Here is a 56,259-nt window from a genome sequence, read left to right as displayed (position 1 = left end):
CCATCCGCTGGAGCCCGCGGACCTGACCCTCGACGCGCCTGAGCCGCTTGAGGACTGCGGCCTTGTCGTCGCTGTAACCGGGTGCGTGGGTGTCCATGCCGCCGAGAATACCCCTAGGGGGTATGAGGGACAAGACCTCGGTGGGCACACTCGTCGTGTGACTGATGCAACGGCGTCCATGTCGGAGACCGGCCTCGGCGGAGCCCTCGGCTTTCGCTTCGTGGAGCTCTCCGGTGACCGCGCGACCATCGAGTGGACCGTGGGAGCGCAGCACCTCCAGCCGTTCGGGATCGTCCACGGCGGTGTGCACTGTGCGGCCCACGAGAGTGCCGCCAGCATGGGCGCGCAGGCGTGGCTCCGCGACAGGGGTCTGGTGGTCGGGGTCAACAACAACACCGACTTCCTCCGGCAGGCCCGCGAGGGCGAGACGCTCCGTACGGTCGCGACGCCGATTCACCGCGGGCGGACGACCCAGCTGTGGGAGATGAACACGACGAACGCCGAGGGGAAGCTCGTCGCCCGCGGACAGGTCCGTCTCGCCCACATCCCGGGGACGCCGCCCGAGGAGTTCCTCGCTCTGCTTGGCGCCGAGTAGGCCCGAAGCGCGGAATGCGTTCGGCCGTGCCGGGAGGACGACCTAGACTGGTCCGGTCGCGACTGGCGTTCAGGTGGGTCGACCACCAGGGAGCGACACACCAGCACAGACCGCGGGACCGTACGCCTGGGCCCTGGGTCGACCGCCACCTCCGGGGTGGACCGACCTGACCAGGAGGACTCGTCCCCGTGACGACACAGACGCTCTACACCATGACCTCAGACCTTCCCGTGACCACGCCACGGCTCGAGGACCACGACATCCGTGTCCTCCTGCTGGAGAACATCCACGCCGACGGCGCCGAGTTCCTGCGCGCGCAGGGCTACCAGGTGGAGACGCGCACCGGCGCCCTCGGCGAGGACGAGCTGATCGAGGCAGTCCAGGGCGTTCACCTCCTCGGCATCCGCTCCACGACGTACGTCACCGAGCGCGTGCTCGCGCAGGCGCCCGACCTCCTCTCGGTCGGCGCCTTCTGCATCGGCACCAACCAGATCGACCTCAAGGCGGCGGCGGCCCGCGGGGTGGCCGTCTTCAACGCGCCGTACTCCAACACGCGCTCGGTCGTCGAGCTCGCGATCGGCGAGATCATCTCGCTCGCGCGCCGGCTCAACGAGAAGACCAACGACATGCACGCCGGCATCTGGAACAAGTCCGCGCAGGGCAGCCACGAGATCCGTGGCCGCAAGCTCGGCATCGTGGGCTACGGCAACATCGGCAGCCAGCTGTCCGTGCTGGCTGAGGCCCTCGGCATGCAGGTCTCCTACTACGACGTGGCCGACAAGCTCGCGCTCGGCAACGCCAAGCGGTGCGCGACGCTCCACGAGCTGCTCGAGACCGTCGACGTCGTGACGCTGCACGTCGACGGCCGGCCCGGCAACGCCGGCCTCTTCGGCGCCGCGGAGTTCGCGCGGATGAAGCCGCGCTCGCTCTTCCTCAACCTCTCCCGCGGCATCCTCGTCGACACCGTCGCGCTGCGGGCGCACATCGAGTCGGGCCACATCGCCGGTGCCGCCGTCGACGTGTTCCCCGTGGAGCCCAAGAAGCAGGGCGAGCCGTTCGAGTCCGACCTTCGCGGGCTCCCCAACGTGATCCTCACGCCGCACGTCGGCGGCTCGACGATGGAGGCTCAGCAGGACATCGGCCGCTTCGTCTCGGGCAAGCTGCACTCGTACCTCGTCGACGGATCCACCGACCTCTCCCCGAACCTGCCGCACCTGCAGCTGCCGTCGTACGGCGACCACCACCGTCTCGCGCACATCCACCACAACGTGCCGGGCGTGCTGTCGGCCATCAACGTGGTGCTCGGCGACCACGGCGTCAACATCGACGGTCAGATCCTGGGGACTCGCGGCGAGATCGGCTACGTGCTCACCGACATCGACAAGCAGCTCGAGCCCGAGACGCTCGCGGCGCTCGGCACGCTGCCCGAGACGATCCGGCTCCGCCAGCTCACCTGACGCTCAGCCGCGCTGGTCGAGCATCTCAGCGAGGGCGCCGGCGAGCCCGGTCGCGTCCTCGAGCATCGGCAGGTGGCCCGTGGCGAGGCTCCGCTCACGGCGGGTACCGAGCCGGGCAGCGAACCGTCCTTGGAGGCCAGGGGAGAGCTCGCGGTCCTGCGTCGTCGTCACGTACCCGGTCGGCACCCGTAGCGCGTCGGTCCCGGTCCGCCCGCGGTAGAGGTCGGGCGACTCGGGCACGAACTCGGCGACGATCCGCGCGACAGTGGGCTCGTCCAGGCCCGCAGCGACGCCGCGGCGGAGGGCGCCGTCCGGTGGCCGGGTGCCCGCGAGCCGCATCGCGAGGCTCATCAGGTGGCGCTGTGGGAAGGGCATCGAGGAGACGAACGACCCGCCGGGTGGCGGGACGACGGCGCTGACTCCGATCACGGCGCTGACCCGTGGGCGAGCCCGACGGGCGAGCTCGGTGCCGACGACGCCGCCGGACGAGTGCGCGACCACGGCAAACCGGTCCCACGGCGCGGAGTCGAGGGCAGCGTCGACGTACGAGGAGAGGTTCGGCGCACGACCGTCGGGCCGGGAGGCGACCACGGTCTCGTGGTCGGGGCCGAGTGCTTCGCGCGCCGCGTCCCAGATCCACGCCGGTAGCCCGGCGCCGCTGAGCAGGAGGACAGGTCCACCGGAGTTCGTCATCACCCCATCGTCTCGTCAGAACTCGTCACCCTTGTGTCACCCTTTTCTCATGAACCGCACCGATCGGCTCTACGCGATCCGGGAGGAGCTGCGCCGCGCCGGCGCGCGGGGCCGCACCGCCGAGCAGCTGGCCGCGACGTACGAGGTCAGCGTCCGGACGATCAAGCGGGACGTGTCGGCACTGCAGCAGGGCGGGTTCCCGATCTGGGCGCGCCTGGGTCGTCACGGGGGCTACGTCGTGGACCCGGACGCGACCCTTCCGCCGTTGAACTTCTCCGAGGCCGAGGTCTCCGGGCTTGCCGCGGCGATCTCCGCCCATCGGGGCGAGCCGTTCGACACCCAGGCGCGCGCCGCCCTCGCCAAGGTGCTCGACGGGATGGCGCCACCGACCCGCCTCCGTGCGACCGCTCTCTCCGAGCGGGTGTGGATCGACCGCGCGGACGACACCACCGGCGACGCGCGGTCCCGCCGGGCGGTGGAGGAGGCGCTCCAGGAGAGGCGCGTGCTCTCGCTGCGTTATCGGGACGGATCGGGGGTCGTCACTGATCGCCGCGTCGATCCGCAGATCCTCGCTTCCACGCGCGGCTCGTGGTACCTCGTGGCGCACTGCCGCACGCAGGACGCGCTCCGCTGGTTCCGGCTGGACCGGATCGAGCGTGCGAGGCTCACGGCAGCACGTGCCGTCGACCTCCCGGTCGAGAGCATCGGAGCCCCGCCGGCGACCGCGGCACCCGTCGCGGACCTGTGAGCGTCACTGCGCCATCGCGGCGAGCTTCTCGACCGTCCTGAGGTTGCGCGCCGTGCCGACGACGCCGGACAGCTTGAGCAGCCGCGGTGCCGTGATCGCACTGCGTGCCACCCCGTCGGCGTAGCGGAGGTGCAGCTCTCGCCCGATCGGTGCGACGCGGTCGGGGCCGAAGTCGTAGGACTCAAGGGCGCGCACCGCGTCGGCGCTGGGTTCGGAGGCGAGGAACCACACGTGGCAGAGCTTGGGCTCGTGGACGTCGTGCGGGTAGGCGTCGCGCGCGGCTCGCAGCTCGGCGGCGGTACGAGGAATGGCGTCCGTCGTGACGCCCATCCGGTCGGCGATCCCCGCCTCGAGGGATGCGCCGAAGGCTGCTGGGTCGCCCGGCGGCGTGCAGACGAGGTTGCCGCTGTTCACGTACGTCGCCACGTCGAGGGCGCCGAGGTCGCTCGCGAGCGTACGCAGGTCTGCCATCGGCACCGTGTGGCCACCGACGTTGACGGCCCGCAGGAGGTAGGCGACCTTCTGGGACGCCACGGCCTAGAAGCCGCCGAAGTCGAACCCGCCGCCGTCTCCGCCGCCGCCCCAGTCGAAGCCGCCGCCACCACCGTCGAAGCCGCCGCCACCACCGTCGAAGCCGCCGCCGTCACCACCAGCATCCCCGCCGCCGTCACCACCAGCGTCGCCGCCAGCATCCCCGCCGCCGTCACCACCGCCCTCACTGCCGTCGCCGTACTCGGCGGCGGAGAGGCCGGCGTCGCTGGCGAACATGCCGCCGAGCATCGTGCCCATGAACAGCGCCGGCATGAAGGCGAACGCAGAGAAGTATCCGGCGGCGTACGGCGCGTAGGCCGGACCGGCCTGCCAGTAGGGGAGGCGCTGCGCGCCGACCATCACCTTGCGGGTGTCGGGCTCGGCGCCCGCCCTGACCCGCTCGGCGTCCAGCGCGCAGGCGGGGACGTCGCGGACGATGCCGTCGGTGGGTGCGTACTGGACGTCCTCGACCGACAGACCGTGCCGCGGGTCGAAGAAGCAGGGGGAGCGCTTCGCGGGGAGGGGGTCGCCCACCACCCGCGCCTGGACGCACGCGATGGCGTAGCGCCCGTCTTCCAAGATCTCGGTGACGTGCCGGACATCCTCGGGCTTCTCGAGGGCATCGACGGCCGTCTTTGCCGACTCGTACGCATCGAGGGCCCGCTGGTAGTCGGCGTTGGCACCCTCGTCGAGGGGTGTCCCGACCAGATCGGCATCGAGCTTCTGGAGCTCTTCGCCGAGGGCCGTGACGTCCTCGAACGCGGTCTTACGAACCGCTGAAACCTGGTCAGCGAGCTCGGCGCGCTCTCGCGCAACCGTCTTGCGACGCTCGCTGACCAGGTACAGGGCGATCGCGGCGACGACGACGAGGATTACGAGCTCCATGTCGTCAGCCTACGCGTTCGGAGGTTAAGCGAAGAGGCTCACGCCACCCGGGCCAACGAGCAGGCCCACGATGATGAGGACGACGCCCCACAGGACCTGGCGACGAACCAGTGCAACGATGCCGGCCACGACGAGGATGACGGCAAGGATCCAGAGAAGGAAAGACATGTCTCTCACTCCGTTCTCCCGGGCCGGGGGGCCCCGGGGCTAGGGGGGTGCGACATCGTCGCCGCACGATTGAGAACGCTAGCCCCTCCGTGGGGGCTTGACAGATCGCGGAGGGACTTTTCCTCGGAATCGGGAACTTTTAGCGCCCGATCGTTATCAGAGGTACACGATCTGCCCGTAGCCATTTTAGAACAAAGCGGATGAACGAGGCTGGAGCGGACACGCATCCGGCGGTCGCGGCCCTGCCGTTCGCGTGGAGGAAGATGCCCGACCCGCGATAGCGAACCGCGGCCGGAGGGCGGTTGAAGTCGACGACGATCGACCAGACGTAGGCGCGGCGGTAGTCGCGCAGACGCTCCGAGGCGTTGCGGTTCGAGGCGGGGAGCCACCACCTGAAGCCGCCCGCGCTCTTGTTGCGCAGCGTGTTGTAGGCGCGGGAGCGGTTGTCCTGCACCCAGTAGTCACCCTTGCGGACCTTCCTGTACGGCAGAGCCGTGCCGCTCGGGCGGGCGCGGAGTCCGAACGCCTCGGTCATCGTGAACGTCCCGAGCGGCGTCGTGCCCGTGGACTGCTTGCGCTTGGTCGCGGCGACCAGCCCGCCGTACCCGATGCGTCCGTTGGTGGTGCGCCGCTTGGCGATCCACCGGCCGTCGCGGAGCACCCAGAACGTGACCCGCGCATGGTACGACCGGGTGCGGTTGACCGTCACCAGCTGGCGGGTGCCGGCGCGCAGCCGTACGGTCACGCCGTCGAGCCGGACGGTGGAGGCGGCGCGAGACGCCGCCGCCGGGCTCGCGGCCGAGGACGTCGAGGTGGTCGTGGAGGTCACGGGCGTCGCCGTGGCAGGGATGCCCACGACGAGGGCAGCGGCGCCGAGCAGCGCGAGGAGGAGTCGTGGCGACATCACCCCACGATGCGCTGGCCGAGGGCTTCGCGCCACCCCTCGCCCGGACGCGCCACGAGCACGCGTGCGTCGCCGACCAACCGCCACGGCCCGAAGGCGCTCGGCACCACGAGAGACTGCCCGCCGCCGACCGGCACCGACCCTGCGGCGCCCTCGAGGACCCCCGTCCCCGAGAGCACGACGAGCGCGGCGAAGCCCTCCCGGACCTCCGGGGCGTCGTCCGGCCCGGGGGCGAGCAGGTGCAGCCGGAAGTAGGGGTCGCCCGCCTCCGGGAGGAGGGGGACGGGCGTCGCGACGCGGTCGTCCAGGTCGTGGTGGACCACGAGCTGCTCGAGCGCCTGACCGCTCAGACCCGCGGTCGAGACGGCCGCCATCGCCTGGTCGAAGCCCAGGCCGAGGTGGGACTCGTCGCGCGTGGAGGTCGTGATCGACCACTCGAGCAGGATCGAGAAGTCGGTCGGCTCCTGCACCTCGGCGACGAAGACCCCCTCGCCGATCGCGTGCGGCGTGCCGGCCGGGACGAGGAAGGCGTCGCCGGGACGGACGGGGATGCGGTTGAGCCGGCTCAGCATCCAGTCGCTGTCCTGGGCATCTCGGCGCTCGGCGAGCTCGTCGGGGTCCACGTCGGCGCTCCACCCGAGATAGACCGCCGCGTCGCCGGTGGCCTCCAGCACGAGCCATGCCTCGGTCTTGCCGTACGGGCAGTCGAGATGGCGCGCTGCGAAGTCACGATCGGGGTGGACGTGGACGGGGAGCCGCTGGCCGGCGTCGAGCAGCTTGAGCAGGATCCCGGTGTCGCCGCCGATGCTGTCGCCGCCGACCCAGGCGGCGGGGTCTGCCTGGACGAGATCGCGGACCAGCGTCCCGTCGGCCGTACGGGCGAGGCCGACCTCTGACGAGCCGTCGCGCGCCACCGTCGCGCCCACCCACTCCTCCGGGCAGCGTTCGACCGGCGGCAGGCCCCGGAGGGCGGCGATGCGCGCACCGCCCGCGTAAAAATGGTGGACGAGGTTCGGCTGGAGCAGCTGGGGGGTCACGGCACTGGCTTACCACGTGCCGCAGACCACAACGACCACCACTGGTGACGCGTCATCGCCTCTCCGACCGCCTCGGCGTCGGCGCAGGCACGGATACGGCCGGGGTCGGTCGTGCCGATGACGGCGACGACGTCCGCAGGGTGCTTGAGGAGCCACCCCAGGACGACGGCCTCCGGCGCGGCCCCGAGCTCGTCGGCGTAGCGGCGGACGAGCGCGGCCGTGGCCTCGTCCTCCGGCCCTCGCGGCCTTCCCGTGAAGCGTCCCTGGCCCAGCGGCCCGTACGCCTGGACGGTGATGGCGTGGTCGGTGCAGTACTCGAGCGTCCCCGCCACCGGTGCGTACGCCCGCGCGTCGGGATGGTTGACGAGCACGCCCGCCTCGATGAGGTCGCGGTGGTGCAGACCGAGCTCGACCTGGTCGACCTCGAGCGGCTGATCGACCGCCGAGCGCAGGTGAGCGATGTGCGACGCGGCCATGTTGGAGACGCCGAAGCCGCGGACCGTGCCCTCGGCCCGCAGCACGTCGAACGCGTCGGCGATCTCCTCCGGTCGGGCGAGCGGGTCCGGGCGATGCAGGAGCAGGCGGTCGAGCCGATCGATGCCGAGCCGCGCGAGGCTCCCCTCCACCGAGGCGAGGATGTGCTCGCGGGACAGGTCGTATGCGTTGCCGTTCTCCGCGCCGCCGAGGACGATCCCGCACTTGGTCTGGATCTCGAGCTGGTCCCGCAGGCCCGGGTTGCGGGCGAGGACGGTCCCGAACACCGCCTCCGCGGATCCGCCGCCGTAGATGTCGGCATGGTCGAAGAGACGGATGCCGATGTCGTACGCCGTGCGGACCGCGGCCTCTGCGCGGTCGACCTCCTCGTCGGTCGGTGCGGATCCGGCGGACCCGAGTCCCATGCAGCCGTAGGCGAGTCTCATGCCCTCATCCTGGCCGCTCAGCGCCGCATCGGCTCGCGGCTCAGAGGCGGGCGGCCAGCTCCGTCGCCTGGCGGATGGCGCGCTTGGCGTCCAGCTCGGCGGCCACGTCCGCGCCACCGATCACGTGCACGCTCACGCCGGCCTCGCGCAGCGGCTCGGCGAGGTCGGCGACCGACTCCTGTCCTGCGCACACCACGACGGTGTCGACCGCCAGGACCTGCTCGGCGCCGTCCTCATCGAGGATGTGGAGCCCCGCGTCGTCGACGAACTCGTACGTGACGCCGCCGAGCATGTGGACGCCGGCGTCCTTGAGCGTGGCGCGGTGGACCCAGCCCGAGGTCTTGGCGAGGCCCTTGCCCAGCGGTGCGTCCTTGCGCTGGAGGAGCCACACCTCTCGCTTCGGCGGCGCCTTGACCTTGGTCGCGAGGCCCCCGCGCTCGAGCTCGGGGTCGGTCACGCCCCAGCGTGCCATCCACTCGTCGAGGTCCTCGTCCGGCTCGTGGAGGAGGAACTCGGCGACGTCGAAGCCGATCCCGCCCGCGCCGATGACGGCGACCCTCTCTCCAGCCTCGACGCGGCCCTCGATCACGTCGGGGTACGACGCCACGCTCGCGTGGTCCAGGCCCTTGATCTCCGGCACCCGAGGGACGACGCCGGTCGCGACGACGACCTCGTCGTACGCCTGAAGGTCGGCGACGGTCGCCCGGGTCGAGAGCCGCACGTCGACGCCGGTGGTCTCGAGGCGCCGTGCGTAGTAGCGCAGCGTCTCGGCGAACTCCTCCTTGCCGGGGATCCGCTGTGCCAGCCGGAACTGGCCGCCCACCTGGTCGTCGGCCTCGTACAGGGTCACCTGGTGCCCGCGGTCGGCGATCTCCGTGGCTGCGGCGAGTCCCGCGGGGCCGGCGCCGACGACGGCGACCCGCTTGCGGCGCGGCTCGGGGACGGGGAGGAGGCGCAGCTCGGTCTCGTAGCCGGCGCGGGGGTTGACCAGGCAGGTCGCGCGCTGGTTCCTGAAGGTGTGGTCGAGGCAGCCCTGGTTGCAGGCGATGCAGGTGTTGATCTCGTCGGCGCGGCCGGCGGCCGCCTTGTTGACGAACGCGGCGTCGGCGAGCAGCGGGCGCGCCATCGACACCATGTCGGCCTGGCCGTCGGCGAGGATCTTCTCGGCGATCTCCGGGGTGTTGATGCGGTTCGAGGCGATCACCGGGATCCCGACCTCGGGACGCAGCTTGCCGGTCACCCAGGCGAACGCGGCGCGTGGCACCGAGGTGACGATCGTGGGGACGCGGGCCTCGTGCCAGCCGATCCCGGTGTTGAGGATCGACGCGCCCGCCTCCTCGAGCTTGCGGGCCAGCTCGACGGTCTCCTCCCAGGTCTGCGCGTCGTCGACGAGGTCGAGCAGCGAGATCCGGTACTGGACGATGAACTGCTCCGCGGTGGCCTCACGGATGCGGCGGACGACCTCGACGGGGAAGCGCATCCGCTTCGCGGCGGTGCCACCCCAGGCGTCGGTGCGGTCGTTGGTGCGGGCCGCGAGGAACTGGTTGATGAGGTATCCCTCGGACCCCATGACCTCGACGCCGTCGTAGCCGGCGCGCTGGGCGAGCAGCGCGGCGCGCACGAAGTCGTGGATCGTCCGCTCGACCTCGCGGGTGCTCATCGCGCTCGGCTTGAACGGGGTGATCGGCGACTTCTTCGCCGAGACGCCCTTGGAGAAAGGGGAGTACCCGTACCGGCCGGCGTGCAGCACCTGCATGAGGATGCGGCTGTCGTGGGCGTGGACCGCCTCCGTGACCTCCCGGTGGCGGTCGGCCAGGCGACGGGATGCCATGGTCGAGCCCATCGGGCTGAGCCAGCCACGCCAGCTCGGGGCGTACCCGCCGGTGACGAGGAGCGCGGTGCCACCCTCGGCCCGCTCGGCGAAGTACGCCGCGAGCTTGGAGATGTCGCTCGCCCGGTCCTCGAGCTTGGTGTGCATCGAGCCCATCATCACGCGGTTGCGCAGCGTGACCCCGCCGACCGTGATCGGGGAGAGGAGGTGCGGGTACGGGGTGGGGGCGGGCTGCTCAGCCATGGGATCCTCTGGTGTTCACTAGACGGGTGATCTCTCGTCGTGCTGCGTGGTTCCTGGTGCTGGCCGGGGTGTTCAACATCGTCATCTGGCCGCGGTTCGGGATGGCGGTGTGGGACGACGAGCGAGCGTGGGAGGGCGCCGTCGGGGACAGCACGCCGACCGGCTTCCTGTGGGTCCACGCGGTGCTGATCGTCGTGGCCGTCTCGATCGCGGTCGGCATCCTGTGGGTGGCGTTCACGGCGCTCCGGTCGAGGCGGAAGGCGCGCTCGGCTGTTTGAGCAGCCGTTCGACCTCCTCGCACCAGTCGAGCCCGGCCTGCTCGAGCAGCAGACCTCCACGGAGCACGGCGTACTGCGCGCGCTGGCCGTCGTCGAGCGCATCGGCGTCGGAGAAGTTGCGAGCCTCGTCGGCGCGGTAGTACGCGAGCCGCTCGCGGTGGGTCTCCGCCCGGCGGCGTACGTCGGCGAGAACGGCGTCGCGGTCGCAGTACGGCAGCCCGCGGAGCTTGACCGCGAAGTCGCTCCGGGAGGCTTCTGACGGGCTCGGTGTGCGTGACCACTCGAGCAGCGAGGCGTGCCCCGCGCCGGTGATGGCGTACACCTTCTTGTCCGGTCGGCCGTCCTGCGGAACCGGGTGCGACTCCACCAGCCCGTCACCCTCCATCCGCCCCAGCACCTTGTAGATCTGCTGGTGGCTGGCCTTCCAGAAGTAGCCGATCGACTTGTCGAACCGGCGCGTCAGGTCGTAGCCGCACGCCGATCGTTCGGCGAGCGAGACGAGGATCGCGTGCTCCAGGGCCATGCGCCCGAGTGTATATGCAACTCGTTGCAGTGCAAGCCGTTGCATCGGCTCAGGCGGCGGCTCGGTCGTCGAGGACCCGCACCGCCGACCGGGCGGCCACCCGCCCCGCCCGGTTGGCCCCGATCGTCGACGCCGAGGGCCCGTAGCCGACCAGCTGCACCCGGTGGTCGCGTGCCGCGGTCGTCGGGGTGTGCGCATCCTCACGGGCGACGAGACGCACTCCGCCGGTGTCCTCGCGCAGGTGCAACGGCGCCAGGTGGCGCAGCACGGCCCGGAAGCCCGTGGCCCACACGATGGCGTCCGCGTGCCGGAAGGTCCCGTCGGCCATCCGCACCCCCTCGGGCTCGATCCGCGTGAACATCGGGTGCCGCTCGTACGCCCCCATCGCCGCGGCGCGTGCCTCTTGAGGGCGCAGCAGCAGACCGGTCACACTCACGACGCTCTGCGGCGGGAGGCCCTGCCGTACGCGCTCCTCGACCAGCGCCACCGCCTCGCGGCCGGCGTCCGGGTCGAAGTCGCCGACGCGCCACACGGGCTCGCGACGCGTGACCCAGGTCGTCGACGCGGCGAGCGGGGCAATCTCGCCGAGGACCTGCACGGCGGAGGCGCCGCCGCCCACGACGACCACGTCCAGACCGGCGAGGTCCTCGGGTCCCTCGTAGCCGTGGGTGTGGAGCTGGCGGCCGCGGAACGACGACGCTCCGGGATAGCTCGGCCAGAACGGTCGCTCCCACGTCCCCGTGGCGTTGATGACAGCCGGCGCGCGCCACACGCCGGCATCCGTGCGGATGAGGAGGTCCCCGCCGCGGTTCCCGGGTTCGGCGTCCTCGACTGCGCTCACCCGCACCGGTCGGACGACGGGGAGGCCGAAGCGCTCCTCGTAGGCGGCGTAGTACGCGGGAACGAAGTCCCGGGCGGCCGCGTCGTCCACGGCCTCGGGCACATCGAGTCCCGGAAGGGTCGCGATCCCGTGGACGTCACCCATCGTCAGCGTGCGCCACCGGTGCTGCCACGCGCCCCCGGGAGCGGGGTTCGCATCGAGGACGACGAACGAGGCCCCGAGCCGCTGGAGGTGGTACGCCGCCGAGAGCCCGGCCTGCCCTGCGCCGATCACGACCACGTCGACCAGGGTCACGGTGTCGGGAGAACGGCTCACGTATGAGGACAACCATCGCGTCGGCGCGGGTGTTCCGGGAGGGCGCGCCCGGATAGCGTGGCCGCCATGACGGTCCCGCACTCCGACCCGGAGCACCTCGCCTTCGTCCACCTGCACCACGTCCAGCTGGCGATCCCGGCCGGCGGCGAGGACGCGTGCCGTGCGTTCTGGGGCGGTGTGCTCGGCATGCACGAGCTGGAGAAGCCCGCCGAGCTCGGGGCTCGGGGCGGCTGCTGGTTCCGGTCGGGCGGCGTGGAGGTGCATCTGGGGGTCGAGGAGGACTTCCGACCCGCGCGCAAGGCGCACCCCGGGATCCTCGTCGCGCGGATCGACGACGTGGCTGCGCGGCTCGCGGCGGCCGGCGTGGAGGTGACCTGGGACGACGCGTTTCCAGGGCACCGGCGCTTCTACACCGCAGACCCGTTCGGCAACCGGCTCGAGGTGCTCCAGCCCCTCGGGTGACCGCTGCGACGTCCTGGCTACCGGTTGTTGGCGGCGATCCCCTGGGCGGCGAGCCGGACCACCTCGGCGATCCGCGTCTCACGGGTGCTGGGCCGCTTCGCGTCGACGAGCCAGCGCAGGATCTGCTTGCGGCGCCCGGCGGTGAACGCGTCGAACTGACGCCGTGCCTCGGGGTCGGCGTCCAGGGCGGCCGCGAGGTCGTCGGGGACCTCCATCGCCTCGACGGAGTCGAGCACGGTCCACGACCCGTCGGCCTTCGCCCGGTCGATCGCCTCCCGGCCGGCAGGAGTCATGCGTCCGGAGGCCTCGACGCGGGCGACACGCTCCTTCGACAGGCGGCTCCACACCGAGCCGGGGCGACGGCGGGTCATCCACAGCATCGAGTGCTCGTCGTCGAGGCCCTTGGCCTGACCGTCGATCCAGCCGAAGGCCAGGGCCTCCTCGATCAACGCCTCGTACGAGAGGTCGGGGCGGTCGGCCTCGTGTCGAGCCCACACCACCCAGACCCCGGGGTCTGGGTCGGCGTGGTGGTCGGCGAGCCAGGCGCGCCACCGGGTCGCCGAGCTGATCGGGAGTCGTGGGGCGTCGCTCATCGATGACATCGCGGGACCTCCTCGTCAGCCGACGCGGGAGGCGAAGGCGAGCACGCGCTCGCGCAGCAGGCCGGCCGCGTCAGAGTCGTAGTCGACGTTGCCGACCTCGCCGAACAGGTGACGGGTCCCGGGATAGCGGAACACCTCCGCCCCGGAGGCCTCGGCGAACGGCGCGACCTCGGCATCCCAGTCGATCCACGGGTCGTCGACCATGCCGTGGACCTGGGCGGGGAGTCCGGCGGGCCAGGTCGAATCGAGTGCCTCGGGAGGCAGCACGCCGTAGAGGAAGACAGCACCGAGGGCCCCGGGTCGGGTCTGGGCCTCGAGCTGGGCGAAGACCGCCCCGAGCGACATCCCCATCCACAGGACCTCGGCCGGAAGCCCGTCGACCGCCGCTCCTGCGCGGCGCATCAGCTCCTCCCGGCCGACCTCGTCGCGGTAGCCGACAGCCTCCTCGACGCTGGTGAACGTCCGGCCGTCGAAGTAGTCGGGCGTGTGCACGGTGTGGCCGGCCGCACGGAGCTCGTCGGCGAACCCGACGAACCCCTCGGTCTGCCCCTGGGCGTGGTGGAACAGCACGATCTCCGTCATGCTCCAGCACGCTAGACCCGAGCGCCGAGACGTGTCAGTGCCCGCACCTACTCTCGAACACATGTCCACGTCGTCCGATCTCCTCGCCGCCCCACGCACTCCCGACGAGCTGAGCGTGCAGCTCGTCGAGCGCCTCACCGCCCGCGACGTCGAGGGCGTCGTCGCGCTGTACGAGCCGACGGCCGTGCTCGAGATGCCCGACGGCCGCCTCGCGGTCGGGCACGACGACATCCGTGCCTTCTACGCGCGCGCCCTCGCCGGTCACCGGCCGATCCGGGCGGGCATCCCGCGTCGGCCGCTGGTTCGAGGCGACGTGGCCCTCTCCACGACGGTGCTGCCGATGGACGCCGGTGCCGGCGGCGCGACGTGCGAGGTCGCGCGGCGTCAGCCCGACGGGACGTGGCGCTGGATCATCGACCGCCCGAGCGTGCGCTGAGCCCGGGAGCGCTCACCCGACGAAGCGGTAGCCCAGCCCTGGCTCGGTGACGAAGTGCCTGGGGTTGGCGGGGTCGTCCTCGAGCTTGCGGCGGATCTGCGCGAGATAGACCCGCAGATAGTGGGTCTCGCGCTCGTACGCCGGTCCCCACACCTCACGCAGAAGCTCGCTCTGGCGGACGAGCCGCCCGGGACGCCGCAGCAGGGCGGTGACGATCCTCCACTCCGTCGGGGTCAGGTGCACCTCCACGCCGGACTTCACGGCGGTGCCGTCCTCGGGGTCGATGACGAGTCCGCCGACGGAGACCGCGGGCGACGGCGACGGGGAGGTCCCGCCCCTGCGTACGGCCGCCCGCAGGCGAGCGAGCAGCTCCTCCATCCCGAACGGCTTCGTCACGTAGTCGTCCGCACCCGCGTCGAGCGCCTCGACCTTGTCGTCGGCCTCGTGGCGCGCGGAGAGCACGACGATCGGCACGCTGCTCGTGGCACGGATCCGGCGGATCACCTCGGTGCCGCTCACGTCGGGCAGGCCGAGGTCGAGCAGGATCACGTCAGGGACCCGCTCGGTCACGGCCTGCAGCGCCGACCGTCCGTCGCCGGCGGTCTCGACCTCGTAGTCGCGTGCGCGGAGGTTGATGCGGAGCGTCCGCAGGATCGCGCGGTCGTCGTCGACCGCCAGCACGACGGTCATCCTGGCTCCTCGTCCGGTGGGCCCCCGGAGACCGGTGCCTGCGGCAGCGTGACGACGAAGGTCAGGCCACCGCCCGGCGTCTCCTCGACCTCCAGCGTGCCCGACATCGCCTCGGTGAGCCCACGCGCCACGGCCAGACCGAGACCGACACCGTCACCCTGCGGCACGTCACCCAGGCGCTGGAAGGGGGCGAACATACGGTCGCGCCCTTGGGACGGCACCCCCGGGCCGTGGTCGACCACGCGCACGGACACCCGGCGAGCGCCGTCGGACTCCGTGTACGCCGACGCCTGGACCTGCACCGGACCCGAGGTGTGCTTGAGAGCGTTCTCGCCCAGGTTGGCGAGGACGCGTTCGAGGAGACCCGCATCAGCGCACGCCCCCGGGAGGCCCTCCGCCGCCCGGACCTCGATGCGTTCGGCGTCAGGCAGCCCCGCGACCGCCCTGCGGACGACCTCGACGACGTCGACGTCGGTGGGGAGCGCGGTGATCGCGCCTGCGCGGAGGCGGCTCATGTCGAGGAGGTTGGCGACCAGCGCGTCGAGGCGGTCGGCAGACTCCTCGATCGTCATCACCAGCTCGGCCTCGTCCTCCGCCGACCAGGTGATCTCGTCGTTGCGCAGGCTCGAGGCGGCAGCCTTGATGGCGGCCAGCGGACTCCTCAGGTCGTGCGAGACCGCGGCGAGGAGGGCCGTACGCGTCCGGTCGGCCTCGGCCAGCTCGTGCGCGTGCACGCGCTGGTCCGCCGCTCGCGTACGGTCCCTGACGACTCGGGCGTGCGCGGCGTAGGCGGTGAGGAGCCGCCGGTCCGAGGCCGCGAGCGTCCGTCCCCGGAGCACCAGGGAGGTGTGGTCGTCGATGGGCACCTCGACGTCGGCAGCCGAGACGGTGTCCGGTGCGTCGCCGTACGCGGCGACCGTCTCCCACCCGGGCGACGCCCGCTCCAGGATCGCCGCGCCACGCATGCCGAAGACCTTGCACGCCTGTGCGAGCAGCGTCGGCAGGCTCTCGCCCGCATGGAGGAGGCTGTGGGAGAGGACCGCCAGCGCGTCGGCCTCGGTCGACGCCCGCCGCGCCTGCGCGGCCCGTCCTGCCGCGACGTCGACGACCGACGCGACGGCGACGCCCACCACGACGAAGACGCCGATCACCACGACGTACTGGCCGCGCGCGATCGTCAGCGTGTGCACCGGGGCCACGAAGAACCAGTTCAGGAGGACCGCGGACAGCAGGGCCGCCACGAGGGCCGGCACCAGACCGCCCACCAGCGCGACCAGCACCACCACGCTCAGCATGACCATCGACTCGAGAGTGAGGTCGTGCAGGTCGGCGGTGAGGTTCAGGAGGAGCGCAGCGAGCACCGGGAGACCTACACCGAGGACGTAGCCCAGGACGGTGCGCCGGGTCCCGAGGTCGGGCCGCCGCCGGTCTCGGGAGCCTCTCCGCGCCTCCTGGTGGTTGACGATGTGGACGTCCACGTCTCCCGAACCGGCGATCACCCGCTCGCCGACCCCAGGTCGCAGGGCTGCGGACCACCGGCCGCGCCTGCTGGCGCCGATGAGGATCTGCGACGCGTTCTCCGCCCGCGCGAACGAGAGGATCCCGTCGGCGACGTCGTCGCTGACCACGGTGTGAAAGCTGCCTCCCAGGTCGGTGACCATCGCGTGCTGGCGTGCCAGCTGGTCGGGCGAGGTGCCCGACAAGCCGTCGCGACGGGCGACGTAGACCGCCAGCCACTCGCCGCCCGCGGTCCGACCGGCGATGAGCGCCGCCCGGCGGAAGAGGGTCGCGGACTCCGCGCCACCGGTCACCGCGACCACGATCCGCTCCCGCGCCGGCCAGGTCGCATCGATCTGGTGCTCGTGCCGGTAGCGCTCGAGCCCTTCGTCGACCTGGTCGGCCACCCAGAGCAGCGCGAGCTCGCGGAGCGCCGCGAGGTTGCCCTCCCGGAAGTAGCGGGACAGCGCCGCGTCCACCCGGTCGGCGGAGTAGACGTTGCCGTGGGCCAGCCGGCGCCGCAACCCCTCGGGACTCATGTCGACCAGCTCGACGGTGTCTGCGCTGCGCACCACCTGGTCGGGCACGGTCTCCCGCTGCCGGACCCCGGTGATCGCCTCCACGACGTCGTTCAGCGAGTCCAGGTGCTGGACATTGAGGGTGGTGACGACGTCGATCCCGGCGGCCAGGAGCGCGTCCACGTCCTCCCAGCGCTTGGCGTGCGTAACGCCAGGGACGTTGGTGTGAGCGAGCTCGTCGACCAGGACGACCTCGGGCCGCCGGGCCAGGACGGCGTCGAGGTCCATCTCCTCGTACGTCGACTCCCGGTACGTGACCCGACGTCGGGGGACGAGCTCCAGACCGTCGAGCTGTTCGGCGGTGTGGACCCGGCCGTGGGTCTCGACGAACCCGACGACGACGTCGGTCCCGCGGTCGCGGCGGCGGCGTGCCTCGTCGAGCATCCGGTAGGTCTTGCCGACGCCGGGAGCGGCCCCGAGATAGACCCGGAGCCGCCCGCGGTGCGAGGGCGGATGGTCCATGTCCGCCATCCTGTCAGGCCTTCGCGGCGTCGAGGATCGCAAGGTTGAGCAGCAGGACGTTCACTCCCTCCTCGCCGAGGAAGCCGAGCGTGCGCCCGGCGGTGTGCTCGGTGACGAGGTCGCGCACTGTCGACGGGTCCAGGCCGTTGGCCTCGGCGACGCGTGCCACCTGGAGGTCGGCGTACACCGGCGAGATGTGTGGGTCGAGGCCGGAGCCGGAGGCGGTGAGGGCGTCGGCCGGGACGTCGGACGGGGCGACCCCCTCCTCCTCGGCGACGGCGGTCCTCCGCTCCTCGATCGAGGCGAGAAGGTCCGGGTTCGATGGGCCGAGGTTGCTCGCGGCGCTCGCCAGCGCGTCGTACTCGGTGGCCGACGGCCGCGGGTGGAACAGCGCCGGGTCCTCGAAGGTCTGCCCGATGATCGCGGATCCGACGGGTCGGCCGTCGACCTCGACGACCTGCCCGTTCGCGTGGTCGTGCGCGACGACCTGGCCGACGGCCCAGACGGCTGCGGGGTAGCCGATCCCGAGGATCACCGTGAGGACGAGCAGGATGCGGAGCCCCGTCGCGGTCTGACGCAGGAGCCCGGCGCCGAGCGGGGCGTGGACAGGTGCCGCATCGGACTCCCGGTCCGCGGGGGTGGTGGTCGTGGTCATGCGCGTGCCCTTTCCGTACGGGCTCACAGTGCGGAGCCGAAGAGGGTCGAGAGGAGGAGGTCGATGATCTTGATCCCGACGAACGGCGCCACCAGGCCACCGAGGCCGTAGACCAGGAGGTTGCGTCGCAGCAGTCCGGCCGCGGAGGTCACCCGGTACTTCACGCCCTTGAGCGACAGCGGGATCAGCGCGACGATGATGAGCGCGTTGAAGACGACTGCCGAGAGGATCGCCGACTCGGGGCTGTGCAGCCGCATGACGTTCAACGACTCCAGGCCGGGGTAGGCCGCGACGAACATCGCGGGGATGATCGCGAAGTACTTGGCGACGTCGTTCGCCACGGAGAAGGTCGTCAGAGCGCCTCGGGTGATGAGCAGCTGCTTGCCGATCTCGACGATGTCGATGAGCTTCGTCGGGTCGGAGTCCAGGTCGACCATGTTGCCGGCCTCCTTGGCGGCCGACGTTCCCGAGCTCATCGCGACGCCGACGTCGGCCGCGGCCAGCGCGGGAGCGTCGTTCGTGCCGTCACCGGTCATCGCGACCAGGCGGCCGCCGGCCTGCTCCTGACGGATGTAGGCCATCTTCTCCTCGGGCGTCGCCTCGGCGAGGACGTCGTCCACACCGGCCTCCGCCGCGATCGCCTTCGCCGTGACCGCGTTGTCGCCGGTCACCATGACCGTACGGATGCCCATCCGGCGCAGCTCGGCGAAGCGTTCGGCCATGCCGGGCTTCACGACGTCCTTGAGGTGGATCACGCCGAGGACCTGTCCTGCGCCGCCGTGCGCGGGGCGGACGGCGACGACCAGCGGGGTGCCGCCGTCCGCGCTGATGCGCTCCACGGCAGACTCGACGCTCGGGGGCAGAGCGGTCTGGTCGAGCCAGGCGAGGACGGCCGACCAGGCGCCCTTGCGGACCACCGTCCCGTCGGCGAGGTCGACCCCGGACATGCGCGTCGATGCGGAGAACTCGACGATCTGGGCCCCGACCGGGAGCGGCACGTCGGGAGCGCCCTGCGTGAGGGCGAGCTCGACGATCGACCGGCCCTCAGGAGTGGGGTCGGCAAGGCTCGAGAGTCGTGCGGTGTCCCGCAGGACCTCGGGGTCCAGACCCGCCTGCGGGACGAAGGACGTCGCGCGGCGGTTGCCGTACGTGATGGTCCCGGTCTTGTCGAGCAGCAGCGTGCCGACGTCACCTGCGGCCTCGACGGCGCGACCCGACATCGCGAGGACGTTGACCCGCACGAGCCGGTCCATGCCGGCGATGCCGATGGCCGAGAGGAGAGCGCCGATGGTGGTCGGGATCAGGCAGACCAGCAGCGCCACCAGGACGAGCGTGCGCTGCGGTGCACCCGCGTAGTCTGCCATCGGTGCCAGCGTCGCGACCGCCAGCAGGAAGACGATCGTGAGGCTGGACAGCAGGATCGTCAGGGCGTTCTCGTTGGGTGTCTTGCGCCGCGAGGTGCCCTCGACGAGCGCGATCATCGTGTCGAGGAACGTGCTGCCCGGGGCCGCGGTGATCCTCACGACGATCCGGTCCGACAGCACGGTCGTGCCGCCTGTCACCGCCGACCGGTCACCGCCTGCCTCGCGGATCACAGGAGCGGACTCGCCGGTGATCGCCGACTCGTCGACCGACGCGATGCCCTCGACCACGTCGCCGTCGCCCGGGATGACCTCCCCGGCCGCGACGACCACCCGGTCACCGATCGCGAGGTCCGTGCCGGGGACCTCCGTCTCGGTGCCGTCGCGGTCGAGGCGTCGGGCGACCGTGTCCTTGCGGGCGGCGCGCAGCGAGGCGGCCTGCGCCTTGCCGCGTCCTTCGGCGACGGCCTCGGCGAGGTTGCCGAAGATCACCGTCAACCACAGCCAGACCGCGATCGCGATCGTGAAGAAGCCGGGGTCGGCGAGGGCGAGGACGGTGGTGAGGACGGACCCGACGAGCACCACGAACATCACCGGGTTGTGCCACATGTGGCGCGGGTCGAGCTTGGCCAGGGCCGTCGGCGCCTGGCTCACGAGCTGGGAGAGGGTCATGCGAGGGCCTCCGCGATCGGACCGAGGGCGAGCGCGGGGAAGTAGGTCAGCCCGGTCATCACGAGGACGACCCCGACCAGCAGGCCCGCGAACAGGGGAGTGTGAGTGGGAAGGGTGCCGGTCGTCTCGGGGACCTTCCCCTGGCGCGCCAGCGAGCCGGCCAGGGCGAGGACGAACAGGATCGGCACGAACCGGCCGAGCAGCATCGCCGCGGCGAGCATCAGCTGGAAGAACGTGGACGTCACCGTGATGCCGCCGAACGCGCTGCCGTTGTTGTTCGCCGCCGACGTGAACGCGTAGACGACCTCGGAGAAGCCGTGGCCTCCCGGGTTGCCCATCGCTGCTGCGGTGCTGGGGAGGCCGATCGCGATCCCGACGCCGACGAGGACGAGGGCAGGCGTGGTCAGCGTGTAGAGCGCCACGTAGCGCATCTCGGTCGAGCGGATCTTCTTCCCGAGCAGCTCGGGCGTACGGCCGACCATGAGACCTGCGACGAAGACCGCGAGGATCGCCATCACGAGGATGCCGTAGATCCCGGCGCCGACACCGCCGGGCGCGACCTCGCCCAGCATCATGTTGACGAGGACCGCTCCTCCGCCCGTCGGGGTCAACGAGTCGTGCGCGGCGTTGACGGCCCCGGTCGAGGTGCCGGTCGTCGCGGTGGCGAAGAGGGCGGATGCCCACTCACCGAAGCGTGTCTCCTTGCCCTCCATCGCGGCGCCGGCAGCCTGTGCGGACTGTCCGTGCGCACCGACCTCGGCCCAGGTGGTCACTGCGAGCGAGGTGACGAAGAGGGCGCCCATCGCCGCCAGGACCGCGTATCCCTGCCGACGGTTGCCGAGCATCGTGCCCAGCGTGCGGGTCAGGGCGACCGGGATCAGGAGGATGAGGAAGATCTCGAGCAGGTTCGAGAAGCCGTTCGGGTTCTCGAAGGGGTGGGCCGAGTTCGCGTTGAAGAACCCGCCGCCGTTGGTGCCGAGCTCCTTGATCGCCTCCTGGCTCGCGACCGGCCCGGTCGTGATCGTCTGCTGCCCGCCGGTGACCGTGTCCACGACCTGGTCCGCGCCGAAGCTCTGCACGGTGCCCACGACCACGAGCAGCACGGCCCCGACGAAGGCGATGGGGAGGAGGACCCGCAGGCTCACCCGGACGAGGTCGACCCAGAAGTTGCCGAGCTGGTCCGAGCGGTCTCGCGTGAAGCCGCGGATCAGAGCGACGGCGACCGCGATGCCGACCGCGGCCGACACGAAGTTCTGCACGGCGAGCCCGGCGGCCTGCGCGGTCCAGCCGAGCGTCGACTCACCGGCGTACGACTGCCAGTTGGTGTTGGTGACGAACGAGACGGCGGTGTTGAGCGCCATGTCCCAGGGCATGCCCCCCATCCCGCGGGAGTAGGGCAGGGCCGACTGTGCGACCAGCAGGACGTACAGGAGGAGGAGGCTCACGACGGAGAAGCCGACGACGGCCAGCGCGTACGAGCGGGTGCTCTGCGTCGCGTCCGGGTTCACCCCGGCGAGCCGGTACAGCGGGCGCTCGACGCGGCTGTGGCGCGGGCTCTCGAGCGTCCGGGCGATGTAGTCGCCAAGAGGGCGGTAGGCCAAGGCCAGCAGGGCGACGAGGGCGAGCAGGCTCAGCGCGCCTGCGAGACCGTCGCTCATCAGAACCGCTCCGGGTGGATGAGAGAGGCGACCAGATAGCCGATCAGAAGGGCCACCAGTGTGATCAGGAGGCCGGTGTCAAGACTCATGACGCCGAGTCTTGGCCGCTGACGGCTGCCTGCGGCCGACCTTGACGCGACCTTGACCGGCCTTGACGCGATCTTGACGCGCCCGTGACGTGCGTCTCGGTGGGCGTCTCGACGGGCGGGCGAGTGCGAGTGGGACAGGCGCCCGTCCTTACGCTGGACGGTGTGCCTGTGACCGCTGACGACGTCGACGCCGCCTACGAGCCCGTCTCCCGGGTCGCTCTGCGGACACCGCTCGAGCGCGACGTCCGCCTGTGCGAGCAGACGGGTGCCGACGTGTGGCTCAAGCGTGAGGACCTCCAGGTCGTCCGCTCCTACAAGCTCCGCGGCGCCTTCCACATGATCTCGCGGCTGGACGACGCCGAACGCGGGCGCGGCCTCGTCGCCGCGAGCGCAGGCAACCACGCCCAGGGAGTCGCGTACGCCGCGCGTGCCCTCGGCGCGCACGCACGCATCTACCTCCCGCGGACCACGCCGCGACAGAAGCGCGACCGCATCGCGACGCTCGGCGGCGACGCGGTCGAGGTCATCGTCGGTGGGGACACCTACGACGCCGCGAGCGCGGCCGCGTACGAGGACGCCTCCCGCACCGGCGCGACGATCGTGCCCGCGTTCGACCACCCGGACGTGATCGCCGGGCAGGGCACCGTCGCGCGAGAGGTCGGTGAGCAGCTCGGCTCGGCCCCGGACGTCGTCGTCGTGCCGGTCGGAGGAGGGGGCCTGGTCGCGGGCATGGCGGCGTGGCTCGCGGTACGCCACCCGCACACCCGCATCGTCGGTGTGGAGCCCTCAGGCGCGGCGAGCATGGCCGCGGCGATGGGCAAGGGCGTTCCGGTCACGCTGGACGAGGTCGACGCGTTCGTCGACGGTGCCGCGGTTCGCCGGGTGGGGGACCACACCTGGGCAGTCCTCGAGGACCTGGCCCGTCGCGGCCGGGCGGTCGAGCTGGTCGATGTCGACGCCGGCACCGTGAGCGAGGAGATGCTCGCCCTCTTCGAGGTCGACGGCGTGATCGCGGAGCCGGCCGGGGCGCTCGCCGCGGCTGCCCTGCGCGTGCCCGGGCTCGTGGCGCCGGGTGAGTCGGTCGTCGCGGTCGTGTCCGGTGGTAACCACGACGTGAGCCGCTACGCCGAGGTGATCGAGCGGGCGCTGGTCTCGCGCGGCGTGAAGCACTACTGGCTCGTGGAGTTCCCGCAGGAGCCAGGGGCGCTGCGGCGGTTCCTCGACGAGGTGCTCGGGCCGGACGACGACATCACGCTCTTCGAGTACGTCAAGCGGCACAACCGGGAGACAGGGCCGGCGCTCGTCGGTATCGAGCTCGGCTCTCCCGACGATCTCGGCGGGCTGGTCGCGCGGCTCGAGGACTCGCCGGTTCGCGCCACGAAGCTGTCTCCGGACGACCCGGCGTTCCAGTTCCTGGTGTGAGCGCCCCGACCTGAGCGCCCGGACCTGAGCGATCCCGTCAGTTCGTGGCACGTCCAGGCGCGCGTTCGGCCGCGCGGGGCGTCAGCAGTCCTCGCCCGACGGCGGCCAGGAAGATCATGCCGATGCTCAGCCCGAGGTGGAGCCAGTTGTCGGCATCGTTCACGGGGACGATGTTGGCGCCGTGGTCGTGGTCGACCATGACGCCGTACGCCCACAGGCCCAGATAGGCGACGCCGCCCCAGAGGAGATAGCGCAGCGAGCCGATCACGCTCCGCGCGAGGACCAGCCCGGCCACCCCGAACCCGAGGTGGAGGATGTTGTGCAGCACGGAGACCTCGAAGAGGCCGAAGAGCTCGGCGTCGCTCTCGTGACCGGCCCAGGTGATCGCGTCGAGGTTCGTCGTCACCCCCGGGACGAATCCCAGGATCCCGACGAGCACGAACGTGGCGCCGACCACGGCAGCCATCGCTCGTACGGTCTGGACGGCCTTCCGCTCCGGCGTCGTGGCAGCTGCGATGTCCTTCATGCCGCGTCGGTACCCACGGATCGAGGGCCTACCCGCCGGTGCGTCAGATGTCGGTCACAGCGGTGAGCAGGAAGACCGAGTCGGCGAGCGCCTTCACCGAGTGACGCTCGCGGGGGATCTGCGCGAGCATGCCCGTCTCGAGGGCGGTCGTGCCGGACGCGCCGACGACCTCGATCGCGCCCGTGAGCACCAGGATGCTGCCCGCCGGCGGTGCCTCGTGCTCGGAGAGCTCGGCGCCCTCGGCGAGCCCGAGGACGCTCTGGCGCAACGGGCCGTCGGTGAGCACCAGCTCGGCGCTCCTTCCGTGCGGCGCCGAGCTGGCGGCGTCGACGTACTCCTCGGTGAGCGCAGCGACGTCGCGCATACGAACCTCCGTCTCCGTGCGGGCGATGACGGTGAGCGTAGTCGGCCCCGGCCCGCCCCGCTCGGCGGCGAACAGGGGGTCCGAGGGCCGCAGAAGTTCCGGTCGCGGCCATGCCCGGTCCGACCTACGTTGTCGCGAGAGGAGGCTGTGATGACTCAGACCACCCGTGAAGGACGAGCGCGTGCTCGGCGCCGGGGATCCGGCGGGGGCACGGACGGTCCTGCGTCGGAGGCCCTGCTCGCGCTCGGTGACTTCTTCTCACGCTGGGACGAGAGTCCTGACCGGCGCGCTGTCTATCGCAAGGGCGGTCGCCGCGGCGACGTCTTCTATCGCGACCGGTGGAGCCACGACAAGGTCGTTCGGTCCACGCACGGGGTGAACTGCACGGGGTCGTGCTCGTGGAAGGTCTACGTCAAGGACGGGATCATCACGTGGGAGGCGCAGCAGACCGACTATCCCACCACGGGACCGGACCGCCCCGAGTACGAGCCGCGCGGATGCCCTCGCGGCGCGGCCTTCTCCTGGTACACCTACTCGCCCACCCGGGTGCGCTACCCGTACGGACGAGGTGTCCTGATCGAGATGTACCGCGAGGCCAAGGAGCGTCTCGGCGACCCGGTCCTCGCCTTCGCGGAGATCGCGGCAGACCCTGACAAGCGTCGCCGCTACCAGCAGGCCCGCGGCAAGGGTGGCCTCGTCCGCATCTCGTGGGAGGAGGCGGTCGAGCTCGCCGCCGCCGCGCACGTGAGCACGATCAAGACGTACGGGCCGGACCGGTGCGCGGGCTTCTCTCCGATCCCGGCGATGTCGATGGTGTCGCACTGCATCGGCACGCGCTTCATCCAGCTCATCGGCGGCGTCATGACGTCGTTCTACGACTGGTACGCCGACCTCCCGGTGGCGAGCCCGCAGGTGTTCGGCGACCAGACCGACGTCCCGGAGTCCGGTGACTGGTGGGACGCCTCGTACCTGCTGATGTGGGGGTCGAACGTCCCCGTCACCCGCACGCCGGACGCGCACTGGATGGCGGAGGCGAGGTATCGCGGCACCAAGGTGGTCGCGGTCTCACCCGACTTCGCCGACAACACGAAGTTCGCCGACGAGTGGATGCCGGCGCAGGCCGGCACCGACGCGGCGATGGCGATGGCGATGGGCCACGTGATGCTCAAGGAGTACTACATCGAGCGCCAGGTCCCGTTCTTCACCGACTACGTGAAGCAGTACACCGACCTGCCCTTCCTCGTCCGGCTCAGGCAGTCCGACGACGGCTCCTGGGTCCCGGAGAACTTCCTCACCGCAGCCGACCTCGAGGGCTCGGGGACGTCGCAGAACGAGGCGTGGAAGACGGTGCTCCTCGACGCCCGTACGAACGAGCCGGTGGTCCCCAACGGATCGGTCGGGTTCCGCTACGGCGAGGAGGGTGAGGGCCGCTGGAACCTCGACCTCGGCGAGGTCGACCCCGCGCTGTCGGTGATCGGCCCGGACGCGCGGCCGGCCGAGGTGCTGATGCCCGCCTTCGACGCCCCCGACGGCTCGGGAAGCGTGATCCGGCGCGGCATCCCGGTCCGTCGCGTCGGGGAGCACACCGTCACCACGGTGCTCGACCTGATGCTCGCGCAGTACGGCGTCGGCCGCGACGGGTTGCCCGGCGAGTGGCCGACCGGGTACGACGACGCGTCGTCGCCGTACACGCCGGCCTGGCAGGAGGCGATCACGTCGGTGCCCGCGTCGCAGTGCATCCGGATCGCACGCGAGATGGCCCAGAACTCCGAGGAGTCGGGCGGGCGGACGATGATCATCCTGGGCGCGGGCGTCTGCCAGTGGTTCCACGGGGACGTCACGTACCGGGCGATCCTGACGCTGCTCATGATCACCGGAGCCATGGGGCGCAACGGCGGCGGCTGGGCGCACTACGTCGGCCAGGAGAAGTGCCGTCCGATCACCGGCTGGCTGTCGCTGGCCAACGCGCTCGACTGGTCGCGCCCGCCACGGACGATGACCGGCACGTCGTACTGGTACATGCACACCGGCCAGTGGCGCTCCGACGGCTCCCACCAGGACGTCCTCGCCTCACCGCTCGCGGAGGGCGACCTCGGCGACCTGCACACCGCCGACCTGATCGCGAAGTCGGCACGGATGGGATGGATGCCGTTCTATCCGCAGTTCGACCGCAACCCGCTCGACCTCGCCGACGAGGCGGGCGCGGCGACGGCCGCCGGCTCGGCGGCGGACGCGGGCTCGTGGATCGCCGACCGGCTCCGGGACGGCAGCCTGAACGCGGCGATCGACGACGTCGACGCACCGCAGAACTGGCCGCGCACGCTCGTGCTGTGGCGCTCGAACCTCTTCGGCTCGTCGGCGAAGGGCAACGAGTACTTCCTCGAGTACCTGCTCGGCACCCGGTCGAACGTCGACGACACCGACGCACCGGAGCCGCCGCGCACGATCCGGTGGCGGGACGAGGCGCCGCGGGGCAAGCTCGACCTGCTCGTGTCGGCCGACTTCCGGATGACCTCGACGACGCTGCTGTCCGACATCGTCCTCCCGGCTGCCACCTGGTACGAGAAGTACGACCTCTCCTCGACCGACATGCACCCGTACGTGCACGCCTTCACCCCGGCGATCGACCCGCCGTGGGAGACGCGCAGCGACTTCGACATGTTCACCGCGATCGCGGTGAGGCTGTCGGAGATGGCGAAGACGCACCTGGGGGTCCGCAAGGACCTGGTCACCGTCCCGCTGCAGCACGACACACCGGGCGAGATCGCGCAGCCCGGCGGGCGGAGCCTCGACTGGAGGGAGGGGCAGACCGATCCGGTCGCCGGCAAGACGATGCCGGTCGTGGCCGTCGTCGAGCGCGACTACACCGCGATCGCGGACAAGCTCGCCGCCGTCGGGCCCAAGGCCGAGCAGCTCGGCTTCACCACCAAGAACATCACCTACGACCTCGAGGAGGCGGTCGCCTCGCTCGGTGCCAAGCACGGCGTGATGGGGTCGGGAGCGGCCGAGGGCCGGCCCGCGATCGACACCGACTCGCGGATGGCGGAGGCGATCCTCACCTTCTCCGGGACGACCAACGGGCACCTCGCCGCACAGGGCTTCCGCGACCTCGAGCGGCGCACGGGCCGCCCGCTCGTCGACCTCGCCGAGGGCGCGGAGGAGAAGCAGATCACCTTCCGGATGACGCAGGAGGCTCCGCAGTCGGTGATCACCTCTCCGGAGTGGTCGGGATCGGAGACCGGCGGGCGACGCTACGCGCCGTTCACGGTCAACATCGAGCGCCTGAAGCCGTTCCACACGCTCACCGGGCGGATGCACTTCTACCTCGACCACGCCTGGATGCGCGACTACGGCGAGCAGCTGCCGACGTACCGTCCGCCCCTGGACATGCACCGCATGTACGGAGACGTGGCCGTGGGAGACGCTGCGGCTCCCGTGGAGGACGGTGCCCTGCAGATCGCGGTCCGGTACCTCACCCCGCACAACAAGTGGTCGATCCACTCGGAGTACCAGGACAACCTCCTCATGCTCTCGCTGTCGCGCGGCGGTCCGATGGTGTGGATGAGCGTCGGGGACGCCGACCGGATCGAGGTCGCCGACAACGACTGGGTGGAGTGCGACAACGCCAACGGTGTCTTCGTCGCGCGCGCGATCGTGAGCCACCGGATGCCCGACGGCGTCGTCTACGTCCACCACGCGCAGGAGCGCCTGATCGACGTCCCGAAGTCGCAGAAGACCGGTCGACGCGGCGGTATCCACAACTCCGTCACCCGTCTGCTGGTCAAGCCGACCCACCTCGTCGGCGGGTACGCGCAGCTGTCCTACGCGTTCAACTACCTCGGCCCGACGGGCAATCAGCGCGACATCGTCTGCACCGTCCGCAAGCGGACCGTGCCGGTGACGTACTAGTCCGAGCCCAGGCCGGCCACGGGCGGAGAGCGAGAACCGATGAAGGTCATGGCGCAGGTCGCGATGGTGATGAACCTCGACAAGTGCATCGGCTGCCACACCTGCTCTGTCACGTGCAAGCAGGCGTGGACCAACCGCAGCGGCGTCGAGTACGTCTGGTTCAACAACGTGGAGACCCGACCCGGTCAGGGCTATCCCCGCCGGTACGAGGACCAGGAGCGCTGGCGGGGCGGCTGGGTACGCAACCGTCGTGGGCGGCTCTCGCTGCGCACCGGCGGACGCGCCCGACGGCTGTTCACCATCTTCGCCAGCCCGGTCCAGCCCGAGCTGTCGGACTACTACGAGCCCTGGACCTACGACTACGAGAACCTCACCCGCGCGCCGCTGGGTGACGACTTCCCCGTGGCGCGCCCCAAGTCGCTGATCACCGGCAAGGACATGGCGATCACCTGGTCGGCGAACTGGGACGACAACCTCGGCGGTGGGCCGGAGTCGGTGCTGCAGGACCCGATGGTCGAGAAGGTGCGCCGCGAGTCCGAGGACAAGATCCGTTTCGACCTCGAGCGGACCTTCATGTTCTACCTGCCGCGGATCTGCGAGCACTGCCTCAACCCGTCGTGCATGGCGTCGTGCCCGAGCGGTGCGATCTACAAGCGGTCCGAGGACGGGATCGTGCTCGTGGACCAGGACCGGTGCCGGGGCTGGCGGCAGTGCATCACCGGCTGCCCGTACAAGAAGATGTACTTCAACCACAAGTCGGGCAAGGCCGAGAAGTGCACCTTCTGCTACCCGCGGGTGGAGGTCGGCATCCCGACGGTGTGCGCCGAGACCTGCGTCGGACGGCTGCGCTACATCGGCGTCTTCCTCTACGACGCCGACCGCGTCACCGAGGCCGCGTCCGTCGAGGACGAGCAGCAGCTCTACCAGGCGCAGCTCGACCTCATGCTCGACGCCGACGACCCGCAGGTCCGTGCGCAGGCCCGGGCCGACGGGATCCCGGAGGACTGGATCGAGGGCGCGAGCCGCTCACCGGTCTACGCGCTGGCCAAGCGCTACAAGGTCGCGCTGCCGCTGCATCCGGAGTACCGGACGATGCCGATGGTCTGGTACGTCCCGCCGCTGTCGCCGATCGTCGACCTGCTGGCCGACCAGGGGCACGACGCGGAGGACGAGCGCACGCTGTTCGGGGCGATCGAGGCGCTGCGCATCCCCGTCGAGTACCTCGCCGAGCTCTTCACCGCCGGGGACACCGACGTGATCACCGGCGTCTTGCGCAAGCTGGCCGCGATGCGGTCCTACATGCGCGGGATCAACCTCGGCAAGGTCCCTGACGGCACGATCCCGGCGTCGGTCGACATGTCCGAGGAGGACATGTACGAGATGTACCGCCTGATGGCGATCGCCAAGTACGACGAGCGGTACGTGATCCCGACGGCACACGCCGAGCAGGCCCACGACCTCGAGGAGCTCGGCTGCTCGCTCGACTTCGAGGAAGGGCCGGGCATGTACGAGTCGGGGGCGGTCGGCGAGGCGAGCGGACGGCCGGTGCCGATGGCGGTCGAGAACTTCCACGCGCTCAGGCAGCGTCAGGGAACCGACACCGTGGCCGCCCCGGACCCCTCGAGCAGCGGCCAGGTGAACCTCCTGAACTGGGACGGCCGCGGTGCTCCGCAGGGGATGTTCCCGCCTCCGGCGACCGACCGGGAGGACGTCCCATGACCGACCACCGGGTCGCGCACCGCAGCGCCGCGCTGCTCCTCGCCTATCCCGACGAACGGCTCGTCGAACGCCTCCCGCTGATCCGCGCTGCGCTCGAGGAGAAGTCCGCCGGACGCGGTCGCACCGCGCGCCGCGAGCCGTACCGGCACCTCCTCGCCTTCATCGACGTCATCGAGGAGACCCCGGTGCAGGCGCTGGCGCGCCGGTACGTCGAGGTCTTCGACCTGGACCGCAAGCATCCGCTCTACCTCTCCTACTTCACCGACGGAGACACGCGGCGCCGTGGCGAGGTGCTCGCGGGGTTCAAGCAGGCCTACCGCGACTCCGGCCTGCTCGTGGACACCCACGGCGAGCTCCCCGACTACCTGCCGATGGTGCTGGAGCTGGCGGCGCACGACCCGGAGCGCGGCGGCGAGCTCCTCGAGCGCTACCGGCCGAGCGTGGAGCTGCTGCGGCTGGCGCTCGAGCAGACCGCCGGCAAGGACGAGCCCGGGGCGACGCCCACCCCGTGGGCGCACGTGCTGCGCGGGGTGTGCGCGACGTACGACGGCCCGGGACCGCAGGACCGCGCCGCCGCGATGGCGATGGCGGGGCCACCCACGGAGACGGTCGGGCTCGACTCCTACGACCCCCGTCTCCTGCCGATGTCGGACTCCGGAGGTCACTGATGGACGTCGTCCTGTGGGGGGTCATCCCGTACCTGGTCCTCGCGACCTTCGTCGGCGGGCTGATCTGGCGCTACCGCTACGACCAGTTCGGCTGGACCACCCGGTCCTCCCAGCTCTACGAGTCGGCGCTGCTGCGCATCGCGTCCCCGCTGTTCCACTTCGGGATCCTCGTCGTGGTGATCGGGCACGTCATCGGGCTGCTCGTCCCGGAGGCGTGGACCGACGCCATCGGCGTCAGCGAAAGCGAGTACCACGCGATGGCGCTGTCGCTCGGGACGATCGCCGGTCTCGCCACGCTCGTCGGCGTCGTCATGCTGATCTATCGCCGGCGCAAGACCGGGCCGGTGTTCATGGCCACCACCAAGAACGACAAGACGATGTACGTCGTGCTGGTCGCGGCGATCGTCACGGGGCTCGTGACCACCGTCGTGAGCGTGTTCGACACCAACGTCACCGACTACCGGCACACGGTGTCGCCCTGGTTCCGGAGCCTGTTCGTCCTCCAGCCGGACGTCGACGCGATGGCGGCCGCGTCCACGTCGTTCCACGTGCACACGCTGGTCGGCCTGGCGCTCTTCGCGATCTGGCCGTTCACGCGGCTGGTGCATGCGTTCACGGCGCCGGTCCACTACCTGTTCCGCCCCTACATCGTCTATCGCAGCCGCGACGACGTCTCCGCAACCCGCGCGCCGCGGCCGGGCTGGGAGCCCGTCGGCACACCGGACCGCGACCGCTGACCGGCCGACCAGGCCGTGGATCACCGAAAGGCACCGCGATGAGCACCGCCACCGACGCACCTGCTCTCCCGAGGGCCGCCCAGACCCGCAACCTGATCCTCGCCACCTGGGCGTTCGCGATCAGCTTCTGGGCGTGGAACATGATCGGGCCGCTCGCGGCCCGCTACGCCGGCGACATGGACCTGAGCTCCACGCAGAAGTCGCTCGCGGTCGCGGTCCCCGTGATCGTCGGGTCGCTGGGCCGGATCGCGGCCGGCACGCTCACCGACAAGTACGGCGGCCGGCTGATGTTCACCGTCCTGCTCGTCGCGACGGCGCCGTTCGTGGTCCTCGTCGCGGTGGCAGGCAACGCCGACTCCTACGCCCTGCTTCTCGTCTTCGGGTTCTTCCTCGGCATCGGCGGCACGACGTTCGCGGTCGGCATCCCCACGGTGAAGGCGTGGTACGAGAAGCCTCGCCAGGGCTTCGCGACCGGCCTGTTCGGTGCGGGCATGGGTGGCACGGCACTGTCGTCGTTCTTCACCCCGCGCTTCGTGGACTGGTTCGGCTACATGGCGACGCACGTGATCCTCGCCGTCGCCCTGCTGGCGACGGCCGCGGCGTGCTGGGCGTTCATGCGGGACTCCCCACGCTGGAGCCCGGCGGCGGACAAGGCCGGACCCAAGCTCCTGGCGGCGCTCAAGGAGCCGGTGACCTGGCAGATGTCCCTGCTCTACGCGATCGTGTTCGGCGGGTTCGTGGCGTTCTCCACGTATCTGCCCACCTATCTCGGCGACGTGACGACCTACGGGTACGGCCTCACGGAGGCCGGTGAGCGGACGGCGGGGTTTGCGCTGGCGGCCGTGATCGCGCGTCCCGTCGGCGGTGCACTGTCGGACAGGTTGGGGCCGCGGTTCGTCACCCTCGTCTCGCTCGCCGGCACCGCGGTGATGGCCGTGGTGCTCGCCCTGCGTCCCGAGCCGGAGTGGCCGGCCGGTCTCGCCTTCGTGGCGATGGCGGCGTTCCTGGGGCTCGGGTCGGGGTCGGTGTTCGCGTGGGTCGCCCAGCGCGCCCCGGCCGACAAGACCGGCTCGGTCACCGGGATCGTCGGTGCCGCCGGTGGTCTCGGTGGCTTCTTCCCGCCGCTGGTGATGGGTGCGACCTACAACGAGGAGGACCACACCTACACGGTCGGGCTCACGCTGCTCTGCATCACGGCGGCGCTGGTGTTCCTGTTCACCCTGGTCGGGCTTCGCGAGCGGCCGGGTGACCGCCGCAAGGCGTGATCCGTACGCCGGTCAGGCCGCAACCGGCGAGACTCCGCGCGTGCGCTCGAGGATCACTGCGGCGACGAGGTCGGGGTCGTCGATCATCGGGACGTGGCCGCAGCCGGGGAGGGCCACGTGCGTCGCCGTCGGGAGCCGTCGACGTGCCTCCTGCGCCTGGGACGGGAGGAGGATGCGGTCCTTCGCCCCCCAGGCCACCGTCGTCGGGACCGACGGCCGGCCGCGGTAGTGGTAGCGCGCCCCCGACCGAAGCACCCGGACGAAGGCGTCGGCGTCGCGCAGGGCGAAGGTGTCGCCGAGGAAGTCGTCGGCGGTGATCCGCCCCGGGTGGGCGAACAGCGACGACATCGCCGCCGCCCGGGTCCAGCGGCGGGTCGAGATGCGGCGGACGAACGGCTCGGGAAGGCGGGAGGTGCCCTTCAGCCCGAGCAATACCGCGAACGCCCAGGCGCGGCCGGGCTCGGTCCAGAACCCGGCGGGGGAGAGCGCCGTCGCGGTACGCACGGAGCCGCAGGCGGCGAGCTCGAGGGCCAGGGCGCCACCGAGGGAGTTGCCGACGACGTGGGGCCGGTCGATCCCGACGGCGGCGAAGAAGTCGGCCAGCGCCTCGGTGAGCTGGTCCATGCCGTCGCGCCTGCTCCTCGGGAGGGCCCGCGACGCGCCGAAACCGGGGAGGTCCAGAGCGACGACGTCGTGGTGCGCGGCGAGCCGTGACAGCACGGGGTTCCACGCCTCCTTGCGGTGACCGATCCCGTGGAGGAGGACGAGCGGCTCACCGGAGCCCTGCCTGCTGTAGACGACGCTCATCGACGCTCTCCTGTCACGCGGGATGTGACATCGGACGTGTCACACTCGGCGAGCGTAGCCGCAGGTGGCGCGCGCTTGCCACTCTGACAGTCCTACTGTCACAATCAGGGCGTGACCGACACCACACCGCCGTCCGGCCCGCTGTCCGGCCTCAGGGTCGTGGAGATCGCGGGGATCGGCCCCGGCCCCTTCGCCGCGATGCTCCTCGCCGACCTTGGCGCGGACGTCGTCCGTGTGGACCGGGTGTCGCCGGGAGGCCTCCAGTCGCTGCCGCAGGAGCGTGACGTCCTCGCCCGCGGTCGCCGTACGGTCGCGATCGACCTCAAGCAGCCCGACGGTGTCGCCGTCCTGCTCGAGCTGGTCGAGCGTGCCGACGTGCTGGTCGAGGGCTTCCGGCCCGGCGTCGCCGAGCGGCTCGGCTTCGGCCCCGACGTCTGCCTCGAGCGCAACCCTCGGCTGGTCTACGGACGCATGACGGGGTGGGGCCAGGACGGCCCGCTCGCCTCGAGCGCCGGGCACGACGTCAACTACGTCGCCGTCTCCGGGGCGCTCGACCCGATCGGCCGCGCGGGCGGGCCCCCGCAGATCCCGATGAACCTGCTCGGCGACTTCGCGGGTGGCTCGCTCTACCTCGTCGTCGGCCTCCTCGCCGCTCTCCTCGAGGCACGCACCTCCGGCCGCGGCCAGGTCGTCGACGCCGCGATCGTCGACGGCACGGCGCACCTGCTCACGATGATCACCAACCTCCAGCAGGTCGGCGCCTGGAACGATGCCCGCGGCACCAACCTCCTCGACAGCGGTGCGCCGTTCTACGACGTGTACGAGACCTCCGACGGACGCTGGATGTCCGTGGGCGCGCTGGAGCCGCAGTTCTATGCGGAGATGGTGCGGCTGCTCGGCCTCGACGTGCCGGCCGACGTGGCGCTGCCCGACTCACCGCTGCCCGACCGCAACGACCCTCGCGTCTGGCCGGAGCTGCGCGCCCGCCTGGCGGCCCGCTTCGCCGAGCGCACGCAGGCCGAGTGGGCGGAGGTCTTCGAGGGCACGGACGCGTGCGTGGCGCCCGTGGTCCCGATGCGCGACGCACCCCAGCACCCGCACCTCGCCGCGCGCGGCACGTACGTCGAGCACGACGGCGTCGTCCAGGCGGCGCCCGCACCGCGGTTCTCGCGGACTCCGGCCACCCTGGGGCGTCCCCCCGCCCGGCCCGGGGCGCACACCCGCGAAGCCCTCGCCGCGTGGGGCGTCGGCGACGTCGACGCCCTCGTCGCGTCCGGCGCCGTCGTCCAGAACGATCCGTCCTAACCACGACACCACGAAGGGCCCGCCGATGCAGCGCACCATCTTCACCGAGGACCACGACGCGTTCCGCGACGCCTTCCGGACCTTCGTCGACAAGGAGATCAAGCCGTACCACGCACAGTGGGAGATCGACGGCATCGTCTCCCGCGACATGTGGCGGGCTGCCGGTCGGCAGGGCTTCCTCGGCTTCATGATGCCGGAGGAGCACGGCGGTGGCGGGGTCTCGGACTTCCGCTACAACGCGATCATCGACGAAGAGCTGGCGCGGGCGCACGCCAGCGGTGTCGGCTTCCCGCTGCACGTCGACCTCGTGTCGGGATACCTGCTGTCGTACGCGAACGAGGAGCAGAAGGCGCGCTGGCTGCCCGCGTTCTGCAGCGGCGAGTCGATCGCGGCGATCGCCATGACCGAGCCCGGCACCGGCTCGGACCTCCAGGCGATCGCGACCACGGCGATCGACCAGGGCGACCACTACCTCGTCAACGGCCAGAAGACCTTCATCTCCAACGGCATCCTCGGCGACCTCGTGATCGTCGCGGTCAAGACCGACCCGAGCGCGGGGGCGCGGGGCGTCTCGCTGATCGTGCTGGAGCGCGGCATGGAGGGCTTCGAGCGCGGTCGCAACCTCGACAAGCTCGGCCTCAAGGCGCAGGACACCGCCGAGCTCTTCTTCACCGACGTCAGGGTCCCCAAGGAGAACCTCCTCGGCGAGGAGGGCAACGGCTTCGTCTACCTGATGGAGAAGCTCCCTCAGGAGCGGCTCGCGATCTCGGTGGCCGCCGCCGCCGCGTGCCGCGCCGTCATCGACCTCACGTTGGAGTACGTCAAGGAGCGCAAGGCGTTCGGACGTCCGATCGGCTCCTTCCAGAACACCCGCTTCACCCTCGCCGAGCTCGAGACCGAGGCGCAGATCGCTCAGGTCTTCGTCGACCGCTCGATCATGGAGCTCAACGCCGGCACGCTCACCATCTCCGACGCGGCGATGGGCAAGTGGTGGACGACCGAGGTCCAGAAGAAGACGGTCGACCAGTGCCTCCAGCTCTTCGGCGGGTACGGCTTCATGAGCGAGTACCCGATCTCCAAGGCGTACGCGGACACGCGCATCCAGACCATCTACGGGGGCACGACCGAGATCATGAAGGAGATCATCGGCCGCACGATGGGTCTCTGAGGGTCGCCTGCCGGCCGCGCGTCCGACAGGATGGCGGCATGACTGAGTCTCCACAACGGACCGGGACGATCGTCGTCGGCAGCGACGGCTCGGCGGGAGCGCGACGCGCGCTCCACTGGGCGATGACGGAGGCCGACCTGCGGGGCGCGGCGGTGCAGGTCGTGATCACCGTCGATCCCGACCGATCGTCGGTCCGGACCATCGCCGAGGGCGAGCGCCTCGCGGCCGAGACGGCCGAGGTGGCCGCGCTCCACGACGGCGACGCCGAGGTGGCGGTCGGGGTCCACGAAGGGCTGCCGGTCGACGTCCTCCTGTCGGTCGCTGCTGGGGCACAGCTGCTCGTGATCGGCAGCCACGGCACGTCCACGATCAGGCACAACGCCCTGGGCTCGGTCAGCGACGTCCTCGCCCGGACCGCCCCGTGCCCCGTCGTGATCCTGCCGATGGGGGTGGACTGACCAGAGCCGTCGAGCGGTCTATCGTGCGGACATGACCCCGACAGGACCGGACCGGATGTCGGTCGAGCAGCTCGCCGAGCGGGTCGGGATGAGCGTCCGTACGATCCGCTTCTACGCCGGCCGAGGGCTCATCCCGCCGCCGGTCCGCGAGGGGCGCAACGGGTTCTACGGTGCCGACCACCTGGTGCGGCTCGAGCTCGTGCGCGAGCTCCAGGCGCACGGCTTCACGCTCTCGGCCATCGAGGGATACCTCGAGCGCCTCTCGCCCACGGCCACGCCGGGCGACGTCGCGCTTCAACGCACGATGCTGGCGCCCTGGCTCTCCGACCTGCCCGAGACGGCCGACCGGGCGACGCTGGAGGCGCGCGCGGGCAGGCCGCTGTCCGACGACGACATCGAGCTGCTCGTCGCGCTGCGGGTGGTCGAGCCGACGCCCGACGAGGACGTCTTCCGAGTCGCGCCCGCCCACCTGTCGATCGGCATCGAGCTCATGGACCTCGGTCTCCCGCTCGACGGCGCCGTCGAGGCCGAGCGCATCTTCGAGACGCATGCCCGGGCGATCGCGGAGGAGCTGACCGAGGTCTTCCGCGACAAGGTGCTGCCGCACTACCGAGCGAGCGGCGAGTCGTCGGAGGCGATCGCGGCGATGGTCGAGCGCTTCAAGCCGCTCACGGTGCAAGCGCTCGTGACGGCCTACGAGAGCGCCGTCAACGAGACCAAGCGCGAGATCGTACGCCGCCGGTCGTAGGGTTCCGGAAGGATCACAGCTCGTCCTCCCCGAGGGGGCCCATGTCTTCGCAGACGACCGGTGCGGCGCCGGTCACCGCCGTACCCGCCTGGTTCTCCGAGGCGGTCGCAACGCCGTACCACCGCCACGACGTCGACGTGGCCGGCGCACGGATCGCCTACCGCACGTGGGGCGAGCCGGGGATGCCTGTGGTCGTGCTCGTGCACGGAGGCGCGGCGCACGCCGGCTGGTGGGACCACGTCGCCCCGTTCCTCGCGGCGTCGCACCGGGTCGCCGCGATCGATCTCTCCGGGCATGGCGACTCGCAGTGGCGACGGCAGTACGACCTCGCCACCTTCGCCGAGGAGGTGATGGCGGTCGCCGCGGCCGAGACGCCGTCCGGTGGTGCACAGGACGGCGTCTTGCCGGTCGTGATCGGGCACAGCATGGGCGGGTTCGTGAGCCTGACCGCGGCCCGTGACCACGGGTCACGGCTCGCTGGCGCCTGCGCGATCGACTCCCCGGTGCGCCAGATGTCGCCGGAGACCCGCGCGTGGAAGGAGTCCGGGCGGCACCTGCCCGGCAACAAGGTCTATCCCAGCTGGGACGAGATCGTGCGCCGTTTCCGTACGCTGCCGCCCGACGACGCGACCCTCCCGTACGTCCGTGAGCACGTGGCGGCGGGCTCGGTGCGCGAGGTGGAGGGCGGCTGGACCTGGAAGTTCGACCCGCACGTGTTCCTCAGCGCCCAGATGGAGCCCGCCGAGGTGGCCGAGACCGACTGCCCCACGGCCCTGGTCCGAGGGGAGCGGGGCATGGCGACCACCGACATCACGACAACGGTCGCCGAGCGGCTGGGCGGGCACGTTCCCGTCACCGTCGTCCCGGACGCGGGGCACCACATCATGCTCGACCAGCCGGTGGCCCTCGTGGCCGCGCTCCAGGTGCTCCTCGGGGAGTGGTCGCGCCACTGACCACCGCGCGACAACACCATGACAGCGGTGGTGTCATAGTGGCCTTTAGGTATCATTGACACACTCGTTACTCGCAAGTAACTTTGTCGGGTCGTCAACGAATCGAAGGACCGCCATGACTGAGGCATTCATCTACGACGCGATCCGCACCCCCCGCGGGCGCGGCAAGAAGACCGGATCCCTGCACGAGGTGAAGCCCATCAGCCTCGTGACCGGGCTCCTCGAGGAGGTCCAGAAGCGCAACCCGACTCTGGATCCCGGCCAGGTCGAGGACCTCGTCCTCGGCTGCGTCACCCCTGTCGGCGACCAGGGCGCCGACATCGCCAAGACCGCCGCGCTCGCCGCAGGACTCCCCGACAGCGTCGCGGGCGTGCAGCTCAACCGCTTCTGCGCCTCGGGCCTCGAGGCGGTCAACCAGGCCGCGCAGCGCGTCCGGTCCGGCTGGGAGGACCTGATCCTCGCCGGCGGCGTCGAGTCGATGAGCCGCGTCCCGATGGCCGCCGACGGTGGCGCCTGGGCGATGGACCCGGCCACCGCGTTCGCGACCGACTTCGTGCCCCAGGGCATCGGCGCCGACCTGATCGCGACGATCGAGGGCTTCAGCCGCACCGACGTCGACACCTACGCCGCGGAGTCGCAGGCGCGTGCCGCCAAGGCGATCGCCAACGGCTACTTCGCCAAGTCGGTCGTCCCGGTGCAGGACGTCAACGGCCTCACGATCCTCGACCACGACGAGTTCGTGCGTCCGGGCACCACGGTCGAGTCGCTGTCCTCGCTCGCACCGTCGTTCGAGGCGATCGGCAACTTCGGCGGGTTCGACGCCGTCGCCCTCGAGAAGTACCACTCGGTCGAGAAGATCGACCACGTCCACCACGCCGGCAACAGCTCCGGCATCGTGGACGGTGCCGCGATCGTCGTGATCGGCAACGAGGAGGCGGGCCGGCGCAACGACCTCACCCCGCGCGCCCGGATCCTCGCGACCGCGGTCTCCGGCTCGGAGCCCACGATCATGCTCACCGGCCCTGCGCCGGCGACCCGCAAGGCTCTCGCGAAGGCGGGCCTCGAGGCGAGCGACATCGACCTGTACGAGATGAACGAGGCGTTCGCCGCGGTGGTGCTGCGCTTCATGCGGGACATGTCCGTCCCGCACGACATCGTCAACGTCAACGGTGGAGCGATCGCGATGGGCCACCCGCTCGGCGCGACCGGTGCGATGATCCTCGGCACCCTCGTCGACGAGCTCGAGCGACGCGACCAGCGCTACGGCGTCGCGACGCTGTGCGTCGGCGGCGGCATGGGCATCGCCACCGTCGTCGAGCGTCTCTGATCCCTCGCCCACCGACTCACCCTTTCTTGACGAGCAGAGTTCACGGAGCACACACGAATGACTGAGAACGCTACGACCACGGCGGCCGAGGCCGTCCGTTACGAACGCGGCGAGGACGGCATCGTCACCCTGGTCCTCGACGACCCGACCCAGAGCGCCAACACGATGAACGAGGCCTACCAGGCCTCGATGAAGGCGGCGGTCGACCGTCTCGTCGCTGAGAAGGACGACGTCACCGGCGTCGTCGTCACCAGCGGCAAGAGCACGTTCTTCGCCGGTGGCGACCTCAAGCTGATGACGCAGATGACCCCCGCGGACGCGCCTGTCGTGTTCGAGAGCGTCGAGGCGATGAAGGCCACGCTGCGCACGCTCGAGACGCTCGGCAAGCCGGTCGTCGCGGCGATCAACGGCGCGGCGCTCGGTGGCGGCCTGGAGATCGCTCTCGCGACCCACCGCCGCATCGCCGTCGAGGGCCGCTACGAGATCGGTCTGCCCGAGGTCACCCTGGGCCTGCTGCCCGCCGGCGGCGGCGTCACCCGCACCGTCCGGATGTTCGGCCTGCAGAAGGCCCTCATGGAGGTCCTCCTCCAGGGACCGCGCATGAAGCCCCAGCGCGCCCTCGAAACCGGTCTGATCGACCAGGTCGTCGCCACGCAGGACGACCTGGTCCCCGCCGCCAAGGCGTGGATCCTCGCCAACAAGGACGACGCCGAGGCCTTCACCCAGCCCTGGGACAAGAAGAGCTACCGGATGCCCGGCGGCACCCCCTCGTCGCCCAAGCTGGCGCAGTTCCTCCCGGCGTTCCCGTCCAACCTGCGCAAGCAGACCAAGGGCGCTCCGTTCAAGGCTCCGCGCAACATCATGTCGGCGGCCGTCGAGGGTGCGCAGGTCGACTTCGACACCGCCTCGCGCATCGAGTCGCGCTACTTCGTGGACCTGGTCACCGGCCAGCAGTTCAAGAACATGACGCAGGCGTTCTTCTTCGACCTCAACGCGATCAACGCCGGCGGCTCGCGTCCGGCGGGCATCGAGAAGACGAAGGCCACCAAGCTCGCCATCCTCGGTGCCGGCATGATGGGCGCCGGCGTCGCGTACGTCTCGGCCCGTGCGGGCATCGACGTCGTGCTCAAGGACATCTCGATCGAGGCGGCCGAGAAGGGCAAGGCCTACAGCACCAAGCTCCTCGACAAGCAGGTCGAGAAGGGGCGCCTGACGGCCGAGAAGCGCGACGAGATCCTCGGACGCATCCACCCGACGGCCGACTACGCCGAGCTCGAGGGATGCGACTTCGTCATCGAGGCCGTCTTCGAGTCGGTCGAGCTCAAGAAGCAGGTCTTCGGTGACCTCGAGCCGGTCGTGAAGCCCGACGCCCTGCTGGGGTCCAACACGTCGACGCTGCCGATCACGATCCTCGCCGACGGCGTCAAGCGTCCCGAGGACTTCATCGGGATCCACTTCTTCTCGCCGGTCGACAAGATGCCGCTGGTCGAGATCATCGTGGGCGAGAAGACCTCCGACGAGGCGATCGCCCGCGCGCTCGACTACGTCAAGCAGATCAAGAAGACGCCGATCGTCGTCAACGACAGCCGCGGCTTCTTCACCAGCCGCGTCTTCGGCACCCTCACGATGGAGGGCGCCGAGATGCTCGCCGAGGGCCTCGACCCGGTCTCGATCGAGCGCGCCGCGACGACGAAGGGCTTCCCGGCTCCGCCGCTGGCGATGATCGACGAGGTCACGCTGACCCTGCCGCAGAAGATCAACGGCGAGGCCAAGGCCGCCGCCGAGGGCGAGGGCAAGGCCTTCCCCGACAGCCCGGCGATGGACGTCATCAACACGCTCGTCGACCTCGACCGCAAGGGCAAGGCGGCCGGCGCGGGCTTCTACGAGTACCCCGCCGACGCCAAGAAGCACCTCTGGTCGGGACTCTCGCAGTTCCGCAAGGAGGGCGCGGAGATCCCGTGGGCCGACATGCAGGAGCGCTACACCTTCATCATGGCCATCGAGACGGTCCGCTGTCTCGAGGAGGGTGTGCTCCGCACCGTCGCCGACGCCAACATCGGCTCGATCTTCGGCATCGGCTTCCCGCCGGTCTACGGTGGTGCGCTGCAGTACATCAACGGCTACGAGGCTGCTGACGGCCGCATCGGCGTGCAGGCGTTCACCGAGCGGGCCCAGGAGCTCGCCGCGGCGTACGGCGAGCGCTTCACCCCGCCCGCACTGCTGCTCGAGAAGGCCGCGAAGGACGAGAAGTTCGTCTGAGCAGTCCGATCAGCGTGATCGCATGATCAGCTGATCGCCACAGGGCCCCGGGACCGCACGGTCTCGGGGCCCTCGTGCGTCCGCGCCGGCTTCGTGCGCCAGGTGAGCAGGAGCGCGAGCGCCAGCATCAGCTCGACCAGGTCGCCGCCGAAGTACATCAGGTTCCCCGCGGCCTGCATCTCCGCCACGGGCTCGCGGACCTGCACCAGCAGGCCGGCGTACAGCAGCTGTGAGACCACGGCGTGGACGAGGATGGCGACCCCGAGCACCACGAGGCGCACGGGCACCGTGGCCCGGCCAGGCGCAGGGTCGGGACCGGCGATCACCCAGGCGAAGAGCAGGCCCGCCAGCAGCATGTGGAGATGGACGAGGCCGTGGACGGCGCCGTTGCGGGTGCTCAGGTCGTACAGCGGGGTGAAGTAGAGCAGCACGAGCCCACCGCTGCTGAGGACGAGCGCGACGACGGGTCGGGTCAGCACCCCGACGGGTCGAGACCGCAGGATCCGGCCCACGCGGACGGCTCCGGCGTGCGGGAGGGTACGCAGCAGCAGCGTGACGGGCGCGGCGAGCACCAGCAGGAGCGGGGCGAGCATGGCGATCAGGATGTGTTGCGCGGCGTGCCCGGCGAAGTCGTCGTCGGCGTAGCGGTCGAACGCGGGGGAGAGGGCCAGCAGGAGCACCACCGAACCCGCGACGAAGGCCACGGTGCGGACGGTCGACCACCCGCGACGCCCGCGTTCGATCACAGCCGCGGCGACGTAGGCGAGGGCGAGGAGCGTGACGACGACCAGCGGGCCGGTCGTCAGGGCGATCTCGAGGAGCCGGCTGCCGACCCCCTCGTCGTGCGACGGCCCGTGCGCGAGCACGCCGGGGCCGGCCGCCGCGGTCAGCCGGCTCATGCCCGGTCGGCCACAGCCCGGTCGTCGGTGAACGTGGCGCCGCGCTGCAGCAGCCACCCGACGAGGACGAGCACCGCACCGAGGGCCAGGAACGCGAGGTCCCAGGCGAGCTCGTTCGGACCGCTCCGTACGTGGTGGATCCCGAGCAGGTGGTGGTCGACGATGCCCTCGACGAGGTTGAAGACGCCCCACCCGACGAGCACCCAGCCCCACAGCGCGCGCGAGGCCCACACCCGTCCGCGCGAGTGCTGGACGCGCGAGTAGAGGAGAGCCAGCCCGGTGAGGACCAGCAGCCAGGTGACGGCGTGGAAGATGCCGTCCCACAGCGTGTTGATCTCGAGGCCGTGCACCGTGTCGGCCGGGTAGTAGGGCACACCGATGTTGTCGGTGTTGGTCGACGTCAGCAGGTGGTGCCACTGCAGGATCTGGTGCAGGAGGATTCCGTCGACGAACCCGCCGAGCCCGGCTCCCAGCACGATCCCGGGCAGGGCGAGCGACGGTGGACGGTCCGCGAGGGTCGCGTGCCCGTCGCGCGGGCTGGTGGACGTGGCCATCGGAAAGGCGCCTCCTTCGGTCGGAGACCGTTCGGTACCCGAGCGCCGCGCGCACCATGCGTGACGCCGGTTACTGCCGTTCCGACGCCGTCCCGCCGCCGCACTCCGGCTTGCGGGGCGGTCGTGACCGTGCCTTTGATCGGTCATGGCCGAGTCGTTCGCCTCACAGATCTTCCGACGGATGCCGGTGGGTCGGCGGCCGCACGCCGAGGAGGGCCTCAAGCGCACGATCGGGCTCGTCCAGCTGATCGGCTTCGGGGTGGGGGCAACCGTCGGGACGGGCATCTTCTTCGTCCTCACCACCGCCGTCCCCGATGCCGGCCCGGCCGTGGTCGTGTCCTTCGTGATCGCCGCGGTCACCGCCGGGCTCACGGCGCTCTGCTACGCCGAGCTGGCCGGGAGCGTGCCGGTGTCGGGGTCGTCCTACTCGTACGCCTACGCCACCCTCGGCGAGGTCGTCGCGATGGTCGTGGCCGCCTGTCTCCTGCTCGAGTACGGGGTGTCGGCGTCAGCCGTGGCCGTCGGCTGGTCGGAGTACCTCAACCAGCTCCTCGACAACCTCTTCGGGGCCACCATCCCGCACGACCTGTCGTACGCCCCCGAGGCGGGTGGCATTGTGAACCTGCCGGCGATGGTCCTGGTCGGCCTTTGCGCGATGCTGCTGATCCGCGGCGCCAGCGAGTCGGCCATCGTCAACACCGTCATGGTGGCGATCAAGGTCGGTGTGCTGATCCTCTTCGTGGCGATCGCCGCCACGGGCTGGAGCACCGACAACCTGAGTGACTTCGCGCCGTTCGGCGTCGCGGGGATCCAGGCGGCGTCGGCGACGATCTTCTTCTCCTACATCGGGCTCGACGCCGTCTCGACCGCCGGGGACGAGGTCAAGGACCCGGCGCACACCATGCCGAGGGCCATCATCTGGTCGCTCCTCATCGTCTCGATCCTCTACGTCGCGGTGGCTCTGACCGCGGTCGCGGCGCAACCCTGGCAGGACTTCGAGGGACAGCAGGCCGGGCTCGCGCAGATCCTCGAGAACGTCACCGGGTCCACCTGGCCGAGCACGGTCCTCGCCGCAGGGGCCGTGATCTCGATCTTCAGCATCACCCTCGTCGTGATGTACGGCCAGACGCGCATCCTCTTCACCATGGGCCGCGACCGGATGCTGCCACCGATCTTCGCCCGGGTCAGCCCGCGGACCCTGACCCCCGTCCCGAACACGATCATCGTCGCGACCGTGGTCGCGATCATCGCCGGATTCATCCCGCTGGACTGGCTCTTGGACACGGTCAGCATCGGGACGCTGGTGGCGTTCATGGTGGTCGCGGCAGGTGTCATCATCCTGCGGCGACGCGCCCCCGACCTGGAGCGGACGTTCAAGGTGCCGTTCCACCCGGTGCTGCCGCTGCTCTCCATCGCCGCCTGCCTCTATGTGATCACGGGCCTGGACCTTGTCACGTGGCTGGTGTTCCTGGGATGGGTCTCGGTGGTCCTGATCTTCTACTTCGCCTACGGCTTCAAGCGCTCGACGCTGCGGAGCGCCGACGGGGACGAGGAGGCACGGTCATGACGGTGGTCGCGGCGGTCGGCCCGGACGGACGTGGCTCGAACGCCGTGCACCTCGCGGGCCGTCTCGCCGCGTCGACCGGGGAGGATCTGGTCCTCTGCTGCGTCGTGGCCGACGCGTGGGGACGGGGCACTGCAGCCTCCGGCGCTGACGCGGACTGGCGGCGGCACCTGGAGGCGATGGCCTCCGAGGCGGTGAGCAGTGCTCGCGAGGGCCTCCCTCCGGCGGTGGTCTCGGACGTCGTCGTCCGCGCCGCCCGGTCCGTCCCGCGCGCCCTGGTCGAGGAGGCGGAGCGCGTCGAGGCGTCGATGCTCGTGGTGGGCTCCTCGGGCGACGCGAGGATCGGTCATCTGGCGCTCGGCAGCGTGGCGAGCTGGCTGCTGCACCGCGCGCCGATGCCGGTGATGGTGGCGCCACGGGCCTTCTGGTCGGAGTGGAGCGACCGGGTCGAGCGGATCGTGCTCGCCGTCGACTCCGACGAGGGCGTGGACTCGGCCGTCGGTGGCACGGTCGCCCTGGCGAAGCGGGCCGGCGTGGGGATCGCCCTGGTCACGTTCGGGGTACGGCGGGTGCCGGCGTTGCCGGACGGGGGAGGCCGTCGCGCCGACGACGACGTCTTCCGGGCGTGGCAGGAACGGGTCACCGCCGTCCAGGACCGTGCCGCGGCGCTGCTCGAGAGGGAGGGCGCCGAGGTCACCGACCTTCTGGTCGCGGTCGGCGACTCCTGGCGCAGCGCGGTCGACCGCGTCCGCTGGCTCGAGGGCGACCTGTTGGTGATGACGTCGAGCCGCGAAGGACCGCTGCGCCGGATCTTCCTCGGATCCAATGCGCCGCGGATCATGACGCGCGTCCCCGTCCCGGTGGTGACCCTGCCGCGCCGGTGATGCCGGTGACGCCGGCGGCGCCGGCGGCGCCGGGCTGCCCCGTCACCTCGGCGGCGCGGCCTCCGCGGCCTCGGCCGCGTCGAGCCAGGCGGCGACGGAGGCGTTGTGCTGTCCGAGCCGCGGCGGAGGCAGGTGGTGCTCGCGGCCGCCGGCGAACGCGTTGTCGTCGAGCCGCAAGGAGGGCCCGGGCAGCTGCACCGTGCCGAGACTCTCGTGCTCGACGTCGATCACGAGACCCTGCGAGAGCGTCTGGGCCCAGGTGTAGACGTCGTCGAGCGTCCTCACCTTGCCCGCCGGGACGCCGGCCTCGGCCAGCCGCGCCAGCCACGTCTCCGCACCCTCGTCGGCGAACCTCTCCTCCACCACCGCGGTGAGGTCGTCTCGACGCCGGACACGGTCCGGGTTCGTCGCGTACGGTGCGGCGGCAGGGTCGAGTCCGATCAACGGTGCGAACCGCGCCCACAGCCCTTCGCTGCCCACCGCGATCTGCACGGGGGCGTCGGCCGTACGGAACAGCCCGTACGGGGAGATCGAGGGGTGGTGGTTGCCCATGCCTTGCGGCACCTCGCCCGCGACGGTCCACCGGGTGCCCTGGAACGCGTGCACGCCGACGATGCTCGCGAGCAGGCTCGTGCGGACCACCCGTCCCCGCCCCGTGGTGTGGCGCTCGTGCAGCGCGGCCACCACCCCGTACGCGGCGTTCATGCCGGCCAGCAGGTCGCCGATCGGCACGCCCACCTTCGTGGGCTCCTCGGGCGAGGGGCCGGTGAGGCTCATCAGGCCGGCCTCGCCCTGCGCGATCTGGTCGTAGCCCGCGCGGCCGCCCTCGGGACCGTCGTGGCCGAAGCCCGTGATCGAGCAGACGACCAGGCGCGGGTTGAGCTCGTGGAGGTGCTCCTCGGAGAACCCGAGGCGCGCGAGCACGCCGGGGCGGAAGTTCTCGAGGAGCACGTCGGATTGCCGGACGAGCCGGGTGAGCAGCTCCTTGCCCTCGCTGCTCTTGAGGTCGGCCGTGACCGACTCCTTGTTGCGGTTGCACGAGAGGAAGTAGGTCGATTCCTCGTCTCCGGGCTCACCCACGAACGGCGGACCCCATCCGCGCGTGTCGTCACCGCCCGGCGACTCGACCTTGATCACCCGGGCGCCCAGGTCACCGAGCATCATCGCGGCGTGCGGCCCGGCCAGGGCGCGGGTGAGGTCGAGGACGACGATGTCTGACAGCATGCGGTGCTCCTTGGCTGAGGGACAGCGGATCACGGGCGGTGGGCGACGGTGAGCTCCCAGGTCTGGGTGAACCAGACACCATCCTCGCGCTCCTCGGGGTGCAGACCCGTGGGCGTCCCTCCGGAGAGCTCCTCGGCGAAGGCCGCACGCACGCGGTCGGCACGGTCGGACGGGGTGCGGGCCTGCTCCAGCCAGGGCTCGAGCAGCCGGACGTACGCGCGCCGGGCGGTACGGTCGACGACGGCGCCAAGGTCCCGCAGGAGGGCGGCGACCTCGCCGAGGACCGGCGTACGCAGGTGCGAGTCGTCGCGCCACCTCTCGATCGCGTCCTGGTGGGCCGCGACCGCCGGGTCTCGCGGTGCGGCGAGGTCGTGGACGACGAGTCGTCCGCCCGGCCGCACGGCGTCGACCATCGCGCGCAGCATGCCGACGGGATCGGGGACGTGGTGCAGCGAGAACCGGGTGACCGCCACGTCGACGCTGCCCGGCGCGACGACCGGCGCGGTGGCATCGGCGAGGACGAACGCGACGTTGCTCAGCCGCTCGGCCGCGGCGGCGCGACGCCCACGATCCACCATCGCGGCCGTGGTGTCGACGCAGGTGACCTCGGCGACGTGCGGGGACAGCGCTCGCCCGATCAGGCCCGTGCCCGCAGCCAGGTCGAGACAGCGGTCGGCGGGGCGAGGATCGACGGCCTCGATGATCCAGTCGAGCGTGGAGGTGAACGCCGCGTTGAGTGCCGGCTGCTCGAACGTCTCGGCCTGGACGGTGAACGACTCCCGCAGGCGGGCGGCGTGGTCGCCGCCCGCCGGTCGGGCTTCGTGCTGGTCGCTCACGCGCTCGGGAGGACGAGGACGGCCCACGTCACGATCGGGGCGACCACGACGATCGACATGCCCCACTGCATCAGCCGCTTGAAGACGAGCTCGCGGTCGGCCTCGTCGGAGTTCGCCACGATCAGCGCGCCGTTGGTGGAGAACGGGCTGCAGTCGACCACCGAGCTGGAGATCGCGAGGGCGGCGATCAGGCCGATCGCGCTGACCTGGTCGGTGAGCAGGAACGGCACGGCCAGCGGGATGAGGGCACCGATGATGCCTGTGGTCGACGCGAAGGCCGACACGACCGCACCGATGAAGCAGATCAGCAGCGCCGCGACCAGCGGGGCACCGACCTCGGCGACGCGGTCGCCGAGCCAGGACACGACGCCGTGGTTCTGGAGCAGGTTGACATAGGTGACGATGCCGCCGACCAGGAGGATCGTGCCCCAGCTGATCTTCTCGACGGCTCCGCGGGCCGACGGGGGGAAGAGCAGCGTCAGGGCGACGGCCACGGTCAGGGCGGTGAAACCGACGTCGAGGTCGAAGGCGAGAGCTCCGATGATCAGCGCGACCAGGCCGAGGAGAGTCGTGGAGCGCTCGAGGTTGAGGCGGGTGTCGTCGTCGATCGCGTCGGGGCCGTCCTCGTGGCCGAGGCCGCGCTCGACGACCGAGCCGGGCGTCCCGGTGACCGGGACGCGCGTCGCCGACGAGCTCGCCGCGCCGGCGGTCGCGCCGATCTCCGCGAGCGCACGCTCGTCCTTGCCGCGCCGGATGAGCTCGCGGCCGCCGAACGCGACGTAGGTGATGGCCGCGACGACGAACGCTGCGAACAGCGCGGCGAGGAAGAGGAACGTCGGGCTGCCGTCGAGGTCGTTGGAGTCGACGACCCCGTTGGTGATGCTCCCGAAGATGCCGATCGGCGAGAAGCTGCCGCCCGTGGCGCCCTCGACGACCATCATGCCCATCATCACGGGATGGATCCGGTAGCGGTGCGCGAAGCCCATCGCGACGGGCGCCACGATCGCGACCGCGGCGGGGCTGACCGCGCCGATCCCGGTGACGACCGCGCAGACGAAGAACATGGCCCACGGCACGAGCGCGACGCGTCCCCGCACCGCCCGGACGGCGCCGTGGACGATCCAGTCGACCGTCCCGTTGTTCTTCGCGAGCGCGAAGAGATAGGTCACGCCGACGAGGATCACGAAGAGGTCCCCGGGGAACCCGCTGATGATCGTGTCGGTGTCGTCGCCGAACACGCTCAGGCCGACGATGAAGGCGGCGACGAGGGCGAGCGCGCCCATGTTGATGCTGCGGACGGTCGCGATCAGGAAGACCAGCGCGAGGGCGGCCAACGCGATGATTTCGGTGGACACGGGGGACCCTCCCAGGTGAGGTGATCAGTGTGGTCCAGACCACAGTTACAGTGGCCTAGCCTCTGGTCCACGTCCGCAAAAGTCAAGTACCCTCGGTGCCATGAGCAAGGCCGAGGGTCGACGCAGCGGGCCCGGACCCGTCGCCCGTCCGCGGCTGTACGAGCACCTCGCGCAGCACATCTCTGACTTCATCGAGGCGCAGGGTCTGGTCGCGGGAGACCGGCTTCCTCCCGAGCGTCAGCTCGCCCGCGACCTCGGGGTCAGCCGCGCGACGCTGGCGCAGGCGCTCGCGGCGCTGGAGACGCAGGGGCGGGTCGAGGTGCGGCACGGAGTCGGCGCGCTCGTCCGGGAGTCGCCGACCGGTGCCGAGGACCTGTCCGGCCGCATCGCCACGCGTCCACGCCCCGACGTGGCCGCGGCTCGGGAGGCGGTGATGGCCGGCATCGCCCGCGCTGCGGCGCAGCACCGCCAGAAGGCCATGCGGATCGCGATGCTGGGCGACGACGGGACGGTGCCGGCGTTCGGGGAGGTCTGGCGGTGCGTCCGCAAGCTCGCCGGCGACACGCTGCTCGGTGACCTCGACGACCTCCTCGCCGTGCAGACCGCCGAGCCCGAGGAGTCGCCACAGCTGCGGGAGCGGCTCGAGGTCCTCGCGGCCGCCGTCGTACGCGGCGACGCAGAGTCGGCCGGGCTTGCGTGCTTCGGGCTTCTGGGTGCCTCGGCCGTGACATCCGGGACCGACACGTCGGACGAGGCCCTCACCACCTGATCCCGCGGGTCAGGACGAGCCGCGCACGACCAGGCTGGTCGGAAGCACCACGCTGCGAGGGCTCGCCCCCTCCGGGTCGGCGAGGCGGGCGAGCAGCATCTCGGCCGCCTCGCGCCCGAGCAGCTCGACCGGCTGGTTCACCGTCGTGAGCGGAGGGTCGCTCACCGCAGCCATCGGTGAGTCGTCGAACCCGACCACGGCGACCGAGTCCGGGATGGACCGACCCGCCTCACGCAGCGCGCGGAGCGCGCCGAGCGCCATGGGGTCCGACGCCACGAACACCGCGTCGAGATCGGGTCGGTGTTCGAGCAGCTGACGCATCGCCCGCCAGCCGCCGAGCTCGGTGAAGTCGCCGGTCGCGACGAGGTCGGTGTCGAAGGGGACACCGGCGGCGTCGAGCGCCTCGCGGTAGCCAAGGAGCCGGTCGCGTCCAGCCTGCATGTCCGGGGGACCCGCGATCGTGGCAACCGTCGTACGCCGTCGGGCGAGGAGATGGGCCACGGCGGCACGGGCACCCCCGACGTTGTCCACGTCGACCCAGCTCTGACCGTCGTCGCTCGGCGGCCGACCGCCGAAGACGAGGCGCAGACCGCGCTCGCGCAGTCGTTGGGGAAGGTCGTCGCCCTCGTGCTGCGACAGCAGGAGGGCGCCGTCGACGTGCTGCGGGCTCAGGTACGCCGCGGGCTCGTCGCGTCGCTCGGCCGCTCCGTGCACCAGCACGAGCACCAGCTGACGGTCGCGCTCGTCCATGACGCTGGAGATGCCCCGCACCACCCCGGCGAAGAACGGCTCGCTGAACAGCCGCTCCTCCGGCTCGGAGATCACCAGCGCGATCGCGCCCGTCCGTCGCGTGACGAGCGAGCGCGCCGCCTGGTTGGGGACGTAGCCGAGATCGGCCACGGCCTTCATGACGGCGTCGCGCGTCTGCGGAGCCACCGACGGCGAACCGTTGATGACCCGCGACGCCGTCCCGCGTCCGACACCGGCGAGCGCTGCGACCTGCTCGAGCGTGGGGCGCTTCGTCGTCCCGTCCGCCCGGCTGCCCGTCATGGGCCCAGTATCCCGTTCGGCAGCTCCGTACCGTTGCGGTGCGTGGCAAGAAGGTCTGCGTACCAGCGTGCGCTCGCCTTCGGCGTCCGCTGCTGGGTCGCGTAGTCGACGTGCACGAGCCCGAACCGCTTGTCGTAGCCGAACGCCCACTCGAAGTTGTCCATCAGCGACCACGCGAAGTAGCCGCGCAGGTCGACACCGTCGGCGATGAGGCGAGCGATCGCACCCAGGTGGTCGCGCAGGTAGGCGAGGCGCGCCTCGTCGTGCACGGCGCCGTCGGCCCCCATCACGTCCTCGTAGGCGGAGCCGTTCTCGGTGACGACGATCGGCACGGCGGGATAGTCGTCGTGCACGCGGCGGATGACGTCGTACAGACCATCCGGGTCCACCTCCCACCCCATCGCGGTCACCGGGAAGCCGCGCGAGAGGAACTCGACCCCCGCTGACCCTGGGTAGGCGCCCGGCGCGACGACGTGACGGGTGTAGTAGTTGATGCCCAGGAAGTCGATCGGCGCCGCGATGATGTCGGTGTCACCGTCACGCACGAACTCGAGCGCGCTGGTCGAGCGGACGTCCTCCACGACGTCGCTGGGGTAGCCGCGCCCGAAGACAGGGTCGAGGAACCAGCGGTTGGAGATCCCGTCGATGCGGCGGACGGCGTCGTCGTAGGCCGCCCGGTCCGGGCCGTCGTAGGTCGGGGGGACACCGGGCGAGGTCGGGTAGAGGTTCAGGGTGATGCCGAACGGCACCGCGGGTGCCGCCGCCCGGACCGACTCCGCCGCCAGGCCGTGCCCGAGGAGCAGGTGGTGCGAGGCGGCCAGCGCGGCCGTGCCGTCGCGGCGACCCGGTGCGTGGACCCCGCTGCCGTAACCGAGGAACGCCGAGCACCACGGCTCGTTCATCGTGATCAGCCCGCTCAGCCGGTCGCCGAGGGCGTCGGCGACGAGGCCGGCGTACTCGGCGAAGCGGTACGCGGTCTCGCGGGCCGGCCAGCCGCCTGCCTGCTCGAGCTCGACCGGCAGGTCCCAGTGGTAGAGGGTCGCCCAGGGCGGGATCCCGTTCTCCAGCAGCGTGTCGACGAGGCGGTCGTAGAACGCGAGGCCGCGGGCGTTCACGGGACCGCGGCCTCCCGGCTGGACGCGCGGCCAGGCGATGGAGAACCGGTACGCCCTCAGGCCGAGGTCGCGCATCATCGCCACGTCGGACGGCATGCGGTGGTAGTGATCGCAGGCGACCTCACCGGTGTCACCATTGTGCACGCGGCCGGGCTCGGCGGAGAACACGTCCCAGATGGACGGCGTCCTCCCGTCCTCGGTGACCGCGCCCTCGATCTGATAGGCCGCTGTCGCGGCGCCGAACGTGAAGTCCGGAGGGAACGCCGTGGCGAGCGTGGTGAGCGGCTCTGTGACGAGGTCGGTCATGCCTTGACTCCACCTTCCATGATTCCGCCGACGATGCGGCGGCCGAACAGGACGAAGACGAGCACCAGGGGCACGGTGGCGAGCAGCGTGCCCGCCATCACCAGCGCCTGGTCGGTGTAGTAGCCGCCCGAGAGTCGCGACAGGGCGACCTGGACGGTCGGGTTCTCCGGCGAGAGTGTGAGGTAGGGCCACATGAAGTCGTTCCACCGCTCCATGAAGGTGAGCAGGCCGAGCACGGCGACCGCGGGGCGCAGCGCGGGAAAGATGATCTGGGCGAAGATCCGGAAGGTGGACGCGCCGTCGACGCGGGCTGCCTCGATGAGCTCGTCGGGGATGGCTTGGATGATGTACTGACGCATGAAGAACACGCCGAACCCGGTCACGAGGAAGGGCAGCACCGCCGACCACAGGCTGCCGGCGAGGCCGACCCAGCCCATGAGCATGTAGAGCGGCACCAACCCCAGCTGGACCGGCACCATCATCGTGCCGATCACCGCGAGCAGATACACGTTCTTGCCGCGGAAGCGCAGCTTGGCGAACGCGAACCCGGCCAGGGCCGACAGCGTGACGACGGTGATCGTCGCGACCAGGGAGACAAGCAGCGAGTTCAGCAGCGCCTGGGCGAAGACCACGTCGGGGTTGTCGAACACGCGGGTCACGTTGTCGCGGAGCTCGCCTCCCGGGGTGATCGGAGGGGGGTTGCTCGTGATGTCGCTGTTGGGACGCGAGGCCATCACGACCATGTAGTAGAGCGGGGCCACCGACGCGATCAGCACGAAGGTGAGCGTCAGGTAGGTCAGCGGCGAGGCGCGGTGGAGCCGGGAGCGGCCCCGTCTGCGGTGCGGGGGCTCGTCGGGCTCGTCGACGAGCTCTGGCAGCGCGACGGATGTGGTCAAGGGTGTCGTCATCGGATGCTCCTCAGTCGACCGATCGGATGCGGCGTACGAGCAGGGAGTTCACGAGCGACACCACCACGATCACCACGAACAGGATCCAGGCGATCGTCGCCGCATAGCCGAAGCGCTGGCCGGTGAAGGCCTGCTCGACGACGTACATCGCGCTCGTCTGGAACTGCCGGGTGTCGCCACCGGTGATCGAGTTCGCTCCGGGGTTGAAGAGGAGCGGCTCGGTGAACAGCTGGATCCCGCCGATCGTCGAGACCGTGACGACGAACATCAGCGTGGGACGCAGCATGGGGATGGTGATGGACCAGAACTGCCGGGCTGCGGACGCGCCGTCGAGGCGGGCCGACTCGTACAGGTCCTTGGGGACCGCCTGGAGTGCCGCCAGCAGGATGAGCGCGTTGTAGCCCGTCCACCGCCAGTCGACCATCGTGGCGATCGCGATCCACGACGGGAGGCGCTCCTGGTTCCACGCGATCGGCTCGACGCCGACCAGACCGATCAGCCAGTTCACGACCCCGAAGTCGCGGGCGAACATCATCGTGAAGATGATCCCGACCGCCGCGACCGAGGTCGCGCACGGGATGATCACGCCGATCCGCCAGAAGGTGAGGGCGCGCAGGCTGGAGTTGAGCACCTGGGCGAGGGCGAGCGCGGCGATCAGCTGGGGGATCGTGGCGATCAGGAAGATCGCGAAGGTGTTGAGCAGACTGTTCCAGAAGTAGCCGTCAGCGAGAAGCTCGCTGTAGTTCTCGAGCCCGACCCACCCCTCGTTGCCGCCGAGCAGGCTCCAGTCGTGGAGCGAGACCCAGAGGGTGTAGACGAGGGGGAACGCTCCGAAGATCCCGAAGAGGATGAAGAACGGGGCGATGAAGAAGTACGGCGCGCCGTGGATGTCGATCCGGGCGAGCCGGTCGCGCAGGTGCATGTCGGGCTCCTGGTCCGAGGTGGAGAGCTGGACACGTGGTGCCCGCGCCACGGTAGGGGGCGCGGCGCGGGCACCACGGGCGTGAGGGCTCGCCGGTGCGAGCCGTGCCGGACCTACCCCGCGACCTTCTCGGCGTCCTTGACGGCCGTGCTCCATCCCTCGCTCGGGCTGCGCTTGCCGTTCTCCACCGCACGCATCGAGTTCTCGACGGCGTCACGCACGGGTTGGTTCTTCGCGCCGAGGAAGACCGGCTCGAGGTTGGCCGCGCCGGCCACGAACAGCTGGCCCACCGGTGCGTCGCTGAAGTACGGGTTCGTCGCTTCCTTGAGCGCGGGATCGTCGTACAGCGTCGGGTTGGAGGGGAGGTTGCCGACCGCGTTGAACGCGGCGAGCTGTCCGTCGGCGCTGCTCAGGAACTTCACGAGCTTGATCGCGATGTCCTGGTTCTCGCTGGCCTCCGGAACGGCCAGCCACGAGCCGCCCCAGTTGCCGGCACCGCCGGGGACGGTCGCGATGTCCCACTTGCCGGCGTTCGCGTCACCGGCCTGGTCCTTGATGTAGCCGGTCATCCAGGCGGGACAGGCGATCGTGGCGAAGTCGCCGTTCTTGAAGCCGGCGTTCCACTCCGGCGAGAACGACTTCAGCTCGGCCGAGATGCCCTTCTCGTCCATCTCGAGCGCCTTGTCCCACGCGGTCTTGATCGCGGGGTTGCTCTCGATGACGAGCTCGCCGTCCTTGTCGAAGTAGGTGTGGTCGGCTCCCTGCATGAGGATGGAGTTGTAGGTGTTGGTGGCGCTGTCGATGAACTTCGACTTCTGGCCCTTCATGCCCGCCTGGAACTTCTGGCCGGTGGCGATGAAGGCGTCCCACGTCGGCCACAGGGCGGCCACCTGCTCGCGGTCGGTCGGCAGGCCGGCCTTCTCGAAGAGGTCACGGCGATAGCACATCGCGAGCCCTCCGACGTCGGTGCCGAGCCCGATCGTGGTGGAGCCGTCGGCGGTGGTGGCGCCCTCGAACTTCCACGGGAGGTACTGGTCCTTGAGGTCGTTGGCCCCGTGGTCCTGGAGGTTGACGAACTTGTCGGCGCTGGCCAGGAAGTTCACCGCCTGGCCCTCCTCGATCGCGACCACGTCTCCTGCGCCCGTCCCCGCGGCGATCCGCTGGGTGAGCTGCGTGTTGTACTTGCCGAGGTCGCCCTCGGCGGTCTCGACGATCTTGACGCCCGGGTTCTCCTTCTCGAACTGCTTGTAGAGGTCGGCATACCCGAACTTGCCGAACAGGTTCACGCGGAGCGTGACGTCCTTCCCGGACTCGTCGTCGCTGTCCCCGCCGCACGCGGCGAGCGACGACATCATGACGAGCGCTGCTGCTGAAGCCAGCAAACGCGAACGGCGTGTGTGTGACACGGTGATCCTCTCCTTCGCCGCCCCCGTCTGATGGGAGCGCTCCCACAGACACTGTGATTGCCGTCACAGATTGCGTCAAGGATCTTGGGAGCGCTCCCATGACTCGTTACACAACCGTGACACGGGAGTGAACGAGGGGAGAAGAGACGAGTGCGCCCGACCGGCGGCGTTGCTGCCGGTCGGGCGCGGGTGCTGCGGAGTGTCGAGGACGCTGGTCTCAGAGGCCGACCTTCGTGACGGCGTACTCGGCTTCGGCCTGCGTGAACCCTTCGCCGGCCGAGGACGTCAGCTGGTCGATCAGCCCGCTCCGGGAGAAGCCCCCGAGCTCGACGTAGGACTCGGCCGCCTCCACGGCCTCCGCCTTCCAGTCGGCGTCGACCGTCGTGACGGCGTGCTCGGCCTCGGCGCGCGTGAACCCCTCGCCGGCCGACGAGGAGAGCTGGCCGATCAGGCCCTTCTTGGAGAAGTGTCCCGTGTCGAGGTAGGACTCGGCGGCCTCGACCGCCTCCGCCTTCCAGTCGACGTCGACGTGGTTCACCGCGAAGCGTGCGTCCGCCTTCGTGAAGTCGTCGGCGTACGACGAGGACAGCTGGCTGATCAGGCCCTTCTTGGAGAAGTGTCCCGTGTCGAGGTAGGACTCGGCGGCCTCGATCGCCTCCTCCTGGCTCTTGGTGTACGACGGCTTCGGCGCTGCGTTCCCCTCCGATGTGGTCGAAGAGCCGGTCGTCGTGGATCCGGCCTCGCTCTCCTCCCCGCTCGAGACGGCGATCACTCCCACCACCACGAGCGCGAGGGGGATGATGAAACGCTTCTTGCGGTACCAGGGACGCTGAGCCTTCGCGTACGCCTTGGCGGCAGCACGCTGAGCCTTGGCGTCGTCCACTCGCGGACTCTCCTGAGTCGACGACGGGGCAGCGTTCGGCACTTCTGACTCCTCTCTTTGCGGGGCCGACCGAGTTCCTGGCGCGCAGGACTCGCCCAGCCCGGTCTCATGGCTTCTCCTCTGGAGACCACACAGGTGTCGCTCGTCGTCGACGAGCCGCGCGAAGGCGCGTCCCGGGCGGTCGCGGCACCCACATCGCCGACCGCCACTGCTGGGCGGGGGAGGGGTCCCTGGCG

The 56,259-nt window shown here is 70.9% G+C and carries 55 protein-coding genes (1 of these 55 only partly in view); 22 read left to right on the top strand and 33 right to left on the bottom strand.

The genetic code is table 11. The features are described from left to right. On the bottom strand, positions 1–97 hold the beginning of the coding sequence (locus tag KV100_RS08970) for a metal-sensitive transcriptional regulator (RefSeq protein ID WP_220342625.1). Its footprint begins 194 nt before the window's first position; the window shows 97 of its 291 coding nt (coding positions 1–97); its start codon is at positions 95–97; its stop codon lies beyond the left edge, outside the window. A gap of 60 nt (positions 98–157) precedes the next feature. Between KV100_RS08970 and KV100_RS08965 the strand changes: the two genes are divergently transcribed. Then, positions 158–595: a PaaI family thioesterase gene (locus KV100_RS08965; protein ID WP_301022058.1), complete on the top strand. Its 438-nt coding sequence runs from the start codon at positions 158–160 to the stop codon at positions 593–595. 212 nt (positions 596–807) lie between these two features. Further along, on the top strand, positions 808–2,052 hold the full coding sequence (serA, locus tag KV100_RS08960; RefSeq protein ID WP_255559874.1) for a phosphoglycerate dehydrogenase: 1,245 nt from the start codon (positions 808–810) through the stop codon (positions 2,050–2,052). 3 nt (positions 2,053–2,055) lie between these two features. Here the strand turns inward: serA and KV100_RS08955 are convergent, their stop codons facing one another. Beyond that, on the bottom strand, positions 2,056–2,745 hold the full coding sequence (locus KV100_RS08955; RefSeq protein WP_220342624.1) for an alpha/beta fold hydrolase: 690 nt from the start codon (positions 2,743–2,745) through the stop codon (positions 2,056–2,058). Positions 2,746–2,794: 49 nt separating this feature from the next. Between KV100_RS08955 and KV100_RS08950 the strand changes: the two genes are divergently transcribed. Then, on the top strand, positions 2,795–3,493 hold the full coding sequence (locus tag KV100_RS08950) for a YafY family protein (protein WP_220342623.1): 699 nt from the start codon (positions 2,795–2,797) through the stop codon (positions 3,491–3,493). Positions 3,494–3,496: 3 nt separating this feature from the next. Here KV100_RS08950 and KV100_RS08945 read toward each other — a convergent pair whose 3' ends face one another. The 7 genes from KV100_RS08945 to KV100_RS08915 form a co-directional block, all read right to left on the bottom strand. Then, a complete protein-coding gene (locus KV100_RS08945; protein WP_220342622.1) occupies positions 3,497–4,027 on the bottom strand; it encodes a DUF1697 domain-containing protein in 531 nt (176 codons plus the stop codon). A 3-nt stretch (positions 4,028–4,030) separates the two neighbouring features. Next, positions 4,031–4,909, bottom strand: a complete 879-nt coding sequence (locus KV100_RS08940) for a hypothetical protein (RefSeq protein ID WP_220342621.1) — start codon at positions 4,907–4,909, stop codon at positions 4,031–4,033. A gap of 24 nt (positions 4,910–4,933) precedes the next feature. Beyond that, positions 4,934–5,077 carry a GPGG-motif small membrane protein gene (locus KV100_RS08935; RefSeq protein ID WP_220342620.1) on the bottom strand — a complete coding sequence of 48 codons (144 nt, stop codon included), beginning with the start codon at positions 5,075–5,077 and terminating at the stop codon, positions 4,934–4,936. A gap of 139 nt (positions 5,078–5,216) precedes the next feature. Next, a complete protein-coding gene (locus KV100_RS08930) occupies positions 5,217–5,981 on the bottom strand; it encodes a L,D-transpeptidase family protein (protein WP_220342619.1) in 765 nt (254 codons plus the stop codon). Further along, positions 5,981–7,018, bottom strand: coding sequence for a class I mannose-6-phosphate isomerase (locus KV100_RS08925; protein ID WP_220342618.1), 1,038 nt, complete (start codon positions 7,016–7,018; stop codon positions 5,981–5,983). Before KV100_RS08925 ends, KV100_RS08930 begins: the two co-directional genes overlap by 1 nt. Next, the gene (locus tag KV100_RS08920; RefSeq protein WP_220342617.1) at positions 7,015–7,938 is read right to left on the bottom strand and encodes an aldo/keto reductase family oxidoreductase; all 924 of its coding nucleotides are present in this window, start codon (positions 7,936–7,938) and stop codon (positions 7,015–7,017) included. Before KV100_RS08920 ends, KV100_RS08925 begins: the two co-directional genes overlap by 4 nt. A gap of 40 nt (positions 7,939–7,978) precedes the next feature. After that, positions 7,979–10,012 (bottom strand): NADPH-dependent 2,4-dienoyl-CoA reductase, encoded by a 2,034-nt coding sequence (locus tag KV100_RS08915; protein ID WP_220342616.1) that lies wholly within the window; start codon positions 10,010–10,012, stop codon positions 7,979–7,981. A 26-nt stretch (positions 10,013–10,038) separates the two neighbouring features. On the opposite strand from KV100_RS08915, the gene KV100_RS08910 reads away from it, so the two are divergent. Next, positions 10,039–10,290: an SCO4848 family membrane protein gene (locus KV100_RS08910; RefSeq protein ID WP_220342615.1), complete on the top strand. Its 252-nt coding sequence runs from the start codon at positions 10,039–10,041 to the stop codon at positions 10,288–10,290. Here the strand turns inward: KV100_RS08910 and KV100_RS08905 are convergent. Together KV100_RS08905 and KV100_RS08900 are read right to left on the bottom strand one after the other, a co-directional pair. Further along, a complete protein-coding gene (locus KV100_RS08905; RefSeq protein WP_220342614.1) occupies positions 10,247–10,813 on the bottom strand; it encodes a PadR family transcriptional regulator in 567 nt (188 codons plus the stop codon). The two genes, KV100_RS08910 and KV100_RS08905, sit on opposite strands and share 44 nt — an antisense overlap. 49 nt (positions 10,814–10,862) lie before the next feature. Next, positions 10,863–11,969: an FAD-dependent oxidoreductase gene (locus KV100_RS08900; RefSeq protein ID WP_308291396.1), complete on the bottom strand. Its 1,107-nt coding sequence runs from the start codon at positions 11,967–11,969 to the stop codon at positions 10,863–10,865. Positions 11,970–12,035: 66 nt separating this feature from the next. Between KV100_RS08900 and KV100_RS08895 the strand changes: the two genes are divergently transcribed. Beyond that, positions 12,036–12,431 (top strand): VOC family protein, encoded by a 396-nt coding sequence (locus KV100_RS08895; RefSeq protein ID WP_220342613.1) that lies wholly within the window; start codon positions 12,036–12,038, stop codon positions 12,429–12,431. Between the two features lie 17 nt (positions 12,432–12,448). On the opposite strand, the gene KV100_RS08890 is transcribed toward KV100_RS08895, so the two are convergent. Further along, positions 12,449–13,033 (bottom strand): YdeI family protein, encoded by a 585-nt coding sequence (locus KV100_RS08890; RefSeq protein ID WP_220342612.1) that lies wholly within the window; start codon positions 13,031–13,033, stop codon positions 12,449–12,451. Positions 13,034–13,048: 15 nt separating this feature from the next. After that, positions 13,049–13,615 (bottom strand): dienelactone hydrolase family protein, encoded by a 567-nt coding sequence (locus KV100_RS08885; RefSeq protein ID WP_220342611.1) that lies wholly within the window; start codon positions 13,613–13,615, stop codon positions 13,049–13,051. Positions 13,616–13,676: 61 nt separating this feature from the next. Here KV100_RS08885 and KV100_RS08880 point away from each other — a divergent pair, with 61 nt between their 5' ends. Then, positions 13,677–14,051, top strand: a complete 375-nt coding sequence (locus tag KV100_RS08880) for a nuclear transport factor 2 family protein (RefSeq protein WP_220342610.1) — start codon at positions 13,677–13,679, stop codon at positions 14,049–14,051. Between the two features lie 12 nt (positions 14,052–14,063). Here the strand turns inward: KV100_RS08880 and KV100_RS08875 are convergent, their stop codons facing one another. From KV100_RS08875 to kdpF, 6 genes are read right to left on the bottom strand one after another with little or no spacing between them, the layout of a single operon-like run. Continuing rightward, positions 14,064–14,741 (bottom strand): response regulator, encoded by a 678-nt coding sequence (locus tag KV100_RS08875; RefSeq protein ID WP_220342609.1) that lies wholly within the window; start codon positions 14,739–14,741, stop codon positions 14,064–14,066. Further along, the gene (locus KV100_RS08870; protein ID WP_255566102.1) at positions 14,738–17,278 is read right to left on the bottom strand and encodes an ATP-binding protein; all 2,541 of its coding nucleotides are present in this window, start codon (positions 17,276–17,278) and stop codon (positions 14,738–14,740) included. Before KV100_RS08870 ends, KV100_RS08875 begins: the two co-directional genes overlap by 4 nt. A 13-nt stretch (positions 17,279–17,291) precedes the next feature. Then, positions 17,292–17,933 (bottom strand): potassium-transporting ATPase subunit KdpC, encoded by a 642-nt coding sequence (kdpC, locus tag KV100_RS08865; protein ID WP_220342607.1) that lies wholly within the window; start codon positions 17,931–17,933, stop codon positions 17,292–17,294. 23 nt (positions 17,934–17,956) lie between these two features. After that, the gene (gene kdpB, locus KV100_RS08860) at positions 17,957–19,966 is read right to left on the bottom strand and encodes a potassium-transporting ATPase subunit KdpB (protein WP_220342606.1); all 2,010 of its coding nucleotides are present in this window, start codon (positions 19,964–19,966) and stop codon (positions 17,957–17,959) included. Beyond that, complete coding sequence (gene kdpA / locus KV100_RS08855; RefSeq protein ID WP_220342605.1) at positions 19,963–21,624, bottom strand: potassium-transporting ATPase subunit KdpA; 1,662 nt, start codon at positions 21,622–21,624, stop codon at positions 19,963–19,965. Before kdpA ends, kdpB begins: the two co-directional genes overlap by 4 nt. Continuing rightward, entirely contained in the window at positions 21,624–21,713 is a 90-nt protein-coding gene (gene kdpF, locus KV100_RS08850; RefSeq protein WP_167000460.1) for a K(+)-transporting ATPase subunit F, read from the bottom strand. The genes kdpA and kdpF overlap by 1 nt, the downstream gene beginning before the upstream one ends. A 162-nt stretch (positions 21,714–21,875) precedes the next feature. On the opposite strand from kdpF, the gene ilvA reads away from it, so the two are divergent. Continuing rightward, a complete protein-coding gene (ilvA, locus tag KV100_RS08845) occupies positions 21,876–23,135 on the top strand; it encodes a threonine ammonia-lyase IlvA (RefSeq protein ID WP_301021546.1) in 1,260 nt (419 codons plus the stop codon). A gap of 37 nt (positions 23,136–23,172) precedes the next feature. Here the strand turns inward: ilvA and KV100_RS08840 are convergent, their stop codons facing one another. Both KV100_RS08840 and KV100_RS08835 read right to left on the bottom strand, forming a co-directional pair. Further along, entirely contained in the window at positions 23,173–23,661 is a 489-nt protein-coding gene (locus tag KV100_RS08840; RefSeq protein ID WP_255559828.1) for a DUF4383 domain-containing protein, read from the bottom strand. A 43-nt stretch (positions 23,662–23,704) separates the two neighbouring features. Further along, the gene (locus tag KV100_RS08835) at positions 23,705–24,025 is read right to left on the bottom strand and encodes a hypothetical protein (RefSeq protein WP_220342604.1); all 321 of its coding nucleotides are present in this window, start codon (positions 24,023–24,025) and stop codon (positions 23,705–23,707) included. A gap of 150 nt (positions 24,026–24,175) precedes the next feature. Here KV100_RS08835 and KV100_RS08830 point away from each other — a divergent pair, with 150 nt between their 5' ends. From KV100_RS08830 to KV100_RS08810, 5 genes are read left to right on the top strand one after another with little or no spacing between them, the layout of a single operon-like run. Next, positions 24,176–27,934, top strand: a complete 3,759-nt coding sequence (locus tag KV100_RS08830) for a nitrate reductase subunit alpha (RefSeq protein ID WP_220342603.1) — start codon at positions 24,176–24,178, stop codon at positions 27,932–27,934. A 39-nt stretch (positions 27,935–27,973) separates the two neighbouring features. Continuing rightward, positions 27,974–29,653, top strand: a complete 1,680-nt coding sequence (gene narH / locus KV100_RS08825) for a nitrate reductase subunit beta (RefSeq protein ID WP_220342602.1) — start codon at positions 27,974–27,976, stop codon at positions 29,651–29,653. Then, a complete protein-coding gene (gene narJ, locus KV100_RS08820; RefSeq protein ID WP_220342601.1) occupies positions 29,650–30,321 on the top strand; it encodes a nitrate reductase molybdenum cofactor assembly chaperone in 672 nt (223 codons plus the stop codon). Before narH ends, narJ begins: the two co-directional genes overlap by 4 nt. Next, the gene (narI, locus tag KV100_RS08815) at positions 30,321–31,058 is read left to right on the top strand and encodes a respiratory nitrate reductase subunit gamma (protein WP_220342600.1); all 738 of its coding nucleotides are present in this window, start codon (positions 30,321–30,323) and stop codon (positions 31,056–31,058) included. The genes narJ and narI overlap by 1 nt, the downstream gene beginning before the upstream one ends. A 38-nt stretch (positions 31,059–31,096) precedes the next feature. Further along, on the top strand, positions 31,097–32,323 hold the full coding sequence (locus KV100_RS08810) for a nitrate/nitrite transporter (RefSeq protein WP_220342599.1): 1,227 nt from the start codon (positions 31,097–31,099) through the stop codon (positions 32,321–32,323). Between the two features lie 12 nt (positions 32,324–32,335). Here KV100_RS08810 and KV100_RS08805 read toward each other — a convergent pair whose 3' ends face one another. Continuing rightward, positions 32,336–33,130, bottom strand: a complete 795-nt coding sequence (locus KV100_RS08805; RefSeq protein ID WP_220342598.1) for an alpha/beta fold hydrolase — start codon at positions 33,128–33,130, stop codon at positions 32,336–32,338. A 111-nt stretch (positions 33,131–33,241) separates the two neighbouring features. Between KV100_RS08805 and KV100_RS08800 the strand changes: the two genes are divergently transcribed. The 7 genes from KV100_RS08800 to KV100_RS08770 all read left to right on the top strand — a co-directional run bounded on the left by KV100_RS08800 (position 33,242) and on the right by KV100_RS08770 (position 41,348). After that, positions 33,242–34,435, top strand: coding sequence for a CaiB/BaiF CoA-transferase family protein (locus KV100_RS08800; protein ID WP_220342597.1), 1,194 nt, complete (start codon positions 33,242–33,244; stop codon positions 34,433–34,435). A 25-nt stretch (positions 34,436–34,460) separates the two neighbouring features. Further along, on the top strand, positions 34,461–35,603 hold the full coding sequence (locus KV100_RS08795) for an acyl-CoA dehydrogenase family protein (protein ID WP_220342596.1): 1,143 nt from the start codon (positions 34,461–34,463) through the stop codon (positions 35,601–35,603). 38 nt (positions 35,604–35,641) lie between these two features. Beyond that, positions 35,642–36,061 (top strand): universal stress protein, encoded by a 420-nt coding sequence (locus KV100_RS08790; protein ID WP_220342595.1) that lies wholly within the window; start codon positions 35,642–35,644, stop codon positions 36,059–36,061. A 31-nt stretch (positions 36,062–36,092) separates the two neighbouring features. Continuing rightward, the gene (locus KV100_RS08785; RefSeq protein WP_220342594.1) at positions 36,093–36,809 is read left to right on the top strand and encodes a MerR family transcriptional regulator; all 717 of its coding nucleotides are present in this window, start codon (positions 36,093–36,095) and stop codon (positions 36,807–36,809) included. Positions 36,810–36,850: 41 nt separating this feature from the next. Continuing rightward, positions 36,851–37,762, top strand: coding sequence for an alpha/beta fold hydrolase (locus KV100_RS08780; RefSeq protein WP_220342593.1), 912 nt, complete (start codon positions 36,851–36,853; stop codon positions 37,760–37,762). Positions 37,763–37,877: 115 nt separating this feature from the next. Next, positions 37,878–39,089, top strand: a complete 1,212-nt coding sequence (locus tag KV100_RS08775; protein WP_220342592.1) for an acetyl-CoA C-acetyltransferase — start codon at positions 37,878–37,880, stop codon at positions 39,087–39,089. Positions 39,090–39,146: 57 nt separating this feature from the next. Next, positions 39,147–41,348 carry a 3-hydroxyacyl-CoA dehydrogenase NAD-binding domain-containing protein gene (locus tag KV100_RS08770; protein ID WP_220342591.1) on the top strand — a complete coding sequence of 734 codons (2,202 nt, stop codon included), beginning with the start codon at positions 39,147–39,149 and terminating at the stop codon, positions 41,346–41,348. Between the two features lie 26 nt (positions 41,349–41,374). Here the strand turns inward: KV100_RS08770 and KV100_RS08765 are convergent, their stop codons facing one another. Both KV100_RS08765 and KV100_RS08760 read right to left on the bottom strand, forming a co-directional pair. Next, positions 41,375–42,247: a cytochrome c oxidase assembly protein gene (locus KV100_RS08765; protein ID WP_220342590.1), complete on the bottom strand. Its 873-nt coding sequence runs from the start codon at positions 42,245–42,247 to the stop codon at positions 41,375–41,377. Then, entirely contained in the window at positions 42,244–42,801 is a 558-nt protein-coding gene (locus KV100_RS08760; RefSeq protein ID WP_220342589.1) for a DUF2243 domain-containing protein, read from the bottom strand. The genes KV100_RS08765 and KV100_RS08760 overlap by 4 nt, the downstream gene beginning before the upstream one ends. A gap of 145 nt (positions 42,802–42,946) precedes the next feature. On the opposite strand from KV100_RS08760, the gene KV100_RS08755 reads away from it, so the two are divergent. Next, complete coding sequence (locus KV100_RS08755; RefSeq protein WP_220342588.1) at positions 42,947–44,368, top strand: APC family permease; 1,422 nt, start codon at positions 42,947–42,949, stop codon at positions 44,366–44,368. After that, entirely contained in the window at positions 44,365–45,249 is an 885-nt protein-coding gene (locus KV100_RS08750) for a universal stress protein (protein WP_220342587.1), read from the top strand. The genes KV100_RS08755 and KV100_RS08750 overlap by 4 nt, the downstream gene beginning before the upstream one ends. A 42-nt stretch (positions 45,250–45,291) precedes the next feature. Here the strand turns inward: KV100_RS08750 and KV100_RS08745 are convergent, their stop codons facing one another. Genes KV100_RS08745 through KV100_RS08735 form a run of 3 tightly spaced genes read right to left on the bottom strand, consistent with a single transcriptional unit; the run spans position 45,292 to position 48,664 of the window. Next, positions 45,292–46,473, bottom strand: coding sequence for a CaiB/BaiF CoA-transferase family protein (locus KV100_RS08745; protein ID WP_220342586.1), 1,182 nt, complete (start codon positions 46,471–46,473; stop codon positions 45,292–45,294). 29 nt (positions 46,474–46,502) lie between these two features. Continuing rightward, positions 46,503–47,309 carry a class I SAM-dependent methyltransferase gene (locus KV100_RS08740; protein WP_220342585.1) on the bottom strand — a complete coding sequence of 269 codons (807 nt, stop codon included), beginning with the start codon at positions 47,307–47,309 and terminating at the stop codon, positions 46,503–46,505. Further along, complete coding sequence (locus tag KV100_RS08735; protein WP_220342584.1) at positions 47,306–48,664, bottom strand: SLC13 family permease; 1,359 nt, start codon at positions 48,662–48,664, stop codon at positions 47,306–47,308. Before KV100_RS08735 ends, KV100_RS08740 begins: the two co-directional genes overlap by 4 nt. A gap of 100 nt (positions 48,665–48,764) precedes the next feature. Here KV100_RS08735 and KV100_RS08730 point away from each other — a divergent pair, with 100 nt between their 5' ends. After that, complete coding sequence (locus KV100_RS08730) at positions 48,765–49,433, top strand: FadR/GntR family transcriptional regulator (protein WP_220342583.1); 669 nt, start codon at positions 48,765–48,767, stop codon at positions 49,431–49,433. A 9-nt stretch (positions 49,434–49,442) separates the two neighbouring features. Here KV100_RS08730 and KV100_RS08725 read toward each other — a convergent pair whose 3' ends face one another. The 6 genes from KV100_RS08725 to KV100_RS08700 all read right to left on the bottom strand — a co-directional run bounded on the left by KV100_RS08725 (position 49,443) and on the right by KV100_RS08700 (position 56,023). Then, on the bottom strand, positions 49,443–50,483 hold the full coding sequence (locus tag KV100_RS08725; protein WP_220342582.1) for a LacI family DNA-binding transcriptional regulator: 1,041 nt from the start codon (positions 50,481–50,483) through the stop codon (positions 49,443–49,445). Then, positions 50,480–51,904, bottom strand: coding sequence for a GH1 family beta-glucosidase (locus tag KV100_RS08720; RefSeq protein ID WP_220342581.1), 1,425 nt, complete (start codon positions 51,902–51,904; stop codon positions 50,480–50,482). Before KV100_RS08720 ends, KV100_RS08725 begins: the two co-directional genes overlap by 4 nt. Then, positions 51,901–52,812 carry a carbohydrate ABC transporter permease gene (locus tag KV100_RS08715; RefSeq protein WP_220342580.1) on the bottom strand — a complete coding sequence of 304 codons (912 nt, stop codon included), beginning with the start codon at positions 52,810–52,812 and terminating at the stop codon, positions 51,901–51,903. Before KV100_RS08715 ends, KV100_RS08720 begins: the two co-directional genes overlap by 4 nt. Before the next feature lie 10 nt (positions 52,813–52,822). Next, a complete protein-coding gene (locus KV100_RS08710) occupies positions 52,823–53,734 on the bottom strand; it encodes a carbohydrate ABC transporter permease (protein WP_220342579.1) in 912 nt (303 codons plus the stop codon). Between the two features lie 113 nt (positions 53,735–53,847). After that, positions 53,848–55,089 carry an ABC transporter substrate-binding protein gene (locus KV100_RS08705; protein WP_255560565.1) on the bottom strand — a complete coding sequence of 414 codons (1,242 nt, stop codon included), beginning with the start codon at positions 55,087–55,089 and terminating at the stop codon, positions 53,848–53,850. Between the two features lie 268 nt (positions 55,090–55,357). Continuing rightward, entirely contained in the window at positions 55,358–56,023 is a 666-nt protein-coding gene (locus KV100_RS08700) for an Ltp family lipoprotein (protein WP_220342577.1), read from the bottom strand. Positions 56,024–56,259: the final 236 nt, after the last annotated feature.

Origin of the sequence: Mumia sp. zg.B21 (assembly GCF_019550855.1) — a bacterium.
In the GTDB taxonomy this organism is placed as follows: Bacteria; Actinomycetota; Actinomycetes; order Propionibacteriales; family Nocardioidaceae; genus Mumia.
Note: the sequence above shows the minus strand (reverse complement) of the source record. Positions and strands in the feature narration are given on the sequence as shown.

Coding starts and splice junctions, on each gene's coding strand:
- KV100_RS08765 (WP_220342590.1), bottom strand. CDS start 42,247: ATGAGCCGGCTGACCGCGGCGGCCGGCCCCGGCGTGCTCGCGCACGGG.
- KV100_RS08950 (WP_220342623.1), top strand. CDS start 2,795: ATGAACCGCACCGATCGGCTCTACGCGATCCGGGAGGAGCTGCGCCGC.
- KV100_RS08760 (WP_220342589.1), bottom strand. CDS start 42,801: ATGGCCACGTCCACCAGCCCGCGCGACGGGCACGCGACCCTCGCGGAC.
- KV100_RS08795 (WP_220342596.1), top strand. CDS start 34,461: ATGCAGCGCACCATCTTCACCGAGGACCACGACGCGTTCCGCGACGCC.
- KV100_RS08785 (WP_220342594.1), top strand. CDS start 36,093: ATGACCCCGACAGGACCGGACCGGATGTCGGTCGAGCAGCTCGCCGAG.
- KV100_RS08915 (WP_220342616.1), bottom strand. CDS start 10,012: ATGGCTGAGCAGCCCGCCCCCACCCCGTACCCGCACCTCCTCTCCCCG.
- KV100_RS08955 (WP_220342624.1), bottom strand. CDS start 2,745: ATGACGAACTCCGGTGGACCTGTCCTCCTGCTCAGCGGCGCCGGGCTA.
- kdpF (WP_167000460.1), bottom strand. CDS start 21,713: ATGAGTCTTGACACCGGCCTCCTGATCACACTGGTGGCCCTTCTGATC.
- KV100_RS08935 (WP_220342620.1), bottom strand. CDS start 5,077: ATGTCTTTCCTTCTCTGGATCCTTGCCGTCATCCTCGTCGTGGCCGGC.
- KV100_RS08705 (WP_255560565.1), bottom strand. CDS start 55,089: ATGATGTCGTCGCTCGCCGCGTGCGGCGGGGACAGCGACGACGAGTCC.
- KV100_RS08790 (WP_220342595.1), top strand. CDS start 35,642: ATGACTGAGTCTCCACAACGGACCGGGACGATCGTCGTCGGCAGCGAC.
- KV100_RS08770 (WP_220342591.1), top strand. CDS start 39,147: ATGACTGAGAACGCTACGACCACGGCGGCCGAGGCCGTCCGTTACGAA.
- KV100_RS08755 (WP_220342588.1), top strand. CDS start 42,947: ATGGCCGAGTCGTTCGCCTCACAGATCTTCCGACGGATGCCGGTGGGT.
- KV100_RS08870 (WP_255566102.1), bottom strand. CDS start 17,278: ATGGACCATCCGCCCTCGCACCGCGGGCGGCTCCGGGTCTATCTCGGG.
- KV100_RS08810 (WP_220342599.1), top strand. CDS start 31,097: ATGAGCACCGCCACCGACGCACCTGCTCTCCCGAGGGCCGCCCAGACC.
- KV100_RS08775 (WP_220342592.1), top strand. CDS start 37,878: ATGACTGAGGCATTCATCTACGACGCGATCCGCACCCCCCGCGGGCGC.
- narH (WP_220342602.1), top strand. CDS start 27,974: ATGAAGGTCATGGCGCAGGTCGCGATGGTGATGAACCTCGACAAGTGC.
- KV100_RS08930 (WP_220342619.1), bottom strand. CDS start 5,981: ATGTCGCCACGACTCCTCCTCGCGCTGCTCGGCGCCGCTGCCCTCGTC.
- KV100_RS08750 (WP_220342587.1), top strand. CDS start 44,365: ATGACGGTGGTCGCGGCGGTCGGCCCGGACGGACGTGGCTCGAACGCC.
- narI (WP_220342600.1), top strand. CDS start 30,321: ATGGACGTCGTCCTGTGGGGGGTCATCCCGTACCTGGTCCTCGCGACC.
- KV100_RS08905 (WP_220342614.1), bottom strand. CDS start 10,813: ATGGCCCTGGAGCACGCGATCCTCGTCTCGCTCGCCGAACGATCGGCG.
- KV100_RS08720 (WP_220342581.1), bottom strand. CDS start 51,904: ATGACCGACCTCGTCACAGAGCCGCTCACCACGCTCGCCACGGCGTTC.
- kdpA (WP_220342605.1), bottom strand. CDS start 21,624: ATGAGCGACGGTCTCGCAGGCGCGCTGAGCCTGCTCGCCCTCGTCGCC.
- narJ (WP_220342601.1), top strand. CDS start 29,650: ATGACCGACCACCGGGTCGCGCACCGCAGCGCCGCGCTGCTCCTCGCC.
- KV100_RS08885 (WP_220342611.1), bottom strand. CDS start 13,615: ATGACGGAGATCGTGCTGTTCCACCACGCCCAGGGGCAGACCGAGGGG.
- KV100_RS08895 (WP_220342613.1), top strand. CDS start 12,036: ATGACGGTCCCGCACTCCGACCCGGAGCACCTCGCCTTCGTCCACCTG.
- KV100_RS08745 (WP_220342586.1), bottom strand. CDS start 46,473: ATGCTGTCAGACATCGTCGTCCTCGACCTCACCCGCGCCCTGGCCGGG.
- KV100_RS08780 (WP_220342593.1), top strand. CDS start 36,851: ATGTCTTCGCAGACGACCGGTGCGGCGCCGGTCACCGCCGTACCCGCC.
- KV100_RS08840 (WP_255559828.1), bottom strand. CDS start 23,661: ATGAAGGACATCGCAGCTGCCACGACGCCGGAGCGGAAGGCCGTCCAG.
- KV100_RS08880 (WP_220342610.1), top strand. CDS start 13,677: ATGTCCACGTCGTCCGATCTCCTCGCCGCCCCACGCACTCCCGACGAG.
- KV100_RS08835 (WP_220342604.1), bottom strand. CDS start 24,025: ATGCGCGACGTCGCTGCGCTCACCGAGGAGTACGTCGACGCCGCCAGC.
- kdpB (WP_220342606.1), bottom strand. CDS start 19,966: ATGACCCTCTCCCAGCTCGTGAGCCAGGCGCCGACGGCCCTGGCCAAG.
- KV100_RS08830 (WP_220342603.1), top strand. CDS start 24,176: ATGACTCAGACCACCCGTGAAGGACGAGCGCGTGCTCGGCGCCGGGGA.
- KV100_RS08920 (WP_220342617.1), bottom strand. CDS start 7,938: ATGAGACTCGCCTACGGCTGCATGGGACTCGGGTCCGCCGGATCCGCA.
- kdpC (WP_220342607.1), bottom strand. CDS start 17,933: ATGACCACGACCACCACCCCCGCGGACCGGGAGTCCGATGCGGCACCT.
- KV100_RS08725 (WP_220342582.1), bottom strand. CDS start 50,483: ATGACGGGCAGCCGGGCGGACGGGACGACGAAGCGCCCCACGCTCGAG.
- serA (WP_255559874.1), top strand. CDS start 808: ATGACCTCAGACCTTCCCGTGACCACGCCACGGCTCGAGGACCACGAC.
- KV100_RS08940 (WP_220342621.1), bottom strand. CDS start 4,909: ATGGAGCTCGTAATCCTCGTCGTCGTCGCCGCGATCGCCCTGTACCTG.
- KV100_RS08710 (WP_220342579.1), bottom strand. CDS start 53,734: ATGCACCTGCGCGACCGGCTCGCCCGGATCGACATCCACGGCGCGCCG.
- KV100_RS08875 (WP_220342609.1), bottom strand. CDS start 14,741: ATGACCGTCGTGCTGGCGGTCGACGACGACCGCGCGATCCTGCGGACG.
- KV100_RS08890 (WP_220342612.1), bottom strand. CDS start 13,033: ATGTCATCGATGAGCGACGCCCCACGACTCCCGATCAGCTCGGCGACC.
- KV100_RS08715 (WP_220342580.1), bottom strand. CDS start 52,812: ATGACGACACCCTTGACCACATCCGTCGCGCTGCCAGAGCTCGTCGAC.
- KV100_RS08805 (WP_220342598.1), bottom strand. CDS start 33,130: ATGAGCGTCGTCTACAGCAGGCAGGGCTCCGGTGAGCCGCTCGTCCTC.
- KV100_RS08730 (WP_220342583.1), top strand. CDS start 48,765: ATGAGCAAGGCCGAGGGTCGACGCAGCGGGCCCGGACCCGTCGCCCGT.